Here is a 53103-nt window from a genome sequence, read left to right on the forward strand (position 1 = left end):
TTTTGCTACAAATTCAATCGAAGATATTTTCAAGATAAAACAATGGAAAGACTAATCATTGCTGGAGTCAATCATCAATGGAATGAATTATAGGCAACTAAACGGACAAGCATATAAAAATTTAATCATCATAATTCCTGCCCCAGGGTCTTCTTGCCAAATAATTATTACAACTATGACATTCCCTGCCTATCTGCCAAGTCAACGAAAATTCATGAACTCCTTGGGTATTCTCTATTTTTGAAGTACTTACATCATAGGAATAACCAAAAGTGAAGTTGTATATTTTAATTGAACCAATCAGATTTACTGAAGTCAGAAGATGACTGTCAGTACTTTTCATCATCGGGTTTGTTGCAGCAATGACTCCTATAATAAATGGATTAAAATGCACTATACTACCAAAATCTAATCGGTTATACTGACCTTGTTTCATGAAGTTTGATGTGAGCACTAATTTGGAATTATCCGGTAAGAACGAAAAACCGGGATTGCCGTCCAGATTAAATGAATATCCACTCTGAAGAGTGAAATTCATATCTAATGGCAGCTTACCTTGAGAGTCAAATGCAATATTGGGTGTGTTAAGATGCTTCATTGAAGCTCCAAGCCAAAAATCATCGGTATAAAGCAAAAATCCCGAAGAAATATCAAAGAAATCTATTTTGTTCTGCAGGCGTATAAGACTTGGATCTAAACTACCACCACCAATGCTGCCATCGTTAGTATTGATTTGGTCTTCAAACAAAAGGCTTTTGAAATTAAAATTTTTAGTTCCATAACCTCCTTCTAATCCTAAAATCATTCTTAAACCGGAATAAAAATTATCAAGGTCAAGATTTAGGGAAAATACACCATTGATTTGAGTGTAATTATAATCTGTAAAAACCTCATGCTGGTTTAGGACTGTCAGCCCTATTCCAATATTTTGAAGATTGGAATCATTTGGACGAGAATCTTCTGATAAATTCCCAATTGAGCTGTTGATAAATGCATAATCAGTATCAAGTCTTCTGGCTCCATCAGGCCATTGTGTTCTGTGTAGAATTCCTGTGTTTAAAGTATTTACGGTTCCTGTAAACGCACCGTTCTGCGTTTCAGGAACAAAATAATACTGCGTGAAAACAGGGTCTTGCGCCTTAACTTCAACAATCGATATGGAAGTTAATAGTATGTATATAACAAATTTTAATTTCATTCTCTTTAGTTGCTTATTTTATTAATACAAAAGGGTGATTTTCATTGACAATAGTTCCATAAAAGGTTTCTGCGCTAACTTTACAATAATAATTACCGTTTTCCGCATTCTGTCCTTTTATTTTACCATCCCATCCCTTTAAAGTGTCTCCGGTTTCTGAATAGATTAGTGAACCCCAAGTATCATAAATATCCAGTCTAACATTTTTTAAGGCCTTAGTCACTGGTCTGAATGTATCATTAATACTATCATTGTTCGGTGTGAAGGCAGTGGGAACAACAAATAAATATCCTTTTTCAACATTAAAAGTAATTTTTTGCACATAGATGCATCCAAAAGGATACGTAACGGTTTGTGTTACCACATACTCTTTTGGATTTATGAAGGTATGCACTGGGTTGAGTTCTGTTGAAAAGGTACCGTCGCCAAAATCCCAGGCTACAGATACAAAGTCACCAGTTCCAGTATTGGTAAACTGTAAAGGGTCATTTATGGAATACGTGCCATAAGTTAAATATGAATATGAGGTTGCATTAAATGAAGGCGTTCCAAGTGTGGGCACATCAACATTGAAAGTGTAATTTGCTTTACAACCCAGAGCATCGGTTACATATAGTATAGCTGTTCCGTTTTGATTGGTATTCATCATTTCATTATTCACACCACTTACGGTTCCGCTTGACCAAACCAATTGATAGGGCGGAACTCCACCAGAAACTTGGGCTACAAAAGTTTGTTTAACGTATTTGGTTTCACAATCAAATTCGGTTTTGGTAACTACTCCAGTCACGATGGGTGGTGGTCGGTTGACACTATATTGGGCTTGCTTGGAGCAGCCATTGGCATCTGTTACCGTAACCAAATAATTTCCTGCTGGAATACTCACTAAATCTTCGGTTGTCGCACCGTTGGACCAGGCATAGGTAAATGGTGCCGAACCACCTGCAACGAGAAGATTTATTACTCCACTATTAGCATTATCACAATCAAACGCATTAATGACATTGGCTGAGAGCACTAATAATTGAGGTTCCAATATAATGAAAGTTCGGGTAATCGTACAAGGCTTGCTGTCAACAATCGTAACCGTGTAAGAACCTGGGCTTAGATTATTTCTAGTCAAACCAGATATACTTCCATCGCTCCATACAAGTTTTAGTGGAGCAATTCCTCCTGCTAAATTCAGATTAATACTTCCATCGTTGGTACCAAAACAAGAAATGTTTTTGACAACTGGATTGATAGTAAAAATGGGGGCTTCGGGAATATTTACATTCAGTGTTTTTATACAATTATTAGCATCAGTAATTGTAATGAGATAATTTCCCGCCGAAAGATTGTCCTGGAAAGTGCCACTTCCGAGATTGTTCCATAAAATTTGATAGGGAGCAAGACCTCCAGAAACTACAATGTTAATGGATGCATTATTATTACCATAACAGATAATAGGCGTTGTGGTTACCGCAATATTAATTTCTGGAGTTTGTGTTAGTAGCACCGCTAAATTTTTGGTACAACCCGAATTATCGGTGACCAGTAAATTATAAGTCCCCGCGAAAGTCCCCGTTAGATTTTGATTGAAATTTGTGAAACCATTTGGACCTGTCCAAGCATAAGTATAGGGGTATGTTCCTCCAGCAACATTTATCGTTACTGCTCCTGATGGTTGTCCAAAACATAATATATTGGTTTGGTTTCCTAAACTTAAAGCTAAAATGGGAGGTTCGGTAATCGTAAAAGAGGCTGTTTTTGGTCCACAGTTATTAGCATCTGAAACGGTAACTGCATAAGTTCCGGGACTCAAACTTGATAAATCTTCTGTAATAGCATAAGGTAATCCATTTTTTGTCCAAGCGATTTTATAATTTAATATGCCGCCAGTTATTGTGATTTGAATTTCTCCATTGGCAGCATTAAAACAGGTGATGTCTTTTTCTAAATCGTTGGTAATAGTAATGTCTTGTGGTTCTGTAATAGTATAAGTTTCATTAATTGGGCAACCTCCTGCATCTATAATCGAAAGGTTATAATCACCAGGAGCTAAACTAGAAATACTTGGTTGCGAAGACGTAAATCCATTTGGACTTGTCCAAGAAATGGTATAAGGCGCACCAGAACTAAACGGGATTCCACCAGTGATATTTGTTTGAATAGCACCATTATTAACTCCAAAGCAAGTACTGTCGGTTGAAGTGATATTTGGAGAAATGGCAGGATTTACCGTAACTACAATGGTAAAATTAGTAGCAGTGCAAACTCCTGAAAGTGGCGTAACGGTGTAAGTAACCGTTGCTGGACTGGTTGTGGTGTTAATTAGTGTTTGGCTAATTTCAGTTTGTGGATTTGATTGTGCCGATGCTCCTGTTATAGAACCAGCTGGAGAAATATTAGGATTCGTCCAAGAGTAAGTTGTTCCAAGAGGTACAAAATCGCCACCTAAAGTAACGGGAGTAATTGTGAAAGAATTATCACTACAAATTAGGGATGTTTTATTTGAAATTACGGGATAAGGATTGATTGTAACGGCTGCAATAGTTGATGTTAGACTGGAGCATCCTCCTGTTGATAAGGTGATGATGCAATAATAATATAGAGTTCCAACAGTTGAATTTGGAGGGCTATAAGTTGCATTTACTGCAGTTGATATAGCAGTACTTCCTACTATACTATTGGCACTATTGGAATACCATTGATAAGTAGGTGTTCCAACTCCGTTTATGTAGCTTACGCTTAAAATTGTGGGCGTTTGTCCAATACAAATTGTGCTTGATACAGGTTGTGATACAATTGCAGGAGATAAATTAACGACAACAGTTGCCGTTGCGCTGCTAACATTACAACCCGAACCATTGGTTTGCTTGATTTCACAATAATAAAACGTTGTTCCTGTTGTTCCGGTCGTAGGCAAATAAGAATCACTTGTTGCTTCTGAAATAGGGGTACCTGATGTTGTGTTATTACTGGTATTCGAAAACCATTGATAGGAATAAGCAGCACTAATTCCACCCGTTGCCGTTAAAGACAAACTTGTCGGAACCACGTTTTGACAAATTGTTTGAGATGTTAGGGGTTGTGATGTAACTACTGGATCTGCCACAATTACAATTTCAGCGATATCGCTTGTAATTGGTCCACAGCCATTACCACTTAAAGTTACGACTGTATAATAGTAATAATTGCCACTTGTTGTAAAAACGGAAGGCGTATAATTGGCATTTGTTGCACCTGAAATGATAGTACCACCTGTATTGGTATTCGTTGTATTCGAGAACCATTGGTAATTGGAAGTTCCTGTACCTCCCGAAAAAGCTAGACTTAATGGGGTCGAAATTGTGGTGCCTACACAGATGCTTTGTGTTGGTGTTGGTTGTGTACTAATTGTCGCTCCTGCATTGATAGTGACGGTTGCAGTATTTGAGGTAATGCTCGAACATCCTCCAGAAGGCAACGTGATAATGCAATAATAATACATTGTACCCAAAGTTGATGCTGACGGAGTATAAGTAGAATTAGTTTCTCCAGAAATGGTAGCTCCAGTAGTTGTATTATTGGCACTATTGGAATACCACTGATATTGAGGAGTTCCAGTTGCACCACTAACCGTAATCGACAAAGTTGTTGGATTACCCCCTTGACAAACTGTGCTGGAAGCGGGTTGTGTAATGGAGGGTGTAGAAATTACAATAATTGCTGCTGTTGCACTGTTAACACTGCATCCAGTAGTGCTATTTTGACTAACACTGCAATAATAATATTTCGTGCCAACGGCACTTGTTGGCGGAGTATAACTATTGCCTGTTGCTCCCGTAATTAATATACCTCCTGTATTGGTATTGGTCGAATTGCTGTACCATTGATAGCTAAAGGTTCCATTTCCTCCAGATGCCGTAATGTCCAGATTTAAAGGAGTTGCATTTTGACACAAAATTTGTGAAGCAGTTGGTTGTGTACTAATTGTTGGATCAGCAAACACAATTACTTCAGCCACATTGCTGGTGGCAGGCAAGCAACCATTTCCATTTAAGGATACTGTTGCATAGTAATAATAATTTCCCGGAATTGTAAAAGTAGGAGGTGTGTAAGTGGCAGAAGTTGCTCCAGTAATTAATGAACCGCCAGAATTAGAATTTATGGTATTGGAATACCATTGATGACTGACAGTTCCTGTTCCGCCCGAATAACTGATGCTTAGCGCAGTTGGAATAGTAACACCAACACAAAGATTTTGAGTAGGTTTGGGTTGAGTAGTAATGGTAGCATTCGGCATTATAGTTACCGTTGCCACATTGGTTTTAATATTCGAACATCCACCAGTGGGCAATGTGATGACACAATAGTAATATAATGTTCCTGCCGTTATTGATGGCGGAGCATAAGTTGCATTAATTTCTCCAGAAATTGTAGTTCCAGAAGTGGTATTGTTGGTACCATTGGAATACCATTGATAAGTAGGAGTGCCGGTTGCTCCAGTAACTGTAACGGATAAAACAGTAGGAGTTCCACCGATACAAATCGTGCTTGAAACTAATGGTGTAATGGTGGGTGCAGAATTTACAGTAAACAATGCAGTTGTTGTACAATTATTAGAATTGGTATATGTAATGGTTGTATTTCCTCCTGAAACTCCTGTTACTAATCCTGTTGAGCTAACAGTTGCAACTGTAGCGTTTGAAGAGGTCCAAGGAGAAGATGTTGCCGCCGTTGCCGAACCTAATAATTGGGATGTAAAACCAACACAAGAAAACAAATCTCCAGTTATGGTTGGCGAAGGATTGATTGTGAATGTTTTATCAGTTGCAATCGTAGTGCCACATTCATTGGTTACCGATAAAGATACGGTATGATTTCCGGCAGTAGTATAACTTATTATTCCTGGAACTGCCAAAGTCGATGTTGCTGGTGTTCCTCCAGGGAAACTCCAAGCATAAGTTGCATTTGCACAAGTTGGAACTGTTGCTGTTGGATTTATAGATGTGGAATTTCCTGTTTGGCAAACATTTGCAATTGGATTTATACTTACGGTTGGTGGTTTCTTGATAGTAACTATTTGTGAAGTAACTTGTGGAGGCGAGCAAGAATTTGTCGCTGCAAGTTTAATGGTATAAGTTCCTGATTCTGTAAAATTATACGATGCGTTTGTTGTGGTTTGGTTGGGAATTGCTGTAATATTTGTGCCGCAATAGGCAGGAACGTAGGTTACATTCCAAACATAAGTTGGTGTTGTACAAGAATTCGTTGTAACGGTTGTATTTGTTGCTGTAATAGTTTGTGGTGTGCAACCCGAAATAGTATTAAGAGTGAATTGAGGATTTAATGGAGCTTCTATGCAGATTTGTTGTGTTTTTGTTGTTGTTCCGCATCCATTTTGAGCTGTTAAGGTAACAGTATATGTTCCCGTGTTTATATAGGTATGATTAATGTTTTGAGGAGCAGAAATTGCAGTTGTGACTATAGGTGAACCATCTCCAAAATTCCATGTAAAAATTGAGCCTTGGGTACAATTTTGTCCATATCCAGAAACAGTTGTGTTTGTAAACAAAACTGTGTTGTTAATACAGCTGTTAATTGGTGCTGTAAAATTTGCTGCGGGCTTTGTTAATACAGATATATTTCCTAATGTAAACGGTGTAGTACCGCATGCATTGGTTACATCTAATTTGACCTCAAAACTAGTGGCGGGACAACTACTTGACGAGTAAATATGGGGAATTGGGTAATTAGCTGAATTTGCAGGGGTTCCCGGATTATAATATATGGAACTATTTAATTGATTTTGAGTCAAGATAGTTATCGGCGAACCATCACTATAATCAATTTTATAAGTTGTATCGAGAGAATTACTGCCCCAATTCGATATTGAAAATTGTAAATTTGACGTTGGAGTACACAAATTTTGTGTAGAACCTGGACTATTTAAGCCACCAAGTGGATTGGAAACATTTTTGATTATATAGGTTTTGGAATTTACACAACCATTATTTCCATTTGCAGTTATAGTCATTGAGTAAGCTCCTACGGCTATGTATGTATGAGAAATAGGAAAATTTATATTATTTTGCGTATTCCCATCGCCCCAATTTATAGAAAATGATGCAATACATGTTGAAACGGAACTATTTCCAACATTAATCGAGTATACAGAATTTGTAGATGCATTTCCGCAGTTATTAAAAGGCTCAAATTGATTGTTAATGTCATTAAAATTAATATCCGGTTTTTGTTTTACGGTTATAGTCTTTGTTTTGGGTACTGCACAACCACCAGCTGTAACGGTTAACGTAACATTAAATGTTGCAGTATTACATCCTAATGAAGTAAATGAATGACTTGGATTTTGTTGCGTTGAAGTGGTGCCATCCCCAAAATCCCATGCATAAGTATAAGTTGCAGTACCAGTTACGGAAGAAGAAAATTGAATAGCTGTTCCTGAACAACTATTGTCATTGGTAAAGGTAAAATCCACGACTGGAAGAGCGGTCACTGTTACAATTGCAACACCAGAACTGGATTGTTCAGGATTTGGATTGGCAGCATCGTGGACACTAATTAAATTATAAGTGAAAGTACCAGCTGCACCAGTTGGAGCAGAAACGGTAACACTATTTCCAGAAGTTGTTGCTATAGTTTGATTTCCAGCAACACCAGTCACGGTATAAGTAAACGTATAAGGAGCAGTGCCTCCAGAACCTGTAAATGTAATTTGAGGAGATGTGGCATTTTGACAAACAGTTGTTGTCCCAGAAATAGTTGCCGTTGACAATGCCAAATTGTTCACAACATTATCGGTGACACCGATTTTTATAGTTTTCTTAAGGTCTATACTTTTTGCACTTAAAATACACCCATTACTTATTAGAATAAATAAAAAAATAATCTTGTAGAATTGTTTCATAATTGTGCATTAATTCAGCCAACGTATATTATAATTTTTACATCGGAGGAAAGTGGTTTTGCCAAATATAATGTAATGCTTTTCGATTCCTTTACGGTTTTCCGTAAACAAGTCGTTTCTAGTAAAATAGTTTTGTTGATTTTAGTGTTGTTAAATCGATGGCAATAATGGATTCACTTTCTAAAGCATTTACGTATTATTGTAAAGCGGCCGGTATCGAAAAGGATATGAACACCAAATAAAAGAACCTTTGATCAAAATGTCAAAGGTTCTTTTTTAAAATAATAAGTGCATGGCTGGGTTAAATTGGTTTTTGAATTTTTAATAGATGCGGAAGAATTTGTATCTCGATTTATAAAATTCCTCACTCCCTTTCCTCACTGAAGTCCTCACTTGAGCGTTTTAAAGTCTGTATTTTCGAAATATTATTTCAATAAAAAACCCTAACATATTGATGTTAGGGTTTTTGCTTTGGTAGCGAGACCGAGATTTGAACTCGGGACCTCAGGGTTATGAATCCTGCGCTCTAACCGACTGAGCTATCTCGCCATGATTCCGGGTGGATAACCATCCCTGAATGCGGGTGCAAATATAAAAATAAAATTAATGCTTGCAAGCATATTTTTAATAAAAAAAAATATTTTTAAAAACGCTTTTTTTTCGGAGTTATATTCTATATATTTCGAAAAAAATAAATGTAGCTCATGGATCAAAAAGTACGTTACGAAATCGAGTTTCCAATAAATTCTTCGCCTCAATTATTGTATCAATATATATCTACTCCGTCAGGTTTATCTGAATGGTTTGCTGATAATGTGAATTCTCGTGGTGAGTTTTTTACCTTCATTTGGAATGATTCCCAAGAGAAAGCTAGACTTGCTTCAAAGAAAACAGGTGAAAAAGTAAAATTCAAATGGGTTGATGAGAATAGTAAAGACACAGAATACTTTTTTGAGTTGCATATTTTAGTGGATGAACTTACCAAAGACGTTTCTTTGATGGTAGTTGATTTTGCAGAGAAAGATGAGGTTGATGAGGCTACATTATTGTGGGAAAATCAAATCTCAGACCTTAAACATCTAATAGGTTCCGTATAGTAAAATAGTATTTTATAACTTATATTTGCCCTGAATAAAATTTAGGGCTTTTTTTATGATTAATTTTAATGGAACTATTGTATCTGAGGATGCTAATATATTGACACAAAACCGAGCTTTTTTATATGGCGATGCCGTTTTTGAAACGGTTAAAATAATAAACAATAAAATCCTTTTTCTCGAGGATCATTATTTTAGGTTAATGTCTTCAATGCGTGTAGTTAGGATGGAAATTCCAATGAATTTCACCATGGAATACCTTGAAGAACAAATACTTTCTTTAGTCGCAAAAAATCAAGTGCTAAATTCTTCTCGTGCTCGAATTACCGTTTATAGAAATGACGGTGGATATTATTTGCCGCAAAATAATTCGGTATCTTTTCTAATTCATTCAATAGCGCTTGAAAATACGTTATATTCAATTGAAAAAAAGCAATATGAAGTTGATTTATACAAGGATTTTTACATCACAAAACAATTGCTTTCGTCTATTAAAACGACCAATAAAATTATAAACATAACTGGAAGCATTTTTGCAAATGAAAATGGTCTAGATAATTGTTTGCTGTTGAACGATAGTAAAAATGTTGTAGAAGCTTTACAGGGTAATATCTTCATGCTATTGGGTAGCAAATTAGTTACACCTCCGGTTTCTGAAGGATGCTTAAATGGTGTTATGAGAAAACAAATTCTAAGTTTAGCTAAAAAACTAGGAAATTTAGAAGTTGTAGAGGAAGTAATCTCACCATTTGACCTTCAAAAAGCAGATGAATTATTTATTACAAATGTCATAAAAGGAATTCAACCGATAACACAATACCGAAAAAAAGCATTCAGTACAAATGTATCTGTTGAATTGTTAGCGAAACTTAATGAAATGATCAGTACAACTTAATTTAAGTATGGATTTTCAGGGGCATTAGACCAGATGATATATTCTCCTCCCAATTCCATGATTTGCTCTTTCCAGAAATGAGTTGCTGATTTTCCAATTATTTTATTCTCGTAGCTATTCGCGGTAATAATCCAGGAATGACTTTCCATTTCATTTTCTAGTTGGTTTTCATTCCAACCTGTATAACCTAGAAAGAATCGGATGTTATCGTTGTTAATGGCTCCTTTGTTGATTAATTCCTTTGTCGATTCAAAATCACCTCCCCAGTAAATTCCATTAGAGATTTCGATGCTATTGGGAATCAATTCTGGGATGTTATGTATAAAATAGAGGTTGTCTTGTTCTACCGGACCGCCATTATAAATCTTAAATCGCGCGTCTATATCCGGAATTAAATCATGTATAGTATATTTCAAGGGTTTGTTAATTATAAAACCAACTGATCCTTCTTCGTTGTAATCAGCTAATAAAATCACCGATCTGTTGAATGATAGATCCCCAATTATCGTAGGCTCTGCTATAAGCAAATATCCTTTCTTTAATTTATCTGTAATCATCGGAATGAGTTTTTTTATTAAATTTAAGTTTTTTATTATAATAATGCAAAATAAAATCGTTGAAACGCATAAAAAAACCTTCCATCTGGAAGGTTTTGATTATATTGGGGGAACTAAAATTAGTTTACCGCACCTTCTAATTCTGCACCTGCTTTAAATTTTACTACATTTTTAGCAGCGATTTGGATAGTTTTTCCTGTTTGAGGATTTCTACCGTCTCTTGCAGCTCTAGCAGAAACAGACCATGATCCGAAACCTACTAAAGATACTCTTCCACCTTTTTTCAAAGTTCCGCCTACATTACCTAAAAACGACTCTAAAGCCAATTTTGCTGCAGCTTTAGTAATTCCTGCATCAGCAGCGATAGCATCGATTAATTCTGATTTGTTCATAATAATTAGTTATTAATTGTTGGTTAAAAAAATTGTTAATACACAAATTTAGTAGGAAATACGTTCCTTGCAAGTGTTTTGCTTGATTTTAGTTTATTTTGTTAATAACTTATTTCTTTTGTTAATAATTAGAAAGTTATTTCTTACTAAAATCAATAAAACACCCGTTTTTATTGATGTTAATGAGCCTTTGCTTCAGCTGAAAATGCAATTCCATTAAGTAATTCTGCCGTATTCATCTTCTTTTTGCCTGGAAACTGCAAACTTAGCACTTGAATAAATCCATTTTCTACCGCAATCTTCATTTCTTTTTTGGTACAAATCAAACTTCCAATGCTGTAATCATGATCCTCTAAAACAATTTTAGCTTCGTATATTTTTACATTCCATTCTTCATTTTTGTCCTGAACGAAACACCAAGCTGCTGGATATGGACTCAAACCTCGAATTAGATTGTTGATTTCTAAAGCCGGTTTTGTCCAGTCAATTTTGCAATTCTCTTTATTAAGTTTGTAAGCCGTTTTAATATCGGCAGTGTCTTTTTGAATAATTGTGGATACATTACCTTTTTCAATCATCTCCAAAGTATCAATAACAGTCTTGCTTCCAAGATCCATTAATCGGTCATGCAATTGACCCGCATTTTCGGTTTCATTGATAGGTGTTTCGGCACTAAAAATCATTGCGCCGGTATCAATTTTGTCATCTATAAAAAAAGTAGTCACACCTGTTTTTGTCTCCCCATTTATTATTGCCCAGTTTATTGGCGCTGCTCCGCGATAATTCGGCAGGAGTGAGGCATGAAGATTGAAAGTGCCTAACGCTGGCATTTCCCAAACTACTTTTGGCAACATTCTAAAGGCAACTACGATTTGTAAATTAGCATTCAACGATTTCAATTCCGATAAAAAAGTTTCGTCTTTAAGATTTACAGGCTGTAATAAAATAAGATTATTAGCCAGCGCATATTCTTTTACTGCTGAATATTTTAATTTTTGTCCACGACCGGCAGGTTTATCTGCGGCAGTAATGACACCCACAACTTCGTAGTTGTTTTTGAGTATGGTATCTAATATTCCCACTGCAAATTCGGGCGTTCCCATAAAAACAATTCGTAATTTTTCCATTATGATTTTAAAGTATATTTATTATTTGGTTTAACCAAAATTGTGTTGTTTTCTAATAAATTCTGAAGTGCAAAGATAACTTCGTCAGGGTTATTTTTAGTTCTGTTTTGTATGTCTCTCGAATTTAAATCTTCAGACTGTAATAAAGCTATGATTGCTGCAGAAAGTGACGTGTTGTCTTTTTTCTTGTTTTTCTTGGTAATACAAAAGGAACAAATTCCACAATCAACATCCGTTTTTTCTCCAAAATAATTCAAGATAAGCTTGTTCTTGCAAACCTTTTTTTCGGTAATATAATTCAGAACGGATTGAAGTTGTTCTTTCTTTAGTTGATTTTGATTTTCTAAATATTTTGAAACCCTACTGATAGTTCTTTCATCTTCCCGAACTTCATTAAAAATTAATGTGGAATCATTATTTTTCGAATGGTACTCAATAATTTCTTTTCCTTTTAATTTATGTAAGACCGTTTGTATTTCAGCTTCCTTGTGATTTGATTTTTTGGCAATCAATTGCAGGTTGAAAGCGGTTTGCATTTCATAAATTCCGGGATAGGTTCGCAATATTGCTAAAATAATTTCTTCGTCATTCGGATTCAAACTCATATAACGAATCACTTCTTTGGAAGGAATAAGAAATTGTAATGTAATTTTTTCAGAAAACTCTTGAGACAAATTGATAATTCCTTGTCTGTCCAGAAATTGCATTGCATTGTATGTTTTCAATGTGGGGAATTCATATTTTAAACAAAAATGATTCAAATTGAATGTAAACTGCTCGTTGATTCCTTCTCCGTAAGCTATCTGAAAATAATTGCAGAGTTTTACATACATGAGATTCAAGAACTTTTTATCAGGAAGAATATTTATAAATTGGTTTTCAGCCTGAATTATATCCGAAGGGCTTGTTAGTAAGACAGCATAGGCTTTTTCTCCATTTCTTCCGGCACGTCCCGCTTCTTGGTAATAATTCTCTAAATTTTCAGGTAGTTGAATGTGGATTACTGTTTTTACATTGGCTTTGTCAATTCCCATCCCGAAGGCATTGGTGGCCACAATAACCTGAACGTCTTCATTCATCCACAATTGCATGTTTTTATCTTTTTCTTTGGACGAAAGTCCGCCGTGATAATATGTTGCTTTAAATCCTAACGAATTCAGTTGTGCCGAAATGTCCAGACACGATTTTCTGTTTCGAACATAAATGATAGATGATTCTGGATTTTTCTTCAGGATTTGTTCTATTCTGAAAAGTTTGTCTTCTACTTCAAAAACCATGTAGGCTATATTTTCTCTTGCAAATGATTTCTCAAAAACGTGTACATCATGCAATCCAAGTTCAGTGATGATATCTTCTTTGACTTTTGGAGTTGCAGTAGCCGTTAATGCAAGGAAAGGTACTTTTGGGAAATGTTTTTTTAATGCCGAAATCTTCAAATAAGCAGGTCGGAAATCGTGTCCCCATTGTGATACGCAATGCGCTTCATCAATGGTAATTAAGTTTATGGGAAGGCTTTTTATTCGTTCCAGAATCCAGTCAGATTGTAAGCGTTCCGGAGATAAATAGAGGAATTTATAATTACCGAATTGGCAATTGTCCAATAAATCAATCATTTCTTCGGATCTGATGCCTCCAGTTAATGCAATGGCTTTGATATTTCGCTTTTGCAAATTAACAACTTGATCTTTCATCAGCGCTACTAATGGCGAAATTACCAGACAAATTCCCTCGTTCATCATTGCTGGAATCTGGAAACATATAGATTTTCCTCCTCCGGTTGGCATCAATGCAAAGGTATCTTGACCACTTAAAACGGAATCAATAATTTCCTTTTGCAGCGACCTGAATTTGTCGTGTTTCCAATATTTTTGAAGAATAGCTAACGCTTCTTGCATAGATTACAGATTTCAATTCGTAGAAAAAATCCCAAATTGTAACTTCCAAACTTGAAAATTATTTAGAAATTTCATCTAAGATAAAAAGAATTCTGTTATCCAGAGTATCTTTAGGAACTTCTATGAGTTCGTAGCCGTAACTTTGATACGTTTCAGTAAGGTGATTATAGATAAGTTTAGCTTGTTCGAAGTTTTCATAACGTTCGTGATCGCTAATATAAATTTCTTCCCAAGGCGGAAGAATGAAGATTTTTGAGTACGTATGTTCGCGACAAGCGATGTCAAAAGACGCAGGATAGCTATCGCCAATGTAATGCATGTAAGCCAAAACATCTGGAATTCCTCGGTCAATAAAAACGATTTCATGTGGCTCTTTGGAAGCATTATGAAATTGTTTTTTTCTTCCTTCAAGGAGTAATTCGCTGAATAAGAGTGGTTTTTCGAGGAATAATTGCTCAATTCCTTGTTTTTTTGCTTCCAAAGTTACTTCCCGTGAAATTTCGGGATAACAACAATGTCCTTTGGCTATCAATCCATCGATGATAGTTGTTTTACCTGTTCCTGGACCGCCAATGATAACTATGATTTCTTTCTGCACCTTTAAAAAATAAGGGGCAAATTTACTTAAACTTATTCGGATTTGAAAAAATGATTGCGGTTAAAATAATATTAGGTAAAAAATCATAATTCAAAATTCATAATTTACGTTTGAAACTGTATATTTGCCTTTATTTTTAAATGAAAAATGGATAAGAACACTCAAGAATTTTATGATAGATTAAAAGTAGAGTTGGACATGAGCAATACATGGCCGGCAGAATACTTGTTTAAATTTATTGTGCCAACTGAAGAGGACAATATCGAACGTGTTCAACTGGCTTTTGATTGTATGGGAGCGGTCATAAAAACGACAAAATCTAAGACGGGTAAGTTTACCAGTATATCTGTTGACGTAACCATGAAAGATTCACAAGAAATAGTAGATAAATACCTAGAAGTTTCTACCATTAAGGGAATTATTTCTCTTTAGATACAAAACTAAATTTTGATGCATATACAATCGAATGATTGCAAATCTTCGAAAAAGAGCATGTAAGATTAAAAAATATACATTCGAATATGAATTCAAAATATATTAAAGAAAACTCGAACGATGTGGTGCATCATTTGGAATATAATGCGGAAAGATCGCATTTGATTATTCCAGAATATGGACGCCATTTGCAAAAATTAATTGATCAAGCGACTAAAATTGAAGATGATGTAGAACGCAACAAAGCGGCAAAATACATTATTCAGGTTATGGGAAGTTTGAATCCACATTTGCGTGATGTTCCTGATTTTCAGCACAAGTTGTGGGATCAGATTTTTATTATGTCTGATTTTAAATTAGTGGCTGATTCTCCCTATCCAATTCCATCCCGTGAAGTATTACAATTGAAGCCGGATGTGTTAAGTTATCCTCAGAATTTTCCAAAATACAGATACTACGGCAACAACATAAAATACATGATTGATGTAGCCAATAAATGGGAAGATGGTGAAATGAAAAGTGCTTTAGTGAAAGTTATTGCTAATCACATGAAAAAATCCTATTTGAGTTGGAACAAAGACACTGTTAAGGATGATGTTATTTTCGAACATTTATATGAATTGTCAGACGGTAAATTGAATTTGCTTCAAAGTACCGAAGAGCTTCTTAATACCACTGATTTATTGCGAACCAATAAGCGAGTTTCTAATAAAATCTCACCGGCTGGTCCGCCAAAAATTCAAAGTAATAAGAATACAAAAACTGGAAAGCCAAATCCGATTCACAAAAATCAAAATAGAAAACCGTTGTAAAATTTAGTTATAAGGTATCAATTATAAGTTATGAGTTTAAAAAATCGTAGTTTATCAATTCATAGTTTATTCATTCATAATTCATAATTGTAAAAAAATATGGGAATTTTTAAAATAGAAGGCGGCATTAGTCTTAAAGGAGAAATCACGCCACAAGGAGCCAAAAATGAAGCATTACAAATTTTATGTGCTGTTCTTTTAACCCCTGAAAAAGTGATTATTAATAATATTCCTGATATTATTGACATCAATAAACTAATTACACTTTTAGGAAACTTAGGAGTTAAAATCCAAAAAACAGGATCTGGCTCGTATACTTTTCAAGCTGATGAAGTAAATATTCAGTATTTAGAAACCGAAGCATTCAAGAAAGAAGGCGGTTCTCTTCGTGGATCGATTATGATTGTTGGACCACTTTTGGCACGATTTGGAAAAGGATATATTCCAAAACCAGGTGGTGATAAAATTGGACGTAGAAGATTAGATACTCACTTTGAAGGATTTATAAATCTTGGAGCAAAATTCCGTTACAATAGAGAAGATCATTTTTATGGAGTAGAAGCGCCTAAAGGATTGAAAGGTGCCGATATGTTACTGGACGAAGCTTCAGTTACCGGAACAGCAAATATTGTTATGGCTGCCGTTTTGGCCAAAGGAAAAACAACAGTTTATAATGCTGCTTGTGAACCTTATTTACAACAATTGTGTAAGATGTTAAACTCCATGGGAGCTAAAATTACAGGTGTTGGGTCTAACTTATTGACTATTGAAGGTGTTGAAAGTTTAGGTGGTTGTGAGCATAGAATTCTTCCGGATATGATTGAAATAGGAAGTTGGATAGGTCTTGCTGCAATGACAAAATCAGAAATTACGATAAAAGATGTAAGTTGGGATAACTTAGGAGTAATTCCTAATACTTTTAGAAAACTTGGAATTACCCTGGAGCGTAAAGGAGATGATATTTACATTCCTGCTCACGTAGATGGATATGAAGTAAAAACAGATATTGACGGTTCTATTTTAACAATTGCAGATGCTCCTTGGCCTGGATTTACTCCAGATTTATTGAGTATTGTTCTTGTTGTTGCCACTCAAGCAAGAGGTGATGTTTTGATTCATCAAAAAATGTTTGAAAGCAGATTGTTCTTTGTGGATAAATTAATCGATATGGGGGCTAAAATCATGTTGTGTGATCCACATCGTGCCGTCGTTATGGGACATGATTTCAAATCACAATTGAAAGCCACTACAATGTCTTCACCAGATATTCGTGCAGGAATCTCATTATTGATTGCTGCGCTTTCAGCAAAAGGAACGAGTACAATTCAGAATATTGAACAAATAGACAGAGGGTACGAGCGCATTGACGAACGATTGAGAGCTATTGGAGCTAATATTGTACGTGCATAAATCAAATAAATAATTACAAAAATATCGTTTAAGTACACCAAATAAGATTTGAATCTAACCATTCAATACGGTTTACTTAAACGTTTTTAATTTTAATTCATCTTTAGAAAAAGAGCATGTCAACGGAACAAACAGCGATAAAGGCCACTTATTTTAGTATTATTGGAAATACATCTTTGGCCATTATTAAAGGTCTGGCAGGTTTTTTTGGAAATTCGTATGCTTTAATAGCGGACGCAATTGAATCTACCACGGATATTTTTGCTTCATTTTTAGTTTTATTTGGAATAAAATATTCGAATAAACCTGCTGATAAAAATCATCCTTACGGACATGGAAGGGCAGAGCCTTTAATCACTTTTTTGGTTGTTGGTTTCTTAATCACTTCTGCCACCATCATCGCTTATGAAAGTATCATCAATATTGGTACGCCACATGAATTGCCAAAACCATGGACATTAATCGTTCTAGGGGCAATAATTATTTGGAAAGAGTATTCCTTTCGAGTAGTGATGAAAAGGAGTATTCAAACAAATAGTTCCTCATTAAGAGCTGATGCTTGGCATCATCGTAGCGATGCAATAACATCTGTAGCGGCATTTCTTGGGATTTCAATTGCTTTGATTTTAGGAAATGGATACGAATCAGCCGATGATTGGGCAGCACTTTTTGCTTCAGGATTTATTCTTTATAACAGTTATCTTATTTTTAGACCCGCTTTGGGCGAAATCATGGACGAACATTTATACGATGATTTGATAGAGCAAATTAGAATAGTTTCACTTCAAGTAGACGGAATAATAGATACTGAAAAGTGTTTTATTCGAAAAGCAGGAATGCAATATCACGTAGATTTACATGCAATTGTAGATTCGAATATTACGGTAAAAGAAGGGCATGACTTAGCACATAAACTGAAAGATACGTTGCGGGAGGAAATACCTGAATTAGGTCATGTTTTAATTCATGTAGAACCGAATTAATTTTATAATTTAATTCATTTTGAAATTTATAAAAGCTAAAAAAGGCACAAGAAGATTATTTCTTGTGCCTTTTTTTCTTGTGGAAGTTTTACTCTAAAATATTTAAAAATTTAAGTCCAAAAACTACTCCGTCACCTTGAAATCCATTTTGGTAGGAACGTACATAGTCAATTCTTAGTATCTTAAATTTTCCAAATCCTAAATTATCTAAGCCTACCGTGAACTCAGTGTATGGCTTAACATTTGGTGTAGAAAGTGTATGAGCACCTAGAATTAATGTTGATTTTAATTTATTCAACAAGGGAATTTTATTCATGAAATATCCTTCGTCATTGTATTCTGCATGTGCTTCAAAATAACGGTCATTTGTACTGTTAGAATAATAAGGCAATAAGTTAAAAACATTCAAGTAGCGCTCTGTCTGACCTATGTGTGTTTGATTTCCATTGAAATGTTTGTAATCTACAAAGGAGATATTTTCTGCATTCAGGAATTTTCCAGCTTTTAAATTCATTCCTAGAGTTCCTTTATTTTCCAATTTTAAATCATAAGTTAATCGTGCATTTATGTGGTCAAATTCATATTTTTTTTCATTGGCAGCAAAGCCTTTTTCATACCCTAAAAATAATGTGGGATATTTTTCATTTCTAATATTATATTTTCCGTCTGGACGGGAAGAATATTTATTTCCAAAATTTATTCTTGCATTTAGATTCGCTTTCATCAAATGATGTTTTTCAAAAGCTGGAGTTGTGAAATCATCTGGAACCAAAGGATTATTCGAAGTGTATAAATCATTTTTGTTAAAAAATGAGAAATCAGTAGTATTGAATAATGGTTTGCGTTGTTGGTATTCTATTTTTCCATTTAGGTTCACTCCATTTGCAATATCTTGGCTATAGCCAATTGTTGCAAATTCAAGGTTATACAGCTTCATATAATTGTTCTTAAATGCTAATGAACTTATCGAATTTATTGTAGCACTAATGGGTTGTTCTGCATTAAATTGTTTCACTGTATTTCCTCCGGTCAAGTATAGAGTGGCATAATTCTGGTTGTTGAACCGATGGATAAATTGTCCTGTTATACGCAAACGATCTTCAGCAAAACCATAATTGAGTTTAGTACTTATAGAAGTATATATTCCTTTGTTTTCCTGATTTTTCCAATTGGTGTATCTAAATCCAGAATCAAAATTATATCCTTGTACAGTATTGAAACTTAGAGAACCCAGATTTAGTAATCCTTCATAACTAAAGGAATTTTTCTCTGAACTGTTTCTATAAGTATAACCCGTTAAGATTTTCAGCAGTTTGAATTTATTCCCTTTTGCATCAATAGAATCTAAATATTTTTTAGAATTTCGAACCTTATAAATACTGTCTTTTCGAATGTAATCATTGCTTTCCTCAATGGTTAAAGGAATGGGTCTGTTGCTATTCCAAAAAATAGAATCTTTTTTATTTGAATTTATTTCGACACTTGTAATTTGATTTGTAAACGTTTTTTTAGCAAATGAGTTTACAAATTCATAATTACTGTAGACATAGGTATATTTCCCATCGAATTTTATTCCAAAGGCTCCGGCTGTAATATCGAGACTTTGGGTATTTTTTGCCCATATTTTGTTGCTTTTGTTGTAACTGAAGTTTTGTTTTAAGGTCATTACATCTACAAATTCTTCTTTCATTCGGTAACCTTTAATATCCAAGTCAACGGCATATATCGCCCAAGAATCTTCAACAATATAAATGTAACCTTCAAAAACAGGTTCGCTGTCACGTTTTGCAGTAACTTTTATTTTATTAATCATTTGATTATTGTCATCATAAAAAGTGCTCTCCAGTTTATATTTATAATAATTGAAGGCATTATTTGCGATTGGAGAAATCATATTAACCCCAAAGTCAATCGTATTGTCATAGAAGTCATAAAACGAAGATCTGGCCGTATTGTAACTGTAGCCGTTATCTCTTCCGCTTACTTTGGAGGCGGTTACGACTTCTCTTAAATTATTGGGTTTCTCAAAAGTAATTTTAGAAAAAGTTTCAGACAATGAAATAATACCCGTTCCTGTAGAATCCAAAGAACCATTCAGATCGCCAATTTTTTGGCCGAATATTTTTTTAGGGGCATTTTTAAGTTTGAAAATTCCTCTGGAATAAAAATCAGCATTGAATCGTGCTGTTTTTTCAGTATTTTCTTTTTTGCTGGCAATCGCATTTTTTATGATAGCAATTGCAGGATTGATTTTGGTGTTGATAACCACTTCGTTTAAAGAATAACTTTCTTCAATCATTTTAACGTCAAATGAATAGGGTAATTTATCCGTTTGAATTGTTATTCTTTGCGTTTTAAAACCTAAAAATTGGAATACTACTGTTTGCTTTTCCGCTTTCTTCAAGTTGAGTTCATATTTTCCTACTTCATTTGAGGTAGTCCCATTATAGGTTTCTTCTTGAAAAATAGTCACAAAAGGTAGGGGATTCCCTTTTTCGTCAGAAACGGTTCCTTTTATTTGTGCATGGTTGGTAAGCGATACCAATGAAATTAGAAGTAGGTAGTATTTTCTCATGAAAGTTTTTTCTTTCACAAAAATATAAGAAGTTTAAAAAGAGGCTATTAATTATTTGTTAAACATTTATAAGAATATTTTTATTCTAAAATGTGACTTACACGAAAGATTGGATAGCCAATTCATAACTTTTTAAACCAAAACCTAAGATTACTCCTTTTGCATTTCCAGAAATGTAGGACTGATGTCTGAAACTTTCACGTGAAAATGTATTCGAAATATGGACTTCAACAACTGGAGTTGTGATAGCTTTTATGGCGTCACCAATGCCAATGGAAGTGTGGGTATAAGCGCCAGCATTTAGAATAATACCATCGTAGGTGAAACCAAATTCCTGAATTTTATCAATTAATTCTCCTTCAATATTACTCTGAAAATAAGAGAATTCTATTGTTGGAAATTTTATTTGTAAAGTCGTAAAATATTCTTCAAAAGTTAAGCTGCCATAAACTTCTGGTTCGCGTTTTCCTAAAAGATTGAGATTTGGTCCGTTGATGATACTTATTTTCATAATTCCAGTTTTGGTAAAAATAAAAAAACCGTTCTAATTTAAAGAACGGTTTTGATAAATTTAATTTTTTTATTTCTAGAATTTAAATCCAGCAGAAATTTGCACTACTGAGTTCTTGACATCAGCATCTTTAGATGCTTCAGTAAGACCTAATACATAACGTCCTTGCAGAAAAATGCTTTTTGTAACATTTAATGTTAAACCTCCGGCAACTCCAAACTCAAAAGTTTCAGACTCTTTAAAATCCACATTTTTTCTTTCGCTTAATAAAAAAGAGGCTTGGGGACCAAGATCAAGACTGACTGTTTTATTAAAATTAAATTTTGCTAGAACGGGAATAGACAGGTACCCCAATTCATTTTTGAATTCTTCAGCAGCATTCTTATAGGTTGCACCTTGAGTAGAGTACAATAATTCGGGCTGAACTGAAAAACCATCGGTTACTTTGATTTCGGCAATTAAACCTGCATGATAACTCGTAATGGCTTCATTATCATAATTATCACTGGTAAGGGTTATGTCGCTTCCAGTTTGATTGGCATAGTTTAAACCAGCTTTAATTCCAAACTTGACCAATTGAGCTTGCATGTCTACAGACGCGACAAGAAGTACTACTGCTACTAAAATTATTCTCTTCATAATTTGTTTTTTTATATTAATAATTGAATTGGGACTTTTACTTAAAACTATTTTGTTTAAGTATTATTGTCTAATTTTTCTTAAAACCAATTCTTGCAAAAATTAGTCCAATAAATTACAAAAGCAATATTAAGTGCTCTCTTTTTACCTTTATTTTATGTTTTTAAATTTATAAAAAATATAAAATAATGATAGTCAGATAGTTACGAAATATTTTTTTACTGTTTTTAATCTGATTTATTTGATACTCAACGAGTTTTTCTTTTAAATAAGCCTTCTCCTATTTGATTTTTTTAACTTTGGTAGTATTAATTTTAAATGATGAATCATGAAAAAAATTATTTTAATGGTAGTTATGGTGTTCACTTTTGGTTTTGTGAATGCTCAAGAAAAAGCAGATATGGCATTTGGGGTTAAAGGAGGTTTGAATATCTCCACAATTACTAATGCTGATGTAGATGGAGTAAATACTAAATCTTTAGTAGGATTTCATGTTGGTTTTTTTGGAGAATTTATGATTAGTAATAAATTCGCTATTCAACCTGAAGTTTTGTACTCTGCGCAGGGAACTGAATTAGAGTTTGAGGGGATAAGTGGAGATTTGAAATTAGATTACATTACTATTCCGGTTATGGCTAAATATTATGTAGCGGATGCTTTTAGTCTTGAACTTGGTCCTCAAATAGGATTTTTAGTATCAGCCAAAGCTAAATCCGGTGGAGAATCAGAGGACGTTAAGGACGAGCTTAAATCAACCGATGTAAGTTTGAATTTTGGTGCAGGATATGATATTACGCCAAACTTTATGATTGGTGTGCGTTATAGTTTAGGCCTGACACGTTTGCAAGATGAAATTTTCCCCGGAGAAGATGAATCTAAAAATTCTGTTTTTCAAATTTCAGTAGGTTACAAATTTTAATATTTTTAAAAAAGTTATATTCTAAGCCTCCCAATTTGGGAGGTTTTTTTATGTAAAGTCATAATTATAATATGTTAATAACTTATAATAGGTAGGAAGTGTAGTACTTTATAATTAATATACTTTTATGTCGTTATTAACAATTAAACATAAAAAATGAAAAGAATTATTCTAGCAGTACTTATTACTTTCGTTGGTTTCAACGTTTATTCGCAAAAAAAAGATGGTTTTAGAGTTGGTTTAGATTTAGGAGTTGTTCCTACTAATGGAGGTGGTGGCATCTTATTTTCTTTGGAACCAAAGTATAATATTCAGGATAATATGAATGTTGGTTTAAGAATGGGTGTTGCAGCGATAGTTCGTGATGTAGAAAGTACTAATGGGCAAATTGATAATGCTAAGCTTTCTGCGAGTAGTTCGTTTTTAGGCACTTATGATTATTATTTTAACAAATCTGGAAAATCTTTTGTCCCTTATATTGGAGGTGGAGCGGGTTATTATGCTATTGGAAATGTTGAATTTAATGAAGCTGATGTGGATGCTGGAACAGAATTACAACCGGAAGTTAGCGGTGTATTTGGTGGTTTAGTTAGAGCTGGTTTTGAATGGGGTAAATTCAGAATGGGTCTGGAGTATAATTTAGTTCCTGATACTAATTTAGAAGATTCTAACGGAGTTAATAAAGGCTCTGTAGCAAATTCTTATTTAGGGATTCATTTAGGATTTTATTTGGGTGGAGGAAAATGGGGAAAATAACCTATTATTCTTAAAAAATACTTTTAAAACCACTCTTTGTAGTGGTTTTTTTATGCTCAAAAAAGCGTTACTTTGCAACTATGAATTGGATTTCCTGCATCAAAAGCTATCAGTCATACTTGAAAATTGAACGCGGTTTGTCTAAGAATACTATAGATAATTATTCTTTCGATATTGAACGGTTGTGTCTTTTTTTGACTAAAAATGGAATTGTTGTTTCACCAATAAAAATTGAAGAAGAAACGATTCAGCAATTTATTTATAGTGTAGCTAAGGAAGTCAATCCACGTTCACAAGCCAGAATCATATCGGGTCTTAAAAGTTTTTTTAGTTATATGGTCTTTGAAGATTATCGAGCAGATAATCCATTAGAACTTATTGAAACTCCCAAAACAGGCAGGAAACTTCCGGATACTTTATCGGTGGAAGAGATTGATAGTCTTATTTTTGCAATTGACTTAACCACTAACGAAGGCGAACGCAATCGCGCCATGCTCGAAACCCTTTATGGATGTGGATTAAGGGTTTCCGAATTAGTTTCTTTGAAAATTTCGGATTTATTTTTTGAGGAAGGTTTTGTTAAAATAACGGGTAAAGGTAATAAACAGCGTTTTGTGCCCATAAGTGATTTGACGCAGAAGTACATTCAAATTTACAGGAATACCATTAGAACTCATATTACTATTCAAAAAGGTTTTGAGGATACGCTCTTTTTAAACAGAAGAGGAAAACAGTTAACCAGGGCTATGATTTTTACTATTATTAAAAACTTAGCGGTCAAAATAGATTTGAATAAAACGATAAGTCCGCATACTTTACGACATTCTTTTGCTACTCATCTTTTAGAAAACGGGGCTGATTTGCGCTCTATACAATTGATGCTTGGGCATGAATCGATAACAACGACAGAAATATATGTACATCTTGACAGAACGTTTCTGACTCAAGTTCTAAATTCATTTCATCCCAGAAAATAACATTTTGTTAATAATTTAACATTTAGAATTATTTAAGAAAGAAAAGGTTTACGGATTAAGCCTAAAATTAAATTTCTGAAAATTCAGTTTATAATCTCATCAAATTGGTGCGATTTTATTGTTAATTTGTCTGTTAAATAAAAAATATAATCTAAATTGTTCATATATTAAATGTTATAAAAAAGAGTATGGTTTTTGATTTTCCCCAAAACGGAAATTGCCAAGAGGTAAATGATTTTTACAGTAAATTATTTAATGAGATTCCAGATTTAATTTTTGAATTTGTGATTGCTCCTGACAATACCTATTTATTTCCTTTAGTGAGTAAATCGGTAGACGATTTTTTTGAGCTGTCTTCAAATCATTTTGTTGACAGTGACAAATATGTGATCTATAACAGGATATTTGAAGCGGATCGATTGTCGTTTTTTCAGTCATTGGTAAATGCAAAAAGGAATATTACAAGATGGGATTTTGAGTTTCGAGTTTTATTGCCTGAAAAGGGATTGAGATGGCTTAAAGTTTCATCAAAACCAGAATTATATCCTGATGGGAATATTGCTTTTTATGGAAGAATTTCAGATGTAACGGACTTAAAAGAACAGGAAATCAAGCTTAAAATTTCTGAAGAACGATTTAAATTTGCTCTTGAAGCTTCTACTGCAGGAGTATGGGATTGGGATTTAACGACTAACAAAGTCTTTTATTCCTCACAATCGATGAAAATTTTGGAGCAGGAGTCTTTGGATATTTTTGATAATCCGGAACGTTGGGACGAAATTGTTCATCCGGATGATTTAGAAAAATATTACTCCGAAATCCATGATCATTTTGATAATAAAATACCTTTTTATGAAAATTACCACCGTGTTTTAACCTCCAGCGGAAAATACAAATGGATTTTAGACAGAGGAAAAGTAATTGAGCGTGATGAAGAAGGGAAGCCATTGCGAGTTATTGGCACGCATACTGATATTTCTTCGCAAAAAGAAAAAGAGCTAGAATTAGTGCGAACAATGGAATTGTATAGTCAGCAAAATAGCAGACTATTGAATTTTTCACATATTGTATCCCATAATTTAAATACACAAGCAGGAAATATTAAATCACTATTAGACATTATAGATGAGGATGATAATTTAGAGAGTAACAAAGAAATGTTGGCTCATTTGCGCACTGTTTCCAATGATTTAAACGAAACAATTGCTAATTTGACTCAATTGGTGCTATTACAAAGTAATTCGAACATTCCGATTAAATCATTAGACTTGAATTTATATTTAAATAAGACTTTAGATTTGATCAAGAATTTAAAAAATTATAATCAAGCTGCCATTATTAATGAGATTCCTGAGGGCGTTTTTGTCGATTTTAATCCCGCGTATTTAGAAAGTATTTTGTTGAATTTTACAACAAATGCCATAAAATATTCGAACCCTAATAAACCAGTAGAGATAAAATATTTTTTCGCTTTGGAAAATGGTAAAAAAACGTTGTCAATTTCTGATAACGGATTGGGTATCGATTTGAAGAAATATGGAGATTCTCTTTTTGGTATGTACAAAACATTTCACAAGCATGAAGAGGCAAGGGGATTAGGATTGCATATCACGAAGAATCAAATAGAATCGATGAAAGGGACTGTTTCGGTTGAAAGTGAAGTAGGAGTAGGAACTACTTTTAAAATCGTTTTTCACGACAGTTTAAGTGATTAGTTAATTGTGTTCGATAGATCATAAAGTATCTTATAAAGTAATTAAATAGCATGTAAAAAAAAACTTCTCAGTGATGAGAAGTTTTTTTTTATTAAAATTTAAATAAATTATTTAGCGATATTCACGGCTCTTGTTTCACGAATTACAGTTACTTTAACTTGTCCAGGATACGTCATCTCCGTTTGGATTTTTTGAGAGATATCAAAAGATAAGTTAGCTGCGTTTTCATCAGAAACTTTTTCGCTTTCCACAATTACACGAAGTTCTCTACCAGCTTGAATTGCATAAGCGTTTTTTACACCGCTGAATCCGTAAGCTACTTCTTCGAGATCTTTTAGACGTTGAATATAAGAATCCAATACTTGTCTTCTCGCTCCCGGTCTTGCTCCTGATATTGCATCACAAACCTGAATAATTGGCGATAATAATGATTTCATTTCAATCTCATCGTGGTGTGCTCCAATAGCGTTACAAACCTCTTCTTTTTCACCATATTTCTCCGCCCATTGCATTCCTAATAATGCGTGTGGTAAATCACTTTCAGCATCTGGTACTTTACCAATATCGTGTAATAAACCAGCTCTTTTAGCCAATTTTACGTTTAGACCAAGTTCAGCAGCCATGATTCCACAAAGTTTAGAAACTTCACGGGAGTGTTGTAATAAATTCTGTCCGTAAGAAGAACGGTATTTCATACGTCCTACCACTTTAATCAATTCAGGATGTAAGCCGTGAATTCCTAAATCGATAACGGTACGTTTACCAACTTCTATAATTTCATCGTCAATTTGTTTAGCAGTTTTTGCAACTACTTCTTCAATACGAGCTGGGTGAATTCTTCCGTCAGTTACTAATTTATGTAAAGCCAAACGTGCAATTTCTCTACGTACAGGATCAAAACAAGAAAGGATAATTGCTTCTGGTGTGTCATCTACAATGATTTCTACTCCAGTTGCCGCTTCCAGTGCTCTTATGTTTCTACCTTCACGACCAATGATTCTACCTTTTACGTCGTCAGATTCAATGTTAAATACCGAAACACAGTTTTCTACTGCTTCTTCTGTACCAACTCTTTGAATGGTATTGATGATGATTTTTTTAGCTTCTTGTTGTGCAGTCAATTTTGCCTCTTCAATAGTGTCTTGAATATGAGACATTGCTTTGCTTTTTGCTTCCGCCTTCAATCCTTCTACTAATTGATCTTTAGCTTCTTCAGCAGATAAACCAGAGATAACTTCCAATTGTTGCAATTGACTTTTATGCAATTTGTCAACTTCAGATTGTTTCTTATCTAGGTTTTCAATTTTAGTGGTGTATTCTAAAGTTTTAGATTCGAAATCATCATTTACTTTTTTAGCTTTTGATAATTCATTAGAAACTTGAGATTCTTTATCACGAACTCTTTTTTCTATTTCTGCAACTTTTTTATCACGGGATAAAATAACTTGTTCGTGCTCTGATTTTAATTCAATAAATTTTTCTTTTGCTTGAAGAATTTTATCTTTTTTTATGTTTTCAGCTTCCAGATTTGCATCTTTTAATATGGATGCTGCTTCTTTTTTTGCGTTTTTAATTAAGTTTGAAATATTGCTTTTTTCAATCAATTTGGCGATCCCAAAACCTCCCGCAATACCTATAATTCCTGAAATAATAATCGTTAATATGTTGTCCATGTTTGTTAAAATTTATATATAAAAAAGCCTACATTAGATTGCTTGTATAAACTCGAAAAGACAAGTTTTGAGCTAACTCGTTGTTCAAGCTTCCAAACTGAATTGGCTTGCTATAGTAACGATGATTTGCTCATTCTAAATTGTTAGTGTTGAGTTTACCAAATATGAACTAATGTAGGCAGTATCTTAGTTTTTGTAAAGAACGTTTATTTGTCGAGATATTGATCTAAAATCGCATTGATTTTTTTAATTCTTTCGATAGTTGCTTCTCCATCTATCGCATTATCAATTTGTTTTTGTTCTGTTTGTGAGGCAAATTGTAAAGCACACATGGCTAATACATCTTGCTTGTCACGAACAGCATAATTTTCTTCAAATTGCTTGATCATCGTATCAATTTTTTTTGAAGCGCTTCTAAGGCCTTCTTCCTGAGAGAAATCAACCGTTAACGGGTAGACTCTGTCTGCGATTGATATTTTAATTTTAAGCTTTTCGTCCATATCTTTTATTAATCTGATAGCTGTGCTATACAGTAATCAATTTCGCGAATTAATGAATTTATTTTAAGCTTCGTATCTCTTTTATTATCGTCACTGCCTAGTAATGTATTTGCTACTTTGAGTGTTTCATACTGCGTTTTTAGCGCTTCAATCTCTTGTGACTGAGTTTGTATTAGGGATGCAGTTTTTGTTAATTCGTTTTTCAAATCTTGATTATTTTTCTCCAAACCTTTTATTTTTGTGAAAAGTTTTTCAATCTTACTTTCAAGAGTATCAATAATTTCTGCAATTGCACTCATTATATATCTTATTCATTACATAATCATACAAAGTTAGTATTCCTTTTTAATTTTGCAATATTTTATTATTTTTTTTGCATTAAATTAATTAAATATCAGTTGTACAAATGGTTACGAACCATTTTTTTTATCGCTGTTTTGAATACTTTTTTTATCTTAGCAAAAATGTAAACGATGAGATTTTCTGTATTTTTTTTATTTTTTTGCACTTCTGTTTTTGCACAAGTTGACTATCCAAAAGATTATTTTAGATCTCCTTTAGATATTCCGATGCAATTATCAGGAAATTTTGGAGAATTGAGACCCAACCATTTTCATGCAGGTTTTGATTTAAGAACGCAACAAAAAGAAGGATTGAAAGTATATGCAGTGGCCGATGGTTATGTGTCCAGAATAAAGATTTCAACTTTTGGAAACGGAAAAACAATTTACATCAACCATCGCAATGGGTACACATCAGTTTATGGGCATTTAAAAATGGCCAATAGCGAAATAGAAAACTACATCAAGAAAACGCATTATAAAGAAGCATCATTTGAAATCGAAATGTTTTTTAAACCTGATGAAATGGTAGTAAAAAAAGGAGAAATCATTGCTTTTTCCGGGAATACAGGAGCTTCAGAAGGACCACATTTACATTTTGAATTTCGAGATACTAAAACAGAGTTTATAATCAATCCGCTGCTTTTTGGGTACGATAAATTTTTAAAAGATACAAAGAAACCTGTCGTTTCCGGAGTTTATGTGTATCCTTTGGATTCGAAAACTACGGTTAATCACTCGAAACGACCTTTGTTGCTAAATGTTTCTTTGCAAAAAGATGGAACTTACCTTTCTGATAAAGTAGTTGCAAACGGTACAATAGGTTTTGGTATATCGGCTTATGATACTGATGATGTTTCGTTTAATAATAACGGAGTATATAAAGTGCAGTCTTTTTATAATGGAAAACCAAATTTCGGTTATGAATTCAATACCTATTCATTTGACGAAATGCGCTATATCAATGCGCTGATTGATTATTCGAGATATAAGAAAATGCAGCAACGGGTTCAGAAATTATTCACGAAAACGCCTTATAATCTGAGCATTATCCAAGCCGATGAAAATAAAGGAGTTTTACAGGTAACTCCAAATTTAGCATCGTTATATCGTATTGAAGTTTCGGATTTTTTTGGAAATAAAAAAACAATAGCTATTCCTATTCAATATGATTTATTGTCTACAACTATCGCTCCTGAGCCAGTGCAATCGAACTATTTTGTCAAAGCGAATAAAGACAGCAATTTTGCTTTAGCAAATATGTCGGTTTTCTTTCCTGCAGGAACTTTTTACGAAGATTTTGATTTGAATTTTGATGTAAAAAATGACACTTTGTTTTTAAACGACGATACAGTTCCTGCCCACACTAATTTTACGGTTTCAATTGAAGATACAAAATCGACTGAAGCACAGAGGGAGAAAATGTTCATTGGCAGAATAGAAGGAAAGAAAATAAATTACAATCCAACCTATAGAAAAGACAGCATATTCAATACAAAGGTTAAAATTTTAGGTAAATATGCTTTGGTTGCAGATACTATTGCACCAAAAATAACTATGGCGGTTCCTGTAGAAGGGAAATGGATCAGCGAGCAAAAAACAATTCAGCTTTCTATATACGATGAAGTGTCTGGCATAAAATCATACAACGGCTATTTAAACGGAAAATGGGTGTTATTCGAGTATGATAATAAAGCCAGAAAACTAACCCATTATTTTACTGATGGAATTGTCGCTGAAGGTGCCAATGATTTAAAAGTTGTTGTGATTGATAATGTAGGAAATTCAACTATCTTTGAAAGTCGTTTTTTTAGAAGCCAAAAAAAATAAAAACCAAATCATTTGAGTACTAATAAATTAATTTTTGTTTTCTTTTTTTTCTTCGTAAGCCTATCTTTATTGGCTCAAACGGCTAGAATAAAAGGAGTTATTTTAGACAAAAACAATCAACCCGTAGGTAACGTAAATGTTTCTTATTCCAGTATTGGCACTCAATCCAATAAAAATGGATTTTACGATCTAAAAGTTCCTGCGAACCAAAAAGTAACGCTTGTTTTTACGCATGTTTCGTTAAAAAAAATAACAATAACTTTTTCTTTGGATTCCAATGAGCAAAAGGAATTCAACCCAGTGATGAGTGATCAGGAAGAACAAATGGGTGAAGTGATTGTGACGTCCAATAACAGAAAGCTGATTCAAGGGATTTCTACAATTGAGCCTGAGGTTATCCGAAAAATTCCAGGAGCTAATGCCGGTATCGAAAATATTTTAAAAACTTTACCGGGAGTAAACTCAAATAACGAATTGAGTACACAATACGCCGTACGCGGTGGGAATTACGATGAGAATTTAGTTTATGTAAATGAAATTGAAGTCTATCGCCCGTTCCTGATTCGTTCGGGACAGCAAGAAGGTTTGAGTTTCACTAATACTGATTTGGTACAAAATGTTGATTTCTCGGCGGGAGGTTTTCAAGCTAAATTCGGAGATAAACTATCGTCTGTTTTAGATATTACGTATCGAAAACCGGTTAAATTTGGCGCAAGCCTTGAAGCGAGTTTTCTTGGCGGAAGCCTTTCTGTTGATGCGGTTTCTAAAGATAAAAAATGGTCTGCGGTAACGGGAGTTCGATATCGAAACAACAGCCTTTTGGTAAAAAGCCAAGAGACACAGACTAATTTTACGCCGTCATTTGCAGATATTCAAACCAATATAAATTATCAGGCCTCGGCTAAATGGCAGTGGAGTTTTTTAGGGAATATTTCTCAAAATAAATACCAATATCAGCCATTGACGAGACAGACTACTTTTGGAACCATAGATAATCCTATGGCACTTACTGTTTTTTATGAAGGTCAGGAAAAGGATAAATACGATACTTATTTTGGAGCTTTAAAAACAACATTCAATGTTTCTGATAATTTTACGTTGAAATTCATCGGTTCTGTTTTTCATACTTTAGAACAAGAATATTTTGATATTTTCGCCCAACATCGTTTAGGCGAAGTGGATTCCAGTATTGGGTCAGAAACTTTTGGAGAAGTCGCTTTTACAAGAGGAATTGGTTCGCAGCTGAGTCATGCCAGAAATGATTTGGATGCACTAATTGTAAATACCGAGGTAAAAGGATTCCACGATTGGAAAGAAAATCAATTTGAATGGGGAATTAAATATACGCGGGAATCCATTCGTGACAGAATAATAGAGTGGGAGGTAATTGATTCGGCTGGTTTTTCATTGAATCCACCAATTATTGATTTGCCTAAAAATGATCAGCCGTATTCGCCTTACACCGGACCGCTTGTTCCGTATCAAAATATTCGAGCGACTAATTTTAACTCTATCAATAGATTTTCGGGATATGGTCAATGGAGTTTGAAATCGAATATTGGTTCGAGTGAAGTTTGGTATAATGCTGGCGTGCGCATGCACAATTGGGAAGTTATAGGTACTGCTATAACTGGAAAGTCCCAAATTACTTTTAGTCCCAGAGCACAGTTTGCCATAAAACCAGATTGGGAGAAAGATATGGTTTTTAGACTTTCAGGAGGATTATACCATCAGCCGCCATTTTACAGGGAATTGAGAGGTGCGGATGGAATGTTGCAACCCAATACTAAGGCGCAACAATCGGTGCATATTGTTTTTGGGAATGATTATAGTTTTAAGATGTGGGGTCGTCCTTTTAAATTAGTCTCGGAGTTGTATTATAAATCGCTAACAGATGTAAATACGTACACGATTGACAATGTTCGCATTCGTTACGCAGCCAATAATAATGCAACAGCCTATGCGCAAGGATTAGATGTTCGCTTGAACGGGGAATTTGTACCCGGAACAGAATCTTGGTTTAGCTTTGGCTATTTGAAAACAGAGGAAAATAGTAATGATAAAGGATATATTGCCAGACCTACGGATCAACGACTGAAATTTGGGCTTTTGTTTCAAGATTATATGCCTAATATTCCAAGTATAAAATTGTACTTGAATTTGGTTTACAATACTGGATTGCCGGGAGGTTCGCCATCGTATGCTGATCCTTACTTATACCAAAATCGATTGAATGATTACCGCCGTGTAGATGTTGGTTTCTCCAAAGTTTTCATAGATAACACTACAAGAAAAGAGAATAATACGGGTTGGTTCAAAAACTTTAAAGAGTTGGCGATAGGATTAGAAATTTTTAATCTTTTTGACAATCAAAATGCCATTACGAATACTTGGGTTCGGGATGTATATTCGAAAAATCAATATGCAATTCCTAATTATATGACCACCAGAGTTTTTAATGTTAAATTGACTGCGAAGTTATAAACGTTAAGAAGCGGTAAAGTTTAACCCAATTTTAATTCGTTAAATGAAGTATTGAATGGCGTTACCATTTTTAAAAATGATTACATTTGAATTTTAATAGTACAACAACATGAAAAAACTACATATCACAATATTAGGAATCGCAATTTTGCTTTTAACCAGTTGTAAAGAAGAGGTTGAAAAACCAAAAGTTACTTACGATGGAGCGAGTAGGGCTAAAGAAATAGCCAAAGCGGATTCTACCCAAATACAAATCGCCGATTTGCCACTTCAAATGGAAGGAACGGATTATTTGATTCATCCCGTAGCTGATTTAAGCATTCGCGAGAAAGGCATAAAATCGAGATATGGTTCTTCCAGCGTGAACGATTTGAGTTTTACAATATCGAACTATGGCGAATATGAAATCACCGGTTTTTTACAGAATTTAAAATTTCAAAAAGTAGATTCGGATTCTATCAGAAAATTGACAGACAAACCTGTTTTGATTCAAACTGCTACGTATTTGAAGTCGGTTGCTGATAAAACCAATAACCAGATTATGGTGTACACCATGGTTGACATGGATACAAATAAAGACGGGAAATTAGATACAAGTGATATAAAAGCATTGTATTTAAGCGAAATCAGCGGGGAGAAATTCACTAAAATATCTTCCGATTTTCAGGAATTAATAGATTGGAAATTGATAGGTTCAAAAAATCGTTTGTACTACAGAACCGTTGAAGATACTAACAAAAACGGAGAGTTTGATAAGAAAGATGTGGTGAATTACTACTATATCGATTTGTCAAAAAAAGAATGGAAAATAATTGGTTACGAGCCAGTTTAGTAACACTAATTCTAAATCAAAATATCACTTTCCAAGTCTGATTTTTCAATGGTGAAATCAAATCCCAGTTGTTTTACTAATTGAATGACTAGATTTTTATACCAGTTTTCGGATTTGGGATGAATGTATATTTTTTCAATCAATTGATTGATATCTACATTGATTTTAAGTCCCTCATTGATTTTGATGTCACTTTTACCAATGTCAGTGATGATTCGTACTTCGCCTTCATATTGAAAACTTTTTCGCTTGAATAAAAAAGGAAAAAACATATCATCAAACGGAATGTGTTCTTTTTTGTAATCGATGTAATTTACTTCCCCAATATATTGATTGAAATTAGTTTCCGGAATAAGGGATTCCTGTAATCTGCCAATGGTTGATTGAATCGCCAAACCTTCACTGTTTTGGGTGAAAATCTGCCACATAGCAAACGATTCATATTCATTGATATGCCAGCTGCTAATCGCGACTTTTTCCCGATGTGTTTTGTAATAATTTAAAAAGTCAGGATTGTCAATGGAAAGTTTTTTTATTTCCTCAAAAGTAGGTTCGCTAAAAGTGCCTTCATATTGATCTTCAAATTTATCTGATCGCGACATGAATAACTTCTCAGACATTAATAAATCTAAGAATTTAGATAAGTCAAGATATTTCCAAACAATAGTATTTGGGTCTTCAGGTAGTTTTATGTTTTGATTATTGATGTACATTTAAATTATTTAAAAATTTAAAAAATTGAATGATTTAAAGATTTTCGACCCTCAATAAAATCTTAAATCAAAAATCTTTATTCAAAAATCGTTAATCAACAATCTTTACTCGAAAGACTGCATGGTAACTAATTTATTATATGTGCCATTCATTGCAATAAGTTCCTCGTGTTTTCCTTGCTCCACTATTTTTCCTTTTTGCATTACCACAATCAAATCGGCTTTTTGAATGGTAGACAGACGGTGCGCAATAACAATAGAAGTTCTGTTTTGCATCATGTTTTCCAGTGCTACTTGAACAAATTTTTCGCTTTCGGTATCCAATGCTGAAGTTGCTTCATCCAGAATCATAATTGGAGGATTTTTCAAAACCGCTCTGGCAATGGATAATCGTTGTTTTTGTCCACCGGAAAGTTTGTTTCCGCTGTCGCCAATATTTGTATGAATTCCTAGTGGCAAGTCTTTCACAAATTCGTAAGCATTTGCAATTTTTAGGGCTTTGATGATTTCTGCATCGGTGGCATCATGTTTTCCTAAAGCGATATTAGCTTTTATAGTATCATTAAACAAAATACTGTCTTGCGTTACTAATCCCATTAAATCACGAAGAGAGTGCAGGTTCATGTCTTTGATGTCAATTCCATCAATAGCGATTGTACCTTCATTTACATCATAAAAACGAGTCAATAAATTGGCAATCGTACTTTTTCCACTACCAGATTGTCCTACAAGAGCAACAGTTTGTCCTTTCTTAACTTGAAGCGAAAAGTCTTTTAAAACGTTCTCGTCCTCATATCTGAAATTAATATTCTTAATTGCGATACTGTCTTCAAAAGTTAATTTTTTAATTGCATTTTCGCTGTCTGTAATCTCATTTTTTACTTCTAAAACTTCAAAAACACGTTGGGCTGCTGCTAGTCCATTTTTTACCGAATAAGAAGCTTTGGAAATGGCTTTGGCAGGAGTTAAGATGTTATAAGCAAGACCCATGTAAGCTAGAAATTTAGCTCCATCAAGTAATGCTTTTCCATTAGGTAATTTGTCAACAAGTACCATTTTTCCACCAAACCAAAGTAATATGCAAATAGTAATGATCCCTAAGAACTCACTTAAAGGCGTAGCCAAGTTGTTTTTTTTACCTATACTGTTAGACAATTTTAAAACTCGGGTAACTGAATCATTAAATTTTTGTTTAAAATTTGATTCGGCATTATAGCTTTTAACAACTTTTAGTCCAGATAACGATTCTTCTACAATCGATATTAGATAACCGTTTTCATATTGTACTCTTTCGGATTTGCTGCGCAGTGATTTACCAATTTTTGATATTAATAGTCCAGAAAGAGGGATGAAAATAAAGACAAACAAGGTTAACTTGAAACTGATTGCAATCATACCAACGAGGGTGAATATGATGGTCATAGGCTCCTTAACAATTAATTCTAAGACAGAAAAAAAAGAATTTTGAACCTCATTTACATCACCTAACATTCGAGCCATAATATCACCTTTTCTTTTTTCAGAATAGTAGGAAACAGGTAAGTTGATGATTTTGTGATACATTGAATTTCTTAAATCCTTCAATACACCATTTTTAAGATGCATCAAATGATTGGATGCTAAGTAATTAAATAGATTTTTGAATAGGAAAGTTATACTCACTATGGCAATAACTAACAGTAAGGCAAATTCAGGACCATTCTTTTCGGTTAGTAGTGTGATGTTGTAATATAAGTACTCTTTAGAAAATTTGATGATGTCAAAAATTGACTCTAAAACAGGTTTTTCATTGACTTTTTCAGTAGTGCCAAAAAGCACATCCATCATTGGGATTAATGCAATAAAAGACAAGGTGCTAAAGAGTGCGTAAAAAATATTGAATATTACGTTCCAAACCACATGAGAACGGTACGGGTTTGTGAAAGGAATAATTTTTTTGAAATTTGAATCCATTTAAGTTGTTTTTTTATCATCAAGACCCGATAAGTGGAGAACTTATCGGGTCTGTCTGAAAAATCAATTTTGTTTTTTTTTATTAATTCAATTGCATTGAAGTAATAATGTTTTTTATTTTATTGTCCAAAATGCTTTCTACTTCGTTGAAATCTGCTACTGAATCCAATTCCGTATTTACACTGATATAGAATTTTATTTTAGGCTCCGTTCCACTTGGTCTGGCGCAAATTTTAGAACCGTCTTCTGTGTAATAAATCAATACGTTCGATTTTGGAATTTCCATTTTGGTTTCCTCATCAGTAAGCAAGTTTTTAGCTATTGAAGATTGGTAATCCTCTACCATTACAACTCTTTGTCCGTTGATTTCTTTCAATGGATTTTCACGCAAATCAATCATCATCTGATTAATTTCCTGTAAGCCATCCATTCCTTTTTTAGTCAATGAAACTAAATATTCTTTGTAAAAACCGTTATCAACATACAGTTGTAGTAGTTCTTTGTAAACCGTGCTTCCTTTTGCTTTGGCTTGAGCCGCAACTTCGCAAATCAATAAAGTAGCTGCAACAGCATCTTTATCACGTACGGCATCGCCTACCATATAACCAAAACTTTCTTCGCCACCACCAATGAATTCCAACTCAGGAAAATCCTTAATCATCTTGGCAATCCATTTGAAACCAGTCAAACCAACTTTACATTCTACACCGTAGTTTGTTGCTAATTCCATCATCATAGGAGTAGAAACAATTGTAGAACCAACAAATTGTTTGCCATTGATTTTACCTGCTTTTTTCCATTGTTCCAATAAAAATGCAGTCATCAAAATCATGGTTTGATTTCCATTAAGCAACGTCATTTTGCCTTCGTTATTTCTAACGGCAATTCCTAAACGGTCACAGTCAGGATCAGTCCCAATAACGATATCCGAATTTGTCTTGTCTGCCAATGCCAATGCCATTGTCAATGCTTCCGGCTCTTCAGGATTTGGAGATTTTACGGTTGGGAAATCACCATTTGGTACTCTTTGTTCTTCAACAATATTCACATTAGGATAACCCGCTTGCGATAAAGTATCAGGAACTAATTTTATAGAGGTTCCGTGCAAAGAAGTGAAAACAATATTCAGATTTTTTTTGGCTTCAGCCGAAGTTCCAAAACTCGCATTTTCGATAGTCGATTTGATAAAAGCTTCATCAACTTCTGTATCAATATAGTGTATCAAATCTTCATTGGCAGTAAACTTGATTTGATTGTAATTTAAATTCTCAATAACATTGATGATTCCCTCATCTTCCGGCGGCACAATTTGTCCACCATCTTGCCAGTACACTTTGTATCCATTATATTCCGGTGGATTGTGTGATGCCGTAAGAACAATTCCGCACTGACAGCCTAAATGTTTCACTGCAAATGACAATTCTGGAGTAGGTCTCAATTCCGAAAACAAATACACTTCAATTCCGTTAGCCGAGAAAACATCCGCAACTAATTTGGCCAACGTATCACTATTATGACGACAATCGTAAGCAATAACCGCTTTCAAAGGCTGGTTAGGAAATGCAGTATGCAAGTAATCCGAAAGTCCTTGCGTGCTTTTTCCAAGTGTGTATTTATTGATGCGATTGTTTCCCACACCCATAACTCCGCGCATTCCACCAGTTCCAAATTCAAGATTTTTATAAAAACTCTCTTCCAGTTCTTTAGGCGATGTAGTCATCAATTCTTTAATCGCTTCCTGCGTAGCGGTGTCAAATGTTGGCGTAAGCCACTCATTTACTGCGTCCAAAATGTTTTGTTTGATATCCATTCGATATGTTTTTAGTTTCTAAATTCGTAATTAAAATTTAAATACAGTTGTTTTGTTTTAGGAGCTATATCCTGCTATCCGCTGTATCTTTTTCTTTTTTTAAAGAAAAAAAAGAAAAAGGATGCCGCTGTTATCAGGGCTAGTTATAGTGTAAACGATAACTATTATCTTTAAATTTAGTTTTAGTTAAATTTATAAAAAATTAACTTCACTCGACACTTTATAACGCTCTTCATTATTTTTTGTTCGCAAAATTATTTCGCCAAGAAATCCGGCCAAAAATAATTGTGTTCCCAAAATCATTGTCGTAAGTGCAATATAAAACCAAGGATTATTTGTTACCAGACTATAGCGCATGTCATTATACATATGATATAGTTTTGAAATACCAATATATCCGGCAAGCATAAACCCGATAATAAACATTAACGATCCCATGGCACCAAATAAATGCATCGGTCTTTTTCCAAAACGGGAAAGAAACCAAATGGTAATTAAATCCAAGAAACCATTGATGAAACGTTCCATACCAAACTTGGTCTCGCCGTATTTTCTGGCTTGATGTTGTACTACTTTTTCGCCAATTTTTCCAAAACCGGCATTTTTTGCCAAAACCGGAATGTATCGGTGCATTTCTCCCGAAACTTCAATGTTTTTTACAACAACATTTTTGTACGCTTTCAATCCGCAATTGAAATCATTCAATTCAACCCCCGAAGTTTTTCTCGCAGCCCAGTTGAATAATTTAGAAGGCAAGTTTTTTGCCACTACGGAGTCGTAGCGTTTCTTTTTCCATCCGGAAACCAAATCATATTTACCGTTGGTAATCATATCATACAATCCCGGAATTTCCTCTGGACTGTCCTGCAAATCAGCATCCATAGTAATAATTACATCGCCTTGCGTTTTTGCAAAACCAGCATGCAATGCTTGTGATTTTCCAAAATTTTTCATGAAACGAACCCCTTTTACATGATGGTTTTCTTGTGCAAATCCTTCGATAATAGTCCATGAATTATCAGTACTTCCATCATCCAGAAAAATGATTTCGTACGTATAATTATGAGATTGCATCACTTTGATGATCCAATTGTATAGTTCATTAAGTGATTCCTCTTCATTAAGAAGCGGTATGAGTATAGATAAATTCATTAATTTTTATTCTTGTGTAGATTTACTTTTAAAGAATGCTGCCAAAATTAATCCGAAAATTGAACTAAAAACAATACTAAAAATAGATCCTTTTAGTAATTCCAATGTAGAATAAGGATTGTTTTCTTTCATTTTTGCTATAGCGTCGTTAATGGCTGATGCTGGTGTACCAAATTTTTGCATCATGTTGACAGTATATTTAATCATTAATTCACTTAAAGTCTCTTTAGCAGAAGGATCGATAAAATTGAATAAAAGAACATTAAAAAGTGTTGAAATTAAAATACCTATTAGTGTAGCAATGAAGTAAGTTGTAAACGCATCTTTGAAAGAAAAAACATTGTTGAGCTCTTTTTTTGTTTTCGAAAGTAAAATAATTCCCAATGTAAGATAAACCAAAATACTTAAGACTCCAATCCACCAAGAAGTAAACAAATTTAAATCAATAGCGTAAATTGTTGAAGTAATTAATGCAGAAACAATTCCAATTGTTACTCCAAAGGTTATTCCATTCTTTTTAATAATTTCATTTATCATTGTTGTTGTTTTAGAATTAATCCACAAATATAACAATTCCCAATATATTCGTAGCTAAAAATCGTTTTTTACGATTATATAAAAAAAGTGATACAAAGATTTGTTTATTGGAAAATAATTGTAAATTTGCAAACTCAAAATAATAGTGTAAAACAAAAAGTTATAAGGAGTTTATACCTTTTCTGTTAGAAGAAAAGCTTCAAGACTAATTATAATTAACAAATAAAAAAGATTAACAAGATGAAAAAAGGAATTCACCCAGAAAATTACAGATTAGTTGCATTTAAAGACATGTCAAATGACGAAGTTTTTATCACTAAATCTACTGCAGATACAAGAGAAACATTAACAGTTGACGGTGTTGAATACCCAGTTGTAAAAATGGAGATCTCTAGAACTTCTCACCCTTTTTACACAGGTAAATCTAAACTTATCGATACTGCAGGACGTATTGATAAATTCAAAACTAAATACGCTAAACACGTTAAATAATTTTAACTTGTTATCAAATACATTAAAGCCTTCCTTTTTGGGAGGCTTTTTTATTTTTATCTATTTGAAAACTTTGTAACTTTGGTGTCAATATTATTAAAACGGTAGGTTGATGAAATTAATTTTCGAATTAACAAATAACCGAATCAACTAATAAACAATTTTTATGAATTACATACTTTTTGACGGACCTTCCAGAAACGCCTTATTGCCTTTTACTTTCACGCGTCCGGTTGCGGATATTCTTATTGGAATCATGACCATTCGTCAAAAATGGGAAATGCGTTTGGGTTCTACTACAACCACATTGACAGAGGAATATTTGTCTGAGAAATTCCCAATGGTAGAATTAGAAGAGAATGTAATGATAAACGCTTCATTTCTTCCTAATGATGTTTTAGCAGAGATGGTTAGTAATCTGGAACCCAATCAAGCTATTTTCAAAGGAGACGAAGTAATTGCTTTTTATACCAATGATGAGCAGGAAGAAGTAAATTTTGATACCTATGAAATTATTGAATATACTGATGATTGCTTGACTGTTGAGCATACTTGGGATATTTTTTCTAAAAATGATGTAGCGATACGAGAAGATTTTGAATACCTGACGGAGGATAGAAAATCACAACCAATACCCAAAAGTGTCAATGTCATTGCACCTGAAAATATATTTATAGAAGAAGGGGCGAAGTTAGAATTTGTGACTTTAAATGCTTCTGCAGGTCCTATTTATATTGGTAAAGATTCAGAAATCATGGAAGGTTCCGTAATCAGAGGACCTTTTGCCTTGTGCGAAAATGCGCAAGTGAAAATGGCTTCAAAAGTATATGGTGCTACAACCGTAGGACCTTATTCCAGAATTGGTGGTGAAGTTAATAATTCGGTATTGTTTGGTTATTCGAATAAAGGGCATGATGGATTCTTAGGAAATTCTGTTCTTGGAGAATGGTGCAATATTGGAGCCGACAGTAACAATTCTAATCTAAAGAATAATTACGAAGAAGTAAAATTGTGGAGTTATGAAACGGAAGGTTTTGCTAAAACGGGACTTCAGTTTTGCGGATTGATGATGGGAGATCACAGTAAATGTGGTATTAACACCATGTTCAACACAGGAACTGTAGTAGGGGTGAGCGCTAATATCTTTGGCAGCGGATTTCCTCGCAACTTTGTGCCTAGCTTTTCTTGGGGTGGCGCTTCTGGTTTTACGACTTATGTGACCAAAAAAGCTTTTGAAACAGCTCGATTAGTGATGAGTCGCAGAAACGTAGATTTTGACGAAAGAGAAGCTGCTATTCTTGAACATGTTTTTGAGGAATCAAAAAAGTGGAGAAAAGAATAATTTCTCATTTTAGATATAAAAAAAGCCTCTCGATAGACTTAGACTGCACCCAAAAGTTTAGACACTATTTGGGGCATGTTCATATCAAGAGGCTTTTTATTTTAAGTAACCTTTATTGATAGGCATAAATAAGCGAGCCATTTTTTATCAAGTTTATCAAGGTGTTGGCATTATTGTCCGGAACTGAAAAACATCCCCAGCTGAATTTACTAAACATCTTTTTTGAAGAATGGACAACGATATTTCTTTTCAAAGCATTCGAATTTTTATCATTTTCCAACCCATCTAATCGTAAAGAATATCCCCACATCCCTTGATACGTCTGTAATGTAAGATAGCATCCTAATGAAGTGGCTTTACTTCCTTCAATATTGCTAAAAGAACTGGGAGTCAATCCTGTGCCTGAGCCGGAACCATGGTCAACATTACTGGTCAAAAGTATTTTGTTGTTTTTTAAATCAATAACGTAGAGCCTTGCTTCGTTGATTGATTTTGAAAAATCAATGAGTGTAATAATATTTTTATTTTTGGCTTTAAAGCCCCATTTTGTTTGTACTTCGCAAGCTTTCTGTACAATTTCTTCATTGCTTTGGGCTGCAATAAACTGGAAAGCGCACAAGAGAATAATAGTTAATGTTTTTGTCATGATCTAGTTTTTAAATTTTCATTCAACCTATAAAAGTTAGGTTTTCGGTTTACGCATCGGTTTTATTTTCTACACCATTCTCCTGTTTTTACATTGTTTAAACAGGGATTACTATTTTCATAATGATTTAGGGATTTGTTGTTTTTAAGATTTAATGTTGTTTCAAATGAAAATGTTTTTTGTTGTTAAAGGTCTAATTATCAAATGCAAAACTATAAAAAAATACTATTATTGTGCGCTGTTTAAATTTTATATTTCTTTTATTCAAAATTTAAATTGTTATAAATTATTCAATTGTCCAATTCCTGAATTAATCTATCTTTGCACTTTTAAAAAACACTTGCTGAGAAGTCTAATAATCTAAGCAGTCTAAAAATCTAAAAATCTAAATGATTACAGTTAACGATATTTCTGTGCAGTTTGGTGGCACGACACTTTTTAGTGATGTTTCTTTTGCTATAAATGAAAATGATAAAATTGCCTTAATGGGTAAAAATGGAGCAGGAAAATCGACGCTGCTTAAAATTATTGCAGGTCAAAGCAAGCCTTCAACCGGTAATATTTCGGCACCAAAAGATGCTGTTGTGGCCTATTTGCCTCAGCATTTATTGACTACAGATGGTGCGACGGTGATGGAAGAAACTTCTAAAGCGTTTGGAGAAGTTTTTGCAATGAAAGCAGAAATCGATGAAATCAATGAGCAATTAACTATTCGTACTGATTACGAAAGTGATGCGTACATGAAATTGATCGAAAGAGTTTCGGACTTGAGCGAGAAATTTTATGCTATTGAAGAAATAAATTATGAAGCCGAAGTAGAGAAAATTCTAATCGGTTTGGGATTTGTTCGTGAAGATTTTAGCCGTCAGACTTCGGAGTTTTCCGGAGGATGGAGAATGCGAATAGAACTTGCCAAAATCCTTTTGCAAAAACCTGACTTAATTTTACTGGATGAGCCTACCAACCACATGGATATTGAAAGTATTCAATGGTTAGAGGATTTCTTGATTAATTCAGCCAAAGCAGTTGTGGTAATTTCTCACGACAGGGCTTTTGTAGATAATATTACGAATCGTACCATCGAAGTTACAATGGGACGTATTTATGATTATAAAGCCAAATATTCTCATTATTTGGAACTTAGAAAAGACAGACGTGTGCATCAGCAAAAAGCGTATGACGAGCAACAACGAATGATTGCTGATAACAGGACTTTTATCGATCGTTTTAAAGGGACGTTTTCTAAAACGGATGCTGTTCAGTCTCGTGTTAAGATGTTAGAGAAGCTGGTTATTGTTCAGGTTGACGAGGTGGATACTTCGGCTTTGAAACTAAAATTTCCGCCTGCTGCACGTTCCGGACAATATCCGGTAATTGTAAAGGATTTGTCAAAATCATATGGCGATCATGTGGTTTTTTCGAATGCAAATATGGTTATCGAAAGAGGAGAAAAAGTAGCTTTCGTTGGGAAAAATGGGGAAGGAAAATCGACGATGATCAAAGCCATTATGAAAGAAATCGAAATAAATGGCGGAAGTTTAGAGATTGGTCATAATGCACAAATTGGTTATTTTGCTCAGAATCAAGCCTCTTTATTAGACGAAAATGCTACTATTTTTGAAACTATTGATGATATTGCCGTGGGTGATGTACGAACTAAAATTAAAGATATTTTAGGGGCTTTCATGTTTCAGGGTGATGATGTGACCAAAAAAGTGAAAGTGCTTTCCGGTGGCGAGAAAACGCGTTTGGCAATGATTAAATTATTGTTGGAACCAGTGAATTTATTGATTCTGGATGAGCCTTCGAATCACTTGGACATGAAAACCAAAGATATTATCAAAGATGCGTTGCGTGATTTTGACGGAACATTAATTTTGGTTTCTCACGACAGGGATTTCTTGGATGGATTGGCAACTAAAGTTTTCGAATTCGGAAACAAAAGAGTAGTAGAACATTTTGAAGATATTACCGGTTTCTTGGCAAATAAAAAAATGGACAGTATGCGAGAGATAGAAAAATAGTCTTTGGTAAGAACAGTTTATAAATACTAAAACGGCATGCGAATAACGCATGCTGTTTTTATTTAAGTCAATTTTTTAGTAGTTTTTTTGCAGTAAAACGATAGTGATTTTTGAATGTGATTTTTTATATATAAAAGGTTAAAGTGCTTGTTATTAAGTATTTAATTTTAAATTTTTCGTACCTTGTGTAGTGATTTAATTTCAATGTATAAAATTTTTTAGTCATGAAAAAATTAATTTTATCCTTAGTCTTTTTAGGTACCACGCTGTTTAGTGTGCCTCTGTTTTCACAAATAGACAATAGACCGGTAGCTTTGGGTATGCCGGGTGATAACCTTAATCTTTATGCTGTATTAGATATTTTTCAAAAATCAAAAACTTTAGAAGAATTTGAAAGAGCAATTAATGATAAAGATACCAATGTTAATAATCTTGATTTGAATAATGATGGCTATGTCGATTATATTCAGGTAGTTAGTTATAGAGAAGGCGATTCTTATTCAATAGTCCTTCGCGTAGCGGTAAATAGAATTGAATATCAGGATGTGGCCGTTATAGAAGTCAATAAAAATAGATACGGGAAGGTTGTTATTCAAATTATAGGCGATGAAGAATTGTATGGTGAAGATTATATTCTGGAACCTTCAGCAGGAGATGGGTATACGCCAAATCCAGGCTATTTAGGTTATGAAAGAGCGTATACGGGTAATTATTGGAATGGAGTTTTATATGTTAACAATTGGCCAATAATAATCAATTTATTTTCGCCGTCATTTGTAGTTTATATATCTCCGTGGCGTTGGGGTTATTATCCGTCTTATTGGCGTGCATGGACTCCTATTTATTATTATAATTATTGGGATTACCACCGTCATTATTATAGAAATGATTTTTATCGCAGAGTGGGATATGTACGATATCCGTTTGCGTATTCCTATTATTATTCCAGAAGGAACAGTTCTCCGGTGGTAAGGAGAAACAGAATCAATAATGTTTATAGAGATACCTATCAAGGAAGAAGTTTTATAAGACCGCAAGGAACAGTTCTTCCTAGAACTCGAGAACAAATAAGAGGAGACCGTTCTGTAAATCCTCGAACCTCCCGTTCGGATCAGCCCATGAGACCTACAAGACGTCAAAATGTAGAAGAAAATCGTCAACAAAGCCCTTCATCAGCGCGTCCTGTTCGGCCTGCAGCACCAACAAATCGTCAACCGGCTCCAAGAAGCCGACAAGATAATCCTGCAACTGCACGTCCATCTCGATCCAATGCGCCGTCAAGTCGTCAACAAAACGAAGGAGCTCGTTCTGCTCCATCTAGAAGACCTATGGAAAAATCGGCTCCGGCAAGAACGAATAATCCTTCTCGTGGTAAGGATAGAAATTAATACGGATTTTGAATTTTTATTAAATAAAAAGGCTGTGTTTTTATATGACACAGCCTTTTTTTATAATCGTATTCCGGGTGGTAAGAGCTCTTTGTAGACAGGATTTTTTTTGAAAAACGCCACTATTTTAGGCTGGATTGGAACAACTTTTAATTTTCGTTCAATCGCAATTTCCATGATATTTTTTAGAAAATTAGAAACGAATTCCTCGTTTTTGAATGTTTCCGGTACATTTAATTTTGTCAGAAATATTTTTTTCTCCTGAAAAGAATACTCAACTGAGATTAATTCTTTTTCAACTATAGTTTCAAATTGTCTTGAAAAAGTATTGTCTTTGATTTCCATAGTGATTGCTGTATCCATAATAATTAACGCTAATTCATTGGCACTTCTACCAATAGTATTTTTGATTTGGTACTGATTTTAATTTCGAATTGATCAAAATCGGTTATTCCCATGGCATCTCTTGCCTTCAAAGTTTGATTATTCACTTCTATTTCTCCCTCAATCAAAAATAAATAGACACCATTTTTAGGGATTTTAACCTCATATTTAGTGGTGGTATTGCTATCGAAAATGCCTAAATGGAAAAAGGTTTTTTGGTAAACCCAAAGTGCATTTCCGTCATTTTTATCTTTTGGCGAAACGATGTTTACAAAGGTATTGATTTGATTTTCAATATCAAATGATTTCTGGTCATATCTTGGAGCCACGTTTTCGGTGTCAGGAAAAACCCATAATTGCAGTGTTTTTGCTTCGTTTTTCTGGCTGGCATTCATTTCAGAATGTTCTACTCCAGATCCTGCACTCATTACCTGCACTTCTCCAAAACCAATTACACCTTCATTTCCCATACTGTCGCGATGTTGTAGTCCACCTTCGAGCGGAATAGTGATGATTTCCATATTAGCGTGGCCATGAGTGCCAAAACCTGATCCGCCCGCAATAGTATCGTCATTTAAAACGCGTAACATTCCGAATTGTACGCGTTCTGGATTGAAATAATTTCCGAAAGAAAAAGAAAAATTGGCTTTAAGCCATCCGAAATCGGCCTTGCCTCTTGTATTTGATTCAAATAGTTGTGTAGTCATAAATTATTGATAATATAAAGTAAAAAGTGAATAGGGTTTGAATAAAAAAATTATTTTTATACAAAATTCGCCATAAAAAGACTGAATTTTGTTATAAAATAGTTAAAACAATTATGAGTAAAATCGCAGTTTATTTAATGCCGGGATTAGCGGCAAGTACAACCATTTTTGAGCGAATTGCACTTCCCGAAGAAATGTTTGAAATAGTCTTGCTGGAGTGGGAAATCCCTCTTAATAATGAGTCTTTGATGGATTATGCCAAGAGAATTGCAGATAAAATTACGCATCCGAATCCGGTTTTGATTGGAGTTTCGTTCGGAGGTATTTTGGTACAGGAAATGGCTAAATATGTTGAGGTCAGAAAAATAATTATTATTTCGAGTGTCAAAAGTAATGTGGAATTTCCCAGAAGAATGAAAATTGCTAAAACTACCAAAGCTTATAAATTAATTCCCATGAATCTGATAGCAAATATTGAAAGTCTTGCTAAGTTTTCCTTTGGCGAAAAAGTAAACCAAAGGCTCAAGCTATACGAGAAATTTCTCTCGGTTCGGGATATTCGTTATTTGAATTGGGCAGTGGAACAGGTGATTTTATGGGATAGAACGGTTGTTGACGAGAATGTAATCCACATCCATGGAGATATGGATGATGTGTTTCCAATAAAATATATCAAGAATTGTGTCGTTGTAAAAGGAGGGACGCACATTATGATTTTGAATAAGTACAAATGGTTGAATGAAAATTTGCCTTCCATTATATTGGGAACAGAAAAGAAGTAAACGCACTTTTATAGCTATATGAAAGGTCTAAAAAAGAAAAGATGAAATTGATTAATAAAGCTGCCATAATCCTTACCGTGATTTTTGCGAGTAGTGTATTTATTTTTGCCGCTAAAAATCCGAGAGAGGAAAAAGAGGTTGCAAAAGAAATTGCGGGTGATTTTCCTGTGAAATTAGATTTTGCAGGCGAGGAAACACCTTTGAAAATATCAGATGTAAAAGAACGTTTGGACAGGGAATTGCTGGTAAATGTAAATCTGCATGCTTCTACTATTTTGGCTATTAAGAGAGCCAATCGTGCATTTCCAGTGATTGAGCCTATTTTAAAAAAGAACGGAATTCCGGATGATTTTAAATATCTGGCAGTTATAGAAAGTGGCTTGGTCAATGTGGTTTCGCCAGCAGGAGCAAGAGGAATTTGGCAGTTCATGCCTGATACGGCCAAAGAACGCGGAATGGAAGTCAATGAAAATGTGGATCAGCGCTATGATTTAGAAAAATCCACGCAAGCAGCTTGCAGTTATTTTTTGAGTGCCAAAGGAAAATTTGGAAGCTGGACTTTGGCGGCAGCCTCTTATAACGGAGGAATGACGGGTGTCAATAAACAAATTGACATTCAAAAAGTGACTAATTATTACGATTTGTTGCTTACCGAAGAAACGTCTCGCTATGTTTTTAGGATTCTAGCCTTGAAAGAAATCATGGAGAATCCCGTAAAATATGGATTTACAATTGCTTCCGAAGATTTATATGCAACGTTACCAACTAAGAAAATCGAAATTGACAGTACGATTACAGATTTGGCTGATTTTGCAAAAGGGCAAGGGATTAACTATAAGATTTTAAAAATTCATAACCCTTGGCTCAGAGAAACGAAACTAATAAATGATACCGGTAAAAAATACCAAATCGAAATTCCGTTAAAAGGATATTAACTAATTTTTTTGAACCAGATAAAGCATTTAAGGAAATATAACCCACATAAAAACTAAAATCAGCAAATGCTATATGAACTTATATTTCTTATATAGTTAATAAAAAATGGGGAGTAGCTTTGTTTTCCAAAAATTTAGGATATAACCAAATAAAAAAGGGTCAAATGTGTATCATTTGACCCTTTTTCGATAATTATAAAAAATTATATTTTCTTCATTTGTTCTTTCATCATGACAATCTGATCTTTCAACATATTCTGTTTGTCTAATTTTTTGGCTTCATTCAATAGTGTAGTAGCTTCTAATTTTCTTCTGCGTGTCATGGCAACTCCGGCTAAGTTTAATTTGGCTACAGCCAAATCCATATCCATTGATAATCCTAGTTCAATTGCTTTTTTGAAAAATTTCTCCGCTTGATTGATATTCGTTTGCGAAAGCATGATTCCGTGCAGGTAATTAAAGTATCCTTGTTGTTTTCTTACCAAAGCTGTTTCCGGGTTTTTGATGTAAGCCAACCATTTTTTAGCTCCTTCAAAATCTTGTTTTCTTAGTTTTAAGAAGGCTAATAAGATGAATTCGTTTTTAAAGTAAAGGAAAATAGGAATTGCACTCAATAATATAAGGAAAATTCCATTACCGATATTGCTTTCCGTGAATTGCCAAATGCCAGTAAATATAATTAGTCCGGCGATAATAAGTTTAATATTTCTGTGAAACATAGTATGATTATTTTAAGATCACAAATATAGTAAAATGAATTGAAAATATTTTTACAAAACTACTTGTGAGAAAAAAAAGTCTTTGTATATTTGCACTCGGTTTTAGAATAACAGTTATTCAAAAATAGGAAGACATATAAATAAGATTTTAAAGATACAAAGCAATGAGCAAAAGAACGTTTCAACCATCGAAAAGAAAAAGAAGAAATAAGCACGGATTTATGGACAGAATGGCTTCTGCTAATGGAAGAAAAGTTCTTGCGCGTAGAAGAGCTAAAGGAAGACATAAATTGACTGTTTCTTGCGAACCAAGACACAAAAAATAATGTTTTTATAAACATAAATAAGGCGTTACTTTTTTTAGTATCGCCTTTTTTTATACCTATTCGTTAAAAAAAGTTTAAGATTTACAGTTAAAGGGTTTGAGTTCAGTAACTTTAATCTTTTGAAGACAACAACTACACAACACAATACTACCATACAATGCCAAAAGATACATCTATAAAGTCAGTTTTAATAATAGGTTCAGGTCCTATTGTTATTGGTCAAGCGTGCGAATTTGATTATGCGGGATCGCAATCTGCCCGTTCTATTCGTGAAGAAGGAATTGAAGTTATTCTTATTAACTCTAATCCGGCAACGATTATGACCGACCCATCCATGGCCGATCATGTTTATTTATTGCCTTTAACAACTAAATCAATTATCGAAATCCTTAAAGCACATCCTCAAATCGATGCTGTTTTACCTACCATGGGCGGACAAACCGCTTTGAACTTGTGTCTGGAAGCAGATGAAAAAGGAATTTGGGAAGATTTCGGAGTACGATTAATCGGAGTTGATGTAAACGCCATTAATATTACCGAAGACAGAGAGCAATTTAAACAATTGCTTCAAAAAATAAATGTACCAACTGCACCTGCAAAAACAGCTACTTCTTTCTTGGAAGGAAAAGAAATTGCACAGGAATTTGGTTTCCCGTTAGTAATTCGTCCTTCGTTTACACTTGGGGGAACTGGAGCAGCTTTTGTACATACCAAAGAAGAATTTGACGAAAAACTAACCTACGGATTAGAAATGTCACCTATTCATGAGGTTTTAATTGATAAAGCTTTAATAGGTTGGAAAGAATACGAATTGGAATTATTGAGAGATAAAAATGACAATGTTGTTATTATCTGTTCTATCGAAAATATGGATCCAATGGGAATTCATACCGGAGATTCCATCACGGTTGCACCAGCAATGACATTATCAGATACGACTTTCCAAAAGTTGCGTGATATGGCAATCTTGATGATGCGCAGCATCGGAAATTTTGCAGGAGGTTGTAACGTGCAGTTTGCCGTTTCACCAGATGATAAAGAAGATATCGTAGCGATTGAAATCAATCCTCGTGTGTCTCGTTCCTCAGCTTTGGCATCAAAAGCTACAGGTTATCCTATTGCAAAAATTGCTTCTAAACTGGCTTTGGGTTACAATTTAGATGAATTGCAAAACCAAATTACCAAATCAACTTCGGCTTTATTCGAACCGACTTTAGATTATGTGATTGTTAAAATTCCACGTTGGAACTTTGATAAATTTGAAGGAGCTGACAGAACGTTAGGTCTTCAAATGAAATCCGTAGGTGAAGTAATGGGTATTGGACGTTCGTTCCAAGAAGCCTTGCATAAAGCGACTCAATCATTGGAAATCAAAAGAAATGGTTTGGGTGCCGACGGAAAAGGATACACTAACTACGAACAAATTATCGAGAAACTGACTTTTGCAAGTTGGGACCGTGTTTTCGTGATTTATGATGCTATTGCGATGGGAATTCCATTGAGCCGTATTCATGAAATCACTAAAATCGATATGTGGTTCTTGAAACAATACGAAGAACTGTATACTTTAGAGAAAGAAATTTCGAACTATAAAGTTTCGAATCTTCCAAAAGAATTGTTGCTTGAAGCGAAACAAAAAGGTTTTGCTGACAGACAAATTGCTCACATGATGAACTGTCTGGAAAGTGAAGTGCATACGTTGCGTATGGATAAGAACATCAACCGCGTGTTTAAACTGGTGGATACTTGTGCTGCTGAGTTTAAAGCTAAAACACCATATTACTACTCTACTTTTGAGGCTGAAATCGAAAAAGCAAACGGCGAACGTTATGTAGATAACGAAAGTGTTGTAACTGATAAAAAGAAAATCATTGTTTTAGGTTCAGGACCAAACAGAATTGGGCAAGGAATCGAGTTTGATTACTCTTGTGTTCACGGAGTTTTGGCAGCGAAAGAATGTGGTTATGAAACGATTATGATTAACTGTAATCCGGAAACAGTTTCGACTGATTTTGATACAGCTAATAAATTATACTTCGAGCCCGTTTTCTGGGAACATATTTACGACATCATTCAGCATGAAAAACCTGAAGGTGTAATAGTTCAATTAGGTGGACAAACAGCCTTGAAATTGGCTGAAAAACTTTCTAAATACGGAGTAAAGATTATAGGAACCAGCTTTGATGCACTTGATTTAGCCGAAGACAGAGGACGTTTCTCTGAATTGTTAACTGACTTGAATATTCCTTTCCCACAATTCGGGATTGCTGAAACAGCTGATGAAGCTTCTGCCTTAGCAGATACTTTAGACTTTCCATTATTGATTCGTCCTTCGTATGTATTAGGTGGTCAGGGAATGAAAATCGTAATCAACAAGAAAGAGTTGGAAGAGCATGTTATCAATTTATTGAAAACAATTCCAGGAAATAAATTGCTTTTAGATCATTATTTGGCCGGAGCAATCGAAGCGGAAGCCGATGCAATTTGTGATGCTGATGGTAATGTGTATATCATAGGAATTATGGAGCATATCGAACCTTGCGGAGTTCACTCGGGAGATTCTAACGCCACTTTACCTCCTTTCAATTTAGGTGAATTTGTGATGCAGCAAATAAAAGATCATACAGAAAAAATTGCAAGAGCTTTGAAAACGGTTGGATTAATCAACATTCAGTTTGCGATTAAAGACGATACGGTTTATATCATCGAAGCCAATCCTAGAGCATCTCGTACGGTTCCATTTATTGCAAAAGCATACGGAGAACCTTATGTGAACTATGCTACCAAAGTAATGTTAGGACACAATAAAGTAACCGATTTTACTTTCAACCCACAGTTGAAAGGATATGCTATTAAACAACCGGTTTTCTCTTTTAGCAAGTTCCAAAATGTGAACAAAGCATTAGGACCAGAAATGAAATCAACAGGAGAAAGCATCTTGTTTATTGATGATTTGAAAGACGATCAGTTCTACGAATTGTACTCCAGAAGAAAAATGTATTTGAGTAAATAAGCTTGAGTTTATATATTGAAAAAGCCTAATCATGAACATGCCCCAAAAAGTTAGACACTATTTGGGGCATTTTTATGGAAAAAAAAGTAAAGTATGATTATGCATTTAAGTTAGAATGTGTAGAATTAGTTTTAAAA

At 34.1% G+C, this 53103-nt stretch carries 43 protein-coding genes, 1 tRNA gene and 1 other RNA gene; 21 read left to right on the forward strand and 24 right to left on the reverse strand.

What is annotated here, in order from left to right; all coding sequences use genetic code 11:
• Positions 1-121 precede the first annotated feature (121 nt).
• The 3 genes from QLS31_RS12590 to QLS31_RS12600 form a co-directional block, all read right to left on the reverse strand.
• On the reverse strand, positions 122-1198 hold the full coding sequence (locus QLS31_RS12590) for a PorP/SprF family type IX secretion system membrane protein (protein ID WP_282744163.1): 1077 nt from the start codon (positions 1196-1198) through the stop codon (positions 122-124).
• Positions 1199-1211: 13 nt separating this feature from the next.
• Entirely contained in the window at positions 1212-8090 is a 6879-nt protein-coding gene (locus QLS31_RS12595; RefSeq protein ID WP_282744164.1) for a PKD domain-containing protein, read from the reverse strand.
• Positions 8091-8562: 472 nt separating this feature from the next.
• Positions 8563-8639 (reverse strand) — tRNA-Met (locus QLS31_RS12600).
• 155 nt (positions 8640-8794) lie between these two features.
• Here QLS31_RS12600 and QLS31_RS12605 point away from each other — a divergent pair.
• Both QLS31_RS12605 and QLS31_RS12610 read left to right on the forward strand, forming a co-directional pair.
• On the forward strand, positions 8795-9187 hold the full coding sequence (locus QLS31_RS12605; protein ID WP_099716121.1) for an START-like domain-containing protein: 393 nt from the start codon (positions 8795-8797) through the stop codon (positions 9185-9187).
• A gap of 55 nt (positions 9188-9242) precedes the next feature.
• Entirely contained in the window at positions 9243-10082 is an 840-nt protein-coding gene (locus QLS31_RS12610; protein ID WP_282744165.1) for an aminotransferase class IV, read from the forward strand.
• Here QLS31_RS12610 and QLS31_RS12615 read toward each other — a convergent pair.
• The 5 genes from QLS31_RS12615 to QLS31_RS12635 all read right to left on the reverse strand — a co-directional run bounded on the left by QLS31_RS12615 (position 10079) and on the right by QLS31_RS12635 (position 14651).
• Positions 10079-10639, reverse strand: a complete 561-nt coding sequence (locus QLS31_RS12615; RefSeq protein ID WP_121341195.1) for a YqgE/AlgH family protein — start codon at positions 10637-10639, stop codon at positions 10079-10081. The genes QLS31_RS12610 and QLS31_RS12615 overlap by 4 nt on opposite strands.
• Before the next feature lie 119 nt (positions 10640-10758).
• Entirely contained in the window at positions 10759-11031 is a 273-nt protein-coding gene (locus tag QLS31_RS12620) for an HU family DNA-binding protein (RefSeq protein ID WP_073017033.1), read from the reverse strand.
• A 179-nt stretch (positions 11032-11210) separates the two neighbouring features.
• The gene (fmt, locus tag QLS31_RS12625; protein ID WP_282744166.1) at positions 11211-12158 is read right to left on the reverse strand and encodes a methionyl-tRNA formyltransferase; all 948 of its coding nucleotides are present in this window, start codon (positions 12156-12158) and stop codon (positions 11211-11213) included.
• Entirely contained in the window at positions 12158-14053 is a 1896-nt protein-coding gene (locus QLS31_RS12630; RefSeq protein ID WP_282744167.1) for an ATP-dependent DNA helicase RecQ, read from the reverse strand. The genes fmt and QLS31_RS12630 overlap by 1 nt, the downstream gene beginning before the upstream one ends.
• Positions 14054-14111: 58 nt before the next feature.
• The gene (locus QLS31_RS12635) at positions 14112-14651 is read right to left on the reverse strand and encodes an ATP-binding protein (RefSeq protein WP_121341204.1); all 540 of its coding nucleotides are present in this window, start codon (positions 14649-14651) and stop codon (positions 14112-14114) included.
• 147 nt (positions 14652-14798) lie between these two features.
• Between QLS31_RS12635 and QLS31_RS12640 the strand changes: the two genes are divergently transcribed.
• From QLS31_RS12640 to QLS31_RS12655, 4 genes are all read left to right on the forward strand, one after another.
• Complete coding sequence (locus tag QLS31_RS12640) at positions 14799-15083, forward strand: DUF493 family protein (protein ID WP_099716115.1); 285 nt, start codon at positions 14799-14801, stop codon at positions 15081-15083.
• Positions 15084-15172: 89 nt separating this feature from the next.
• Entirely contained in the window at positions 15173-15898 is a 726-nt protein-coding gene (locus QLS31_RS12645; RefSeq protein WP_282744168.1) for a DUF4290 domain-containing protein, read from the forward strand.
• A 99-nt stretch (positions 15899-15997) separates the two neighbouring features.
• A complete protein-coding gene (murA, locus tag QLS31_RS12650; RefSeq protein WP_099716114.1) occupies positions 15998-17308 on the forward strand; it encodes a UDP-N-acetylglucosamine 1-carboxyvinyltransferase in 1311 nt (436 codons plus the stop codon).
• Between the two features lie 116 nt (positions 17309-17424).
• Positions 17425-18291 carry a cation diffusion facilitator family transporter gene (locus QLS31_RS12655; RefSeq protein WP_099716113.1) on the forward strand — a complete coding sequence of 289 codons (867 nt, stop codon included), beginning with the start codon at positions 17425-17427 and terminating at the stop codon, positions 18289-18291.
• Between the two features lie 88 nt (positions 18292-18379).
• Here the strand turns inward: QLS31_RS12655 and QLS31_RS12660 are convergent, their stop codons facing one another.
• The 3 genes from QLS31_RS12660 to QLS31_RS12670 form a co-directional block, all read right to left on the reverse strand.
• Positions 18380-20866 carry a DUF5686 and carboxypeptidase regulatory-like domain-containing protein gene (locus QLS31_RS12660; protein WP_282744169.1) on the reverse strand — a complete coding sequence of 829 codons (2487 nt, stop codon included), beginning with the start codon at positions 20864-20866 and terminating at the stop codon, positions 18380-18382.
• 97 nt (positions 20867-20963) lie between these two features.
• The gene (gene aroQ, locus QLS31_RS12665) at positions 20964-21377 is read right to left on the reverse strand and encodes a type II 3-dehydroquinate dehydratase (protein WP_099716111.1); all 414 of its coding nucleotides are present in this window, start codon (positions 21375-21377) and stop codon (positions 20964-20966) included.
• A gap of 75 nt (positions 21378-21452) precedes the next feature.
• Positions 21453-22016 (reverse strand): porin family protein, encoded by a 564-nt coding sequence (locus QLS31_RS12670; RefSeq protein WP_282744170.1) that lies wholly within the window; start codon positions 22014-22016, stop codon positions 21453-21455.
• A 328-nt stretch (positions 22017-22344) separates the two neighbouring features.
• Between QLS31_RS12670 and QLS31_RS12675 the strand changes: the two genes are divergently transcribed.
• The 4 genes from QLS31_RS12675 (at position 22345) to QLS31_RS12690 (ending at position 26383) form a co-directional block, all read left to right on the forward strand.
• On the forward strand, positions 22345-22935 hold the full coding sequence (locus tag QLS31_RS12675) for a porin family protein (protein ID WP_099716109.1): 591 nt from the start codon (positions 22345-22347) through the stop codon (positions 22933-22935).
• 156 nt (positions 22936-23091) lie between these two features.
• A complete protein-coding gene (locus QLS31_RS12680) occupies positions 23092-23691 on the forward strand; it encodes a hypothetical protein (RefSeq protein WP_282744171.1) in 600 nt (199 codons plus the stop codon).
• An 80-nt stretch (positions 23692-23771) separates the two neighbouring features.
• Positions 23772-24668, forward strand: a complete 897-nt coding sequence (gene xerD, locus QLS31_RS12685; protein WP_282744172.1) for a site-specific tyrosine recombinase XerD — start codon at positions 23772-23774, stop codon at positions 24666-24668.
• Between the two features lie 188 nt (positions 24669-24856).
• On the forward strand, positions 24857-26383 hold the full coding sequence (locus QLS31_RS12690; protein ID WP_282744173.1) for a PAS domain-containing protein: 1527 nt from the start codon (positions 24857-24859) through the stop codon (positions 26381-26383).
• A gap of 107 nt (positions 26384-26490) precedes the next feature.
• Here QLS31_RS12690 and rny read toward each other — a convergent pair whose 3' ends face one another.
• The 4 genes from rny to QLS31_RS12710 form a co-directional block, all read right to left on the reverse strand.
• A complete protein-coding gene (rny, locus tag QLS31_RS12695; RefSeq protein WP_099716106.1) occupies positions 26491-28056 on the reverse strand; it encodes a ribonuclease Y in 1566 nt (521 codons plus the stop codon).
• A 48-nt stretch (positions 28057-28104) separates the two neighbouring features.
• Positions 28105-28211, reverse strand: a non-coding RNA gene (gene ssrS / locus QLS31_RS12700) — 6S RNA.
• A gap of 51 nt (positions 28212-28262) precedes the next feature.
• Positions 28263-28556 carry a cell division protein ZapA gene (locus QLS31_RS12705; RefSeq protein WP_099716105.1) on the reverse strand — a complete coding sequence of 98 codons (294 nt, stop codon included), beginning with the start codon at positions 28554-28556 and terminating at the stop codon, positions 28263-28265.
• A gap of 8 nt (positions 28557-28564) precedes the next feature.
• Positions 28565-28855 (reverse strand): hypothetical protein, encoded by a 291-nt coding sequence (locus QLS31_RS12710; RefSeq protein ID WP_282744174.1) that lies wholly within the window; start codon positions 28853-28855, stop codon positions 28565-28567.
• A 174-nt stretch (positions 28856-29029) separates the two neighbouring features.
• Between QLS31_RS12710 and QLS31_RS12715 the strand changes: the two genes are divergently transcribed.
• From QLS31_RS12715 to QLS31_RS12725, 3 genes are all read left to right on the forward strand, one after another.
• A complete protein-coding gene (locus QLS31_RS12715; RefSeq protein WP_282744175.1) occupies positions 29030-30727 on the forward strand; it encodes a M23 family metallopeptidase in 1698 nt (565 codons plus the stop codon).
• 12 nt (positions 30728-30739) lie between these two features.
• Complete coding sequence (locus QLS31_RS12720) at positions 30740-33211, forward strand: TonB-dependent receptor (protein ID WP_282744177.1); 2472 nt, start codon at positions 30740-30742, stop codon at positions 33209-33211.
• Positions 33212-33320: 109 nt separating this feature from the next.
• Positions 33321-34043 carry a hypothetical protein gene (locus tag QLS31_RS12725; RefSeq protein WP_282744178.1) on the forward strand — a complete coding sequence of 241 codons (723 nt, stop codon included), beginning with the start codon at positions 33321-33323 and terminating at the stop codon, positions 34041-34043.
• Positions 34044-34054: 11 nt separating this feature from the next.
• Here QLS31_RS12725 and QLS31_RS12730 read toward each other — a convergent pair whose 3' ends face one another.
• From QLS31_RS12730 to QLS31_RS12750, 5 genes are all read right to left on the reverse strand, one after another.
• Complete coding sequence (locus QLS31_RS12730) at positions 34055-34756, reverse strand: hypothetical protein (RefSeq protein WP_099716100.1); 702 nt, start codon at positions 34754-34756, stop codon at positions 34055-34057.
• A gap of 105 nt (positions 34757-34861) precedes the next feature.
• On the reverse strand, positions 34862-36709 hold the full coding sequence (locus QLS31_RS12735) for an ABC transporter ATP-binding protein (RefSeq protein ID WP_282744179.1): 1848 nt from the start codon (positions 36707-36709) through the stop codon (positions 34862-34864).
• Positions 36710-36791: 82 nt separating this feature from the next.
• Positions 36792-38519, reverse strand: a complete 1728-nt coding sequence (locus QLS31_RS12740) for a phospho-sugar mutase (protein WP_121341224.1) — start codon at positions 38517-38519, stop codon at positions 36792-36794.
• A 192-nt stretch (positions 38520-38711) separates the two neighbouring features.
• A complete protein-coding gene (locus tag QLS31_RS12745) occupies positions 38712-39671 on the reverse strand; it encodes a glycosyltransferase family 2 protein (protein ID WP_282744180.1) in 960 nt (319 codons plus the stop codon).
• A 6-nt stretch (positions 39672-39677) separates the two neighbouring features.
• On the reverse strand, positions 39678-40208 hold the full coding sequence (locus QLS31_RS12750; RefSeq protein WP_099716094.1) for a DUF4199 domain-containing protein: 531 nt from the start codon (positions 40206-40208) through the stop codon (positions 39678-39680).
• A 240-nt stretch (positions 40209-40448) separates the two neighbouring features.
• On the opposite strand from QLS31_RS12750, the gene QLS31_RS12755 reads away from it, so the two are divergent.
• Together QLS31_RS12755 and QLS31_RS12760 are read left to right on the forward strand one after the other, a co-directional pair.
• Complete coding sequence (locus QLS31_RS12755) at positions 40449-40700, forward strand: type B 50S ribosomal protein L31 (protein ID WP_039109118.1); 252 nt, start codon at positions 40449-40451, stop codon at positions 40698-40700.
• Between the two features lie 166 nt (positions 40701-40866).
• Complete coding sequence (locus QLS31_RS12760) at positions 40867-42042, forward strand: GlmU family protein (RefSeq protein ID WP_282744181.1); 1176 nt, start codon at positions 40867-40869, stop codon at positions 42040-42042.
• 112 nt (positions 42043-42154) lie between these two features.
• Here QLS31_RS12760 and QLS31_RS12765 read toward each other — a convergent pair whose 3' ends face one another.
• Positions 42155-42688, reverse strand: a complete 534-nt coding sequence (locus QLS31_RS12765) for a murein L,D-transpeptidase catalytic domain family protein (protein WP_099716091.1) — start codon at positions 42686-42688, stop codon at positions 42155-42157.
• A gap of 389 nt (positions 42689-43077) precedes the next feature.
• Between QLS31_RS12765 and QLS31_RS12770 the strand changes: the two genes are divergently transcribed.
• Both QLS31_RS12770 and QLS31_RS12775 read left to right on the forward strand, forming a co-directional pair.
• Complete coding sequence (locus tag QLS31_RS12770) at positions 43078-44712, forward strand: ABC-F family ATP-binding cassette domain-containing protein (protein ID WP_099716090.1); 1635 nt, start codon at positions 43078-43080, stop codon at positions 44710-44712.
• A 224-nt stretch (positions 44713-44936) separates the two neighbouring features.
• Complete coding sequence (locus QLS31_RS12775) at positions 44937-46100, forward strand: hypothetical protein (RefSeq protein ID WP_282744182.1); 1164 nt, start codon at positions 44937-44939, stop codon at positions 46098-46100.
• A 60-nt stretch (positions 46101-46160) separates the two neighbouring features.
• Here QLS31_RS12775 and QLS31_RS12780 read toward each other — a convergent pair whose 3' ends face one another.
• On the reverse strand, positions 46161-46445 hold the full coding sequence (locus tag QLS31_RS12780; protein ID WP_099716384.1) for an N-acetyltransferase: 285 nt from the start codon (positions 46443-46445) through the stop codon (positions 46161-46163).
• Between the two features lie 29 nt (positions 46446-46474).
• Complete coding sequence (locus tag QLS31_RS12785; protein ID WP_099716088.1) at positions 46475-47191, reverse strand: pirin family protein; 717 nt, start codon at positions 47189-47191, stop codon at positions 46475-46477.
• A 113-nt stretch (positions 47192-47304) separates the two neighbouring features.
• Between QLS31_RS12785 and QLS31_RS12790 the strand changes: the two genes are divergently transcribed.
• The gene (locus tag QLS31_RS12790) at positions 47305-47973 is read left to right on the forward strand and encodes an alpha/beta hydrolase (RefSeq protein ID WP_282744184.1); all 669 of its coding nucleotides are present in this window, start codon (positions 47305-47307) and stop codon (positions 47971-47973) included.
• Positions 47974-48014: 41 nt separating this feature from the next.
• Positions 48015-48908 (forward strand): lytic transglycosylase domain-containing protein, encoded by an 894-nt coding sequence (locus QLS31_RS12795; protein WP_282744186.1) that lies wholly within the window; start codon positions 48015-48017, stop codon positions 48906-48908.
• 203 nt (positions 48909-49111) lie between these two features.
• Here the strand turns inward: QLS31_RS12795 and QLS31_RS12800 are convergent, their stop codons facing one another.
• Complete coding sequence (locus QLS31_RS12800) at positions 49112-49627, reverse strand: DUF2892 domain-containing protein (RefSeq protein ID WP_282744187.1); 516 nt, start codon at positions 49625-49627, stop codon at positions 49112-49114.
• A 164-nt stretch (positions 49628-49791) separates the two neighbouring features.
• Here QLS31_RS12800 and rpmH point away from each other — a divergent pair, with 164 nt between their 5' ends.
• Positions 49792-49953, forward strand: a complete 162-nt coding sequence (gene rpmH, locus QLS31_RS12805; RefSeq protein ID WP_007136275.1) for a 50S ribosomal protein L34 — start codon at positions 49792-49794, stop codon at positions 49951-49953.
• 157 nt (positions 49954-50110) lie between these two features.
• Entirely contained in the window at positions 50111-52966 is a 2856-nt protein-coding gene (gene carB / locus QLS31_RS12810) for a carbamoyl-phosphate synthase large subunit (RefSeq protein ID WP_282744188.1), read from the forward strand.
• Positions 52967-53103 lie beyond the last annotated feature (137 nt).

Origin of the sequence: Flavobacterium sp. XS2P24, from assembly GCF_030010285.1 — a bacterium.
GTDB classification, from domain to species: Bacteria; Bacteroidota; Bacteroidia; order Flavobacteriales; family Flavobacteriaceae; genus Flavobacterium; species Flavobacterium algoritolerans.

What these genes read in the sequence shown, in the direction of transcription:
- QLS31_RS12675 (WP_099716109.1), top strand. Translation starts at nt 22,345, where the DNA reads ATGAAAAAAATTATTTTAATGGTAGTTATGGTGTTCACTTTTGGTTTT.
- aroQ (WP_099716111.1), bottom strand. Translation starts at nt 21,377, where the DNA reads ATGAAAATAAGTATCATCAACGGACCAAATCTCAATCTTTTAGGAAAA.
- QLS31_RS12680 (WP_282744171.1), top strand. Translation starts at nt 23,092, where the DNA reads ATGAAAAGAATTATTCTAGCAGTACTTATTACTTTCGTTGGTTTCAAC.
- QLS31_RS12605 (WP_099716121.1), top strand. Translation starts at nt 8,795, where the DNA reads ATGGATCAAAAAGTACGTTACGAAATCGAGTTTCCAATAAATTCTTCG.
- QLS31_RS12740 (WP_121341224.1), bottom strand. Translation starts at nt 38,519, where the DNA reads ATGGATATCAAACAAAACATTTTGGACGCAGTAAATGAGTGGCTTACG.
- QLS31_RS12715 (WP_282744175.1), top strand. Translation starts at nt 29,030, where the DNA reads ATGAGATTTTCTGTATTTTTTTTATTTTTTTGCACTTCTGTTTTTGCA.
- QLS31_RS12655 (WP_099716113.1), top strand. Translation starts at nt 17,425, where the DNA reads ATGTCAACGGAACAAACAGCGATAAAGGCCACTTATTTTAGTATTATT.
- QLS31_RS12765 (WP_099716091.1), bottom strand. Translation starts at nt 42,688, where the DNA reads ATGACAAAAACATTAACTATTATTCTCTTGTGCGCTTTCCAGTTTATT.
- fmt (WP_282744166.1), bottom strand. Translation starts at nt 12,158, where the DNA reads ATGGAAAAATTACGAATTGTTTTTATGGGAACGCCCGAATTTGCAGTG.
- QLS31_RS12745 (WP_282744180.1), bottom strand. Translation starts at nt 39,671, where the DNA reads ATGAATTTATCTATACTCATACCGCTTCTTAATGAAGAGGAATCACTT.
- QLS31_RS12780 (WP_099716384.1), bottom strand. Translation starts at nt 46,445, where the DNA reads ATGGAAATCAAAGACAATACTTTTTCAAGACAATTTGAAACTATAGTT.
- QLS31_RS12725 (WP_282744178.1), top strand. Translation starts at nt 33,321, where the DNA reads ATGAAAAAACTACATATCACAATATTAGGAATCGCAATTTTGCTTTTA.
- QLS31_RS12760 (WP_282744181.1), top strand. Translation starts at nt 40,867, where the DNA reads ATGAATTACATACTTTTTGACGGACCTTCCAGAAACGCCTTATTGCCT.
- QLS31_RS12670 (WP_282744170.1), bottom strand. Translation starts at nt 22,016, where the DNA reads ATGAAGAGAATAATTTTAGTAGCAGTAGTACTTCTTGTCGCGTCTGTA.
- QLS31_RS12710 (WP_282744174.1), bottom strand. Translation starts at nt 28,855, where the DNA reads ATGAGTGCAATTGCAGAAATTATTGATACTCTTGAAAGTAAGATTGAA.
- QLS31_RS12785 (WP_099716088.1), bottom strand. Translation starts at nt 47,191, where the DNA reads ATGACTACACAACTATTTGAATCAAATACAAGAGGCAAGGCCGATTTC.
- QLS31_RS12590 (WP_282744163.1), bottom strand. Translation starts at nt 1,198, where the DNA reads ATGAAATTAAAATTTGTTATATACATACTATTAACTTCCATATCGATT.
- QLS31_RS12730 (WP_099716100.1), bottom strand. Translation starts at nt 34,756, where the DNA reads ATGTACATCAATAATCAAAACATAAAACTACCTGAAGACCCAAATACT.
- QLS31_RS12630 (WP_282744167.1), bottom strand. Translation starts at nt 14,053, where the DNA reads ATGCAAGAAGCGTTAGCTATTCTTCAAAAATATTGGAAACACGACAAA.
- QLS31_RS12755 (WP_039109118.1), top strand. Translation starts at nt 40,449, where the DNA reads ATGAAAAAAGGAATTCACCCAGAAAATTACAGATTAGTTGCATTTAAA.
- xerD (WP_282744172.1), top strand. Translation starts at nt 23,772, where the DNA reads ATGAATTGGATTTCCTGCATCAAAAGCTATCAGTCATACTTGAAAATT.
- QLS31_RS12790 (WP_282744184.1), top strand. Translation starts at nt 47,305, where the DNA reads ATGAGTAAAATCGCAGTTTATTTAATGCCGGGATTAGCGGCAAGTACA.
- QLS31_RS12750 (WP_099716094.1), bottom strand. Translation starts at nt 40,208, where the DNA reads ATGATAAATGAAATTATTAAAAAGAATGGAATAACCTTTGGAGTAACA.
- QLS31_RS12595 (WP_282744164.1), bottom strand. Translation starts at nt 8,090, where the DNA reads ATGAAACAATTCTACAAGATTATTTTTTTATTTATTCTAATAAGTAAT.
- QLS31_RS12795 (WP_282744186.1), top strand. Translation starts at nt 48,015, where the DNA reads ATGAAATTGATTAATAAAGCTGCCATAATCCTTACCGTGATTTTTGCG.
- carB (WP_282744188.1), top strand. Translation starts at nt 50,111, where the DNA reads ATGCCAAAAGATACATCTATAAAGTCAGTTTTAATAATAGGTTCAGGT.
- QLS31_RS12610 (WP_282744165.1), top strand. Translation starts at nt 9,243, where the DNA reads ATGATTAATTTTAATGGAACTATTGTATCTGAGGATGCTAATATATTG.
- QLS31_RS12615 (WP_121341195.1), bottom strand. Translation starts at nt 10,639, where the DNA reads ATGATTACAGATAAATTAAAGAAAGGATATTTGCTTATAGCAGAGCCT.
- QLS31_RS12770 (WP_099716090.1), top strand. Translation starts at nt 43,078, where the DNA reads ATGATTACAGTTAACGATATTTCTGTGCAGTTTGGTGGCACGACACTT.
- QLS31_RS12775 (WP_282744182.1), top strand. Translation starts at nt 44,937, where the DNA reads ATGAAAAAATTAATTTTATCCTTAGTCTTTTTAGGTACCACGCTGTTT.
- QLS31_RS12645 (WP_282744168.1), top strand. Translation starts at nt 15,173, where the DNA reads ATGAATTCAAAATATATTAAAGAAAACTCGAACGATGTGGTGCATCAT.
- QLS31_RS12735 (WP_282744179.1), bottom strand. Translation starts at nt 36,709, where the DNA reads ATGGATTCAAATTTCAAAAAAATTATTCCTTTCACAAACCCGTACCGT.
- QLS31_RS12660 (WP_282744169.1), bottom strand. Translation starts at nt 20,866, where the DNA reads ATGAGAAAATACTACCTACTTCTAATTTCATTGGTATCGCTTACCAAC.
- QLS31_RS12690 (WP_282744173.1), top strand. Translation starts at nt 24,857, where the DNA reads ATGGTTTTTGATTTTCCCCAAAACGGAAATTGCCAAGAGGTAAATGAT.
- QLS31_RS12640 (WP_099716115.1), top strand. Translation starts at nt 14,799, where the DNA reads ATGGATAAGAACACTCAAGAATTTTATGATAGATTAAAAGTAGAGTTG.
- QLS31_RS12705 (WP_099716105.1), bottom strand. Translation starts at nt 28,556, where the DNA reads ATGGACGAAAAGCTTAAAATTAAAATATCAATCGCAGACAGAGTCTAC.
- rpmH (WP_007136275.1), top strand. Translation starts at nt 49,792, where the DNA reads ATGAGCAAAAGAACGTTTCAACCATCGAAAAGAAAAAGAAGAAATAAG.
- murA (WP_099716114.1), top strand. Translation starts at nt 15,998, where the DNA reads ATGGGAATTTTTAAAATAGAAGGCGGCATTAGTCTTAAAGGAGAAATC.
- rny (WP_099716106.1), bottom strand. Translation starts at nt 28,056, where the DNA reads ATGGACAACATATTAACGATTATTATTTCAGGAATTATAGGTATTGCG.
- QLS31_RS12620 (WP_073017033.1), bottom strand. Translation starts at nt 11,031, where the DNA reads ATGAACAAATCAGAATTAATCGATGCTATCGCTGCTGATGCAGGAATT.
- QLS31_RS12800 (WP_282744187.1), bottom strand. Translation starts at nt 49,627, where the DNA reads ATGTTTCACAGAAATATTAAACTTATTATCGCCGGACTAATTATATTT.